Raw genomic sequence first — 56,548 nt, 5'->3', positions numbered from 1 at the left:
ACTGGGGCGGCGCGATGATCGGCGCCACCGCCAACCTGTTCCTGCTCGACCCGAACCTGCTGGCCGTGGATTGGGGCTGGCGGATCGGCTTCTTCATCGGCCCGGTGCTCGGCCTGATCATCATCTACCTGCGCCGGCACATCCCGGAGAGCCCCCGCTGGCTGATGACGCACGGCCGGCTGGAGGAAGCCGAGAAGACCGTCGACGAGATCGAGGCCGGCGTGCAGCGCGAGGGCGTGACCCTCACGCCGGTGCCGCCGGAGAAGGCGATGTCGATCGTGGAGGCGCCGCGGCTGGGCTTCCGCACCGTGTCCGGGATCTTCCTGAAGAAGTACCCGAAGCGCAGCTTCCTCGGCTTCTCGATGATGGTCACGCAGTCGTTCCTGTACAACGCGATCTTCTTCACGTACGCGTTGGTGCTGCACAACTTCTACCACGTCAGCGACAGCGACACGTCCTGGTACTTCTTCCCGTTCGCGGTGGGCAACCTGCTCGGCCCGCTCATCCTCGGGCCGCTGTTCGACACGGTCGGCCGGCGCAAGATGATCCTGGGCACCTACGGCTTCGCCGGCATCGTGCTGGCCGTGTCGGCCGCCCTGTTCAGCGCGGGCACGCTCAACGCCACCACCCAGACCATCTTCTGGTGCGTGTCGTTCTTCTTCGCCTCGGCCGGCGCGTCGTCCGCGTACCTGACGGTCAGCGAGATATTCCCGCTGGAGCTTCGGGGACAGGCGATCTCGTACTTCTTCGCCATCGGCCAGGTGGCCGGGGCCGTCGCTCCCACCGTGTTCGGCGCGCTGGTCGGTGAGGGCACCGAGCGCGGGCCGCTGACCGTCGGCTACTACGTCGGCGCGGGCATCATGATCCTGGGCGGCCTGGTCGCCTGGTTCTTCGGCGTCAACGCCGAGGGACAGTCCCTGGAGGACGTGGCCGATCCGCTGTCCAAGGCGCCCGCCGCCGAGGCCCGCTAGGATCCGCGACGACGAGGAGGTAGCCGTGGCTGATTTCATCGTCGTGGGCGTGAGCGTCCGCAGTGGATCCCCGACCGCGTTGCGCTGGGCCGCCGACGAGGCCCGGCGGCGGCGGTGCGGCCTGGTCGCCGTCCGGGCGTGGCGGGCCCCGCGCCCGCCGGCCGCGCCCGGTGGCCGCCCGCCGGGCGTCAGCCGGGACGTCGACGCCGCCTTCACCGCCGGTGAGGAAAAGCTCGCCGCCGACGTCGCCGCGGCCCTCGGCGAGGACGCCAAGGTCGAGTGCCGGCTGGTGAAGGGCACCGCGGTTTCCGTGCTGCTCAAGGAGAGCGAGGGCGCGCTGATGCTCGTGCTCGACGCTCCGCGCAGCACCGATCTCAAGGCAAACACCCTGCTGGCCCATCGCCTCATGTACCACGTGGGCTGCCCGGTGGTGGTCATGCCGCCCGCCCTCACGCTGCCCGGTCCCGGCCGTGCCGCCCGCCTGGGCAAGCAGGTCGGCACGCGGTTGGCCAAGGCCGCCGCCAACGCGGGGCGGCCCGGCATCAGAATCCCGCGCCAGACGGACTGAGTTCCTGGTGCCCGGCCGCTTTGTGGCCGGGCACCAGGGTTTTCCGGGTCCGACCGGCGACGGGGATCGCCGCCGCGATGAGGACGATCCCCACCCACTGGGCCGGCGACAACGCCTCGTGCAGAAGCAGAGCGGCGATGACCGCCGCTCCCGCCGGCTCCAACAGCGTGATCGTCACCGCCGCCGCGGCGCCGATGTGCCTGATGCCGCGGGCGAACAGCCAGTAGGACATGCCGGTGGTCACCACGCCCAGGTAGGCGATGCCGGAAATCCCTTGCCACGTCAGGAGATTCCCGGTCGCGGTCACCGCGATCACGGGAGCCATCAGCACCGCGCCCGTCCCGCAGATCCCGGTCAGCGCCGTCGCGTCGTCATGACGTGTGGTCAGCTCTTGGATGGATATGGCCTGAAGGCTGAAGAACGCCGCGGCCAGCACCGAAAGTCCCAGTCCGACAAGGGAAAAGATCGCCCCTTTCGACAACGCCAGCAGGCACAGGCCGCCTACCGCCAACGCGGTGCCCAGCAGCCAGCCGGTGCCGGGGGAGCGGCGGCTGCGCACCACAGTCCACAGGCCGGTGAAGACAGGGGACAGCCCGATCCCGACTGCCGTGCTGACGGCCACGCCCGCGCTGCCGATGGCCCCGAAGTAGGCCAGCTGAAACCCGGCGATGCCAACAGCTCCGCCGGCCAACGGCAGGAGATCGGCCCGTCGCCACACCCTCTTCAGCGGTCGCCCCTTGGCCACGGCCAGCAGCACGAGAGCGCCGATGGCCAGCCGGATGCCGCCGGCCGCGATGCGGTCGCCGGTGTCGAAGAGCGCGGCGACCGGGCCGAGGGTGCCCCACAGCAGTGCGCCCGCGGCGGCACTGGCCGCGGCCTTGCCACTCGTTGTCACGGGCTGACGGTAATACGGTATGACAGTCACACGCAACGGTCTGACCGCTAGACTCACGCGGTGTGACGGCGTTGCAGACGACCAGCACTCGGGACGCCCTGGTGGCCGAGGTGCGCAAGCTGATCCTCAGCGGCGAGCTGGCGCCGGGGTCGAGCCTCACCGAGACGATGCTGGCCTCGATGTTCGGCGTCGCCCGGCCCACGATCCGGTCGGCGCTGCAGGAGCTGGTGGCCCGCAACCTGGCCCAGCGGGCCAACGGCCGGTCGCTGGTCGTGCCGGTGCTCACCGAGGCCGACGTCCAGGACCTGTTCCTGGTGCGCACGCCCCTCGAACTGGAGGCCGTCCGCGTCATCGTCGAGTCCGGCGTCTCCCTGGACGGGCCCGAGCGCCTGCTGGCCAGGATGGACGCCCTGCCGCCCGACACCAGCTGGGCCGACCGGGTCGAGCTGCACACCGAGTTCCACATCGCCCTCGTGGAGTTGGCCGGCAGCCCCCGCCTCAACCGCGTCTACCCAGCGCTCCAGGAGGAGATGCAGCTCTGCCTGGCCCAGCTGCACACGTTCTATCCGGGCGGCAAGGCGCTGGCCGCCGAACACCGGCAGCTCCTCGCCGCCATCGCCTCGGGCGACGTCCACACCGCCCAGACCGAGATGCGCTCGCACCTCTCCGGCGCGATCCGCCACCTCGCCGCCCGCCGATAATTCGGTTGCCCCGCCGCACCTGTTCTGCTGCACTTCTCGCGTCCCCGATCCAGGAGTTGAGATGCGAGCTCGCGTCATGGTCACCGCAGATGGAATCACCCTCCTGCTGAAGGACATGACGCCGCATGGCAGTGCTCAACCTCGGGATTCTCGCGCACGTCGACGCCGGTAAGACCAGCCTGACCGAGCGGCTGCTGTTCACCGCCGGAATCATCGACGCGATCGGCAGCGTCGACGACGGGAACACGCAGACCGATTCGATGGCGCTGGAGCGCCGTCGCGGGATCACCATCAAGTCGGCGGTGGTGTCGTTCACCATCGGCGACCACACCGTCAATCTCATCGACACGCCCGGCCACCCCGATTTCATCGCCGAGGTGGAACGGGTGCTCAGTGTGCTCGACGGTGCGGTGCTCGTCGTCTCGGCGGTGGAAGGCGTGCAGGCGCAGACCCGAATTCTGCTGCGGGTCCTGCACCGCCTGCGTATTCCCACGCTCATCTTCGTCAACAAGGTCGATCGCGGCGGGGCCCGATACGACGACCTGATCGCCGACATTTCCGCCAAGCTCGCGACGTCCATCGTGCCGATGGGCGCTGTCACCGGACTTGGCACTCGGGCTGCCCTCGCCGTGCCTTTCGGATCGGACGACGTGGGCTTCGTCGAACGGCTCGTCGAGCTGGACGACGATTTGACCACCGCCTACCTGTCGTCCTCGGACGTCCCCTATCGGCGAGCCTTGGCCGTGCTGGCCGAGCGATCCCGCCGAGGACTGACGCACCCGGTGTTCTTCGGTTCGGCGATCACCGGGACCGGCGTGGATGCCCTGGTCGAGGGCATCATGTCGCTGCTCCCGACCGCCGCCACCGAGGCGGACGCCCCGGTGTCCGGCACGGTGTTCAAGGTCGAACGCGGCGCGGCCGGCGAGAAGATCGCTTACGTCCGAATGCACGCCGGCACGCTCCGCGTCCGGGATCGCCTGCCCGGCTGGGACGACAAGGTGACGGCGATCGCCGTCTTCGCCGAGGGCGCAAGCGTTTCACGCCAGTCCGTGTCCGCCGGCTCCATCGCCAAGCTCTGGGGTCTCAACGGCATTCGCATCGGCGACGCCATCGGGGCCTCCCCGGCCGCTGCGGAACACTACTTCTCGCCGCCGACCCTGGAAACGGTTGTCCTGCCCGCGCGTTCCGGCGAGCGTGGAACACTGCGGGCAGCTCTCGACCAGTTGGCCGAACAGGATCCGCTCATCGACGTCCGCCAGGACGAAATCCGCCGCGAGATCAGCGTCTCCCTCTACGGCGAGGTGCAGAAAGAAGTCATCCAGGCCACTCTGGCCGAGGAGTTCGGCATCGAAGTCACATTCCGGGAGACGACCACCATCAATGTCGAACGTGTCGTCGGCACCGGTGCGGCCTTCGAGATAATCGACGTCCCGCCCAATCCCTTCCTCGCCACTGTCGGCCTGCGAATCGAACCCGGGCCGATCGGCCGTGGGCTGACGTATCGGCTGGCCGTCGAGCTGGGCTCCATGCCGTACGCCTTCATGAAGGCGGTCGAGGACACCGTTCGGGAAACCCTGTCCCAGGGCATCCATGGCTGGCAGGTCATCGACTGTGTGGTCACCATGACCCATTCCGGTTATTACGCTCGGCAGAGTCACGCGCACGGCACGTTCGACAAATCGATGTCCAGCACCGCCGCCGACTTCCGCGGCCTCACGCCGCTGGTGCTGATGTCCGCCCTTGCCCAGGCCGGCACTCGTGTCCACGAGCCGTTCCATCGCTACCAGCTGGAAATCCCCACCGAGGCCTTCGCCGCCCTGCTCCCCGTGCTGGTCCGGCTGCGGGCCGCACCGCTCATGTCGGAGATCCGCGGCCGCACCCACGTGCTCACCGGCGACATTCCCGCCGCCGAGGTCCACGGTCTCGAACGCCGCCTACCCTCGCTCACCAGTGGTGAGGGTGTCCTGGAGTCCGCGTTCGACCACTACCGGCCGGTCGACGGCCCGGCCCCGGACCGTCCGCGCTGGGACCACAATCCGCTCAACCGCAAGGAATATCTGCTGCACGTGGTGCGCCGCATCTGATCCCGGGTTCAGTCCCGGTAACGCCGGTAGCCGACCCGGCCGATGTTCGCCAGCGCCGTCACCGACAGCACCGCCAGCAGCACGCCCGCCCACGCCATGCCCAACTGGAAGCAGAGGACCGTCGACGCCGCGCACAGCGCCAGACCCACCACCGCCAGCCACAGTCGTGTCGTCCGCGTCGGAACCACCCCGCCCATGCTGGCCGTCGGGTCGTGGAAGGCCCAGGGCCGTCCAGTCTCGGGGTGCCCCATGCTGCCCGCTGTCATGCCTCTCCTGTTCGACGTGACTCCCGTGACAATTCAAACAGACGCCCCCGACAGCGCCGTCCGCCCGTGGCCATCATCTCCCGGCCCACCCCGCGATTGTCAGCCCCGTCGGGTGGATTGATTCGGCGACTGCCCCGAATGGCCCAGCGTGGCCCGGCCCCCCTACTCAGGGTGCGACCGCCGCTACGCTGCGGGAGTAGTGGTTTCGGGGCGAACCGGACTCATCACTGTGGGAAGGCAAGGGATGCCCAACTATCGGGAAACCAAGCATCGGATCGTGACGTCCTTCCAGCGCCGGATCGGCAACCCGATCCTGATGCGCCTGCCGGGACAGACGGTGCTGGAGACGACCGGCCGACGCTCCGGCCAGCCGAGGCGGACTCCGATCGGCGGTCGCCTGGTCGGCCGGGACTTCTGGCTCGTCTCCGAGTACGGCGAGAAGTCCCAGTACGTGCGCAACATTCGCGTGGATGCTCGGGTGCGCGTTCGGATCCGGGGACGCTGGCGGGCCGGCATCGCGCACCTGATGCCGGAGGACGACGCCAGGGCGCGCCTTCGCGCGCTGCCCGTGTTCAACAGCGCCGCTGTGCGTCTGCTCGGCGCGGACCTGCTGACCGTGCGGATCGAGCTGACCGAGGACTGAAGCGCCTTACCCTCGGGGATGGAGGTAGGCGAGCAGGTCGTCGACCAGGTCCTCCGGATCGGCGTTGCCCTTGCCGTTGGCCGCGAGGTGGCCGGCCGACGCGAGGTTGGCCGCGCCATGGGCCAGGGACCGGAGCAGCGCGGCGAGCCGGACGGGGTCGCCGGCCGGGAGCAGGTCGGCCTGCTGGGCGGCCAGCACGGTGTCGACGAACCGGGTGTGGGCGGCGTGCGCGGCCTGGTACAGCTCGGACGAGTCGACGGTCCACGGCCCGAAGATCAGTCGGAACCGGGCGGGGGAGTCGAGCGCCCAGCGGATGTAGTCGTGCAGGGACCGGCGAAGGCGATCGGCCGGCGGGGACGACGGATCGTCGCGGTCAGCACGGCGTTCGAGCTCGCGGGTGGCCAGCGCGGCCAGCAGGGCTTCCTTGCTGGGGAAGTGCTTGTACGGGGCGTTGTGCGAAACCCCGGCCTGCCGCCCGACTTCCCGCAGGGTGACGGCCTCGACCCCGCCGGCGTCGAGCAGTCGCGCCGCGGCGTCGAGCAACGCCTCACGGGTCCCGGCAGCCATCTGTGCATCGTAGACGCTGGTTGACGCTGTCAACCTGGAGAGCTAGGTTGACAGCGTCAACCAGAAGGGGGAGTCATGCGAGCAGTGGTGACCGGGGCGACGTCGGGCATCGGCGAGGCGATCGCGGCGAAGCTGGCGGAGCGGGGCACGGTGGTGTTGGTGGGCCGCGACGACGGCCGGCTGCGCGACGCCGCGGCGCGGATCGAGCGGGCGGCGCCGGGCGCGGACCTCGTCCTGGAACGGGCGGATCTGGCGCTGGTCAAGGAAGTTCGGGCATTAGCAGAGCGCCTGCCGGCGGCGGACGTCGTGGTGAGCAACGCGGCGGTCATCACGGATCTGGATGACCGCACGGCGGAGGGCCTCCAGACGCTGCTGGCGGTCAACCACCTGGCGCCGTACCTGCTGCTGCGCCTGCTGGCGGAGCGCATCGGGCAGCGGCGGGCCAGGTTCGTCATCGTGGGCGCGGATCCGGTGGCGTTGGCGCGGGTGCCGGTGGACCTGGACGACCTGGAATCCGGGCGACTTCGGGTGCCGGACCCGGACATGTTGCCGTTCGCGGCCTACGGCCGCACCAAGAACATGAACGCGATGTTCGGCTACGAGCTGGCCCGCCGGCTGACGACGATCACCGTGACCGCTGCGCATCCGGGCATCATCGCCGGCACGAGACTGGGCCGGAACTCCCGTGGGGCGCTGAAGCGGCTGGCCGACGAGCTGAAGCTCACCGCGCCGGGGTCGGAGGTGGGGGCGGACACGCCGGTGTGGCTGGCGACATCGTCCGAAGTGGACGGACAGACCGGCGGCTTCTACGTGGAGCGTCGGCTGACGCCGACGGCGGAGCACACCACGGACCGGGCCCGGTGCGAGCGGCTGTGGCGGGAAAGTGCCCAGCTGGTGGGAATTTCCAACGGGTAACCGTTTTCCGGTAGCGTGCCGGCACGTGCGTGAAGGCCGCTGGAACCGTGACTTCTCCCTGTTCTTCGTGGCCCGGGCGGCGGCCCGGCTCGGCGACATGATGCTGCCGGTGGCGCTGGCCGCCGGCCTCATCCAGTACGGCTACGGCGTCGGCGCGGTCGGTGTCGCGATGGCGGCCAACAGCGCCTGCTTCGCCGGGTTCGTCATCTTCGGTGGCGTGATCGCCGACCGGTTCGACACCCGCACCGTGATGGTGTGCGCGGACCTGACCCGGGTCGTCACGCAGTCGTTGGTGGCGGTCATGTTCTTCACCGGCCACGTGGTGTTCTGGCAGGTCTGCGTGATCGGCGCGGTCAACGGCCTGTGCGCGGCGCTGTTCCAGCCGGGCATCGCCAGCACGATCCCGCGCATCGCCACGGACGTACAGGGCGCCAACGGCCTGATCCGCATCGCCGAGTCGGTGATGGGCGTGGCCGGCCCGGCCTTCGCGGGCGTGCTGATCGGCGTCACGTCGGTGGGCGGAGTGTTCGCGGCGCACGCGGCGACGTACCTGACGAGTGCGTTGTGCCTGCTGGGTTTGCGCCTGCGCCGTGGCCCGAGGCCGGCGCGCCGCGAGCGGTTCCGGGCCGATCTGGTCGAGGGCTGGCGGGAATTCCGGTCCCGGGGCTGGGTGTGGGGCGTGATCCTGGTCTGGATGGTGCTGATGATCACCACCTTCGGCCCGCTCACCCCGCTGGCCGCCACCGAGATCATCACCAGCCACGGCGACGCCGCCTACGGCCTGGTCAACTCGATCGGCGGCGTGGGCATGGCCGTCGGCGGCCTGATCGCCATGCGGCTGCGCCCACGCCACCCGCTGCGGGCCGGCGCGATCGCCATGCTGGCCTACGGCATCCAGCCGATCACGGTCGCGCTGCACGCCCCGATCTGGCTGATCGCCGCCGGCTGCGCCGTCACCGGCGGGGTGCAGACGTTCTGGAGCGTGATGTGGGCGACGAGCATCCAGACCCAGATCCCGGGCTCGATCCTCAACCGCATCCACGCCTACGAGGTCGCCGGCTCGCTGGCCATGATGCCGGTCGGCCAGGCCCTCGCCGGCCCGGCCGCCGGGGTGATCGGCAGCGGCCCGGTGCTGGTGGTCGGCGCGGTCACCGCGGTGGCCGGCATGGCGGCGCTGCTGCTCGCGCGACCGGTCCGCGACCTCGGCCGGGCCGAACCGGAGCCGGCGGGGGTTCGAGTCCTGGTCGCGCCGACCGAGGGCTGATGAGAGTCTGGCCGCATGCGCACCGATCTGCTCTCCGTCCCCGGCGTCCCGGAGCACGCCAACGAGGACTTCGCCGCGGTCTCGCCGCTGGGGGCCGCAGTGGTGCTGGACGGGGTCACGCCGCCGCCGAACGGCCAGACCGGGTGCATCCACACGGTGACGTGGTTCGTGCAGCGGCTGGGACCGACCTTGCTGGACCGGGCGGCGACGAGGCGTGACCAGTCCCTGACCGACTGCCTGGCCGAGGCCATCGCCCAGACGGCCGCGGTGCACGAGGCGACGTGCGATCTGACCCACCGCCGCACGCCGCAGGCGACGGTGGTGGCCCTGCGCTGGGACGACGACCGGATCGAGTACCTCGTGCTGTCGGATTCGGTGCTGCTGCTGGACATCGACGGCACGGTGACGCCGATCCTGGACGGCCGGCTGGACGAGGTGACGGGCCGGCCGGAACTGCGGGCGATCCGCTACACGCCGGAGTACTTCGGCGTCATGGAGGGCCTGCGGAACGCGGAGGGCGGCTTCTACACGGCGGCGGCCGATCCGGACGTCGCCAAGCGGGCGGTGACGGGCCACCTGCCGCGGGCGCAGGTGCGTGCGGCGGCGGCGATGTCGGACGGCGCGACGCGGTGGACCGAGGTGTTCCGCTTCGGCGACTGGACGGCGCTGTTCACCCACGTCCGGGACGCCGGCGCGGAGCAGGTGATCGACGAGGTGCGCGCGGCGGAGAACGCCGACCCGGACCGGAAGGCGTTCCCGCGCGGCAAGTCCCGCGACGACGCCTCGGTCGTGTTCCTGGAGTTCTGAGACGCACCCGACATCCGGCCGTGCGTGGTTGACGCACGCCCTCGTCCGGCCTAGCGTTTTCATTAATAGAAACTCCACTTTCACATAATGAGACCCCATGACTCAGGGTGAAGCCCAGCGGACCGAAGGCGGCGAGACGGCCCGCCGCGCGCTGCGGTTGATCGAGGCCGTCGTCACGGCCGGTGAGCCGATCGGGCTGGACGACCTCGCGGCCCAGGTCGGCCTGTCGAAGAGCACCGGCTACCGGCTGTTGCGCGTGCTTCAGGACGAGTTGTACGTGGAGCGGGCCGACTCCGGTGGCTACCGCGTCGGCAGCCGGCTGGTCGCGGTGTCCGCGGCGGTGCTCGCCGACAACGCGCTCTACACCGCCGCGCGGCCGGCGTTGAAGGCGCTGTCCGAGGCCGCCGGCGAGACCGCGACCCTGCATCTGCGCGCCGGCAACCAGAACGTGTTGGTGCTGGGCGTGGAAAGTGCCGATCAGGTGCTGCGCCGCGCGGCGACGGTCGGCGAGACCACGGACCTCAGCAGTGGCTCCAGTGGCCGCTCGATCCTGGCGTTCCTGAAGCCGGCGGCAGCCGAGCCGATCATTCGCGCCGATGCTGATCAGCCGGCGCTACGCCGGGCACTCGACGAGATTCGCCGCGACGGCTACGCGCTGTCCTTCGGCGCTAACCACCCCGGCCTGCACGGCATCGCCGCGCCGGTGCTGTCCACTTTCGACGGTGCCGGCCCACCTATGTCGGTGGCCCAGCCGATGTCAGTAGCACTGTCCGGCCCGGCCGACCGGTGGACCGGCGACCGCATGGTTTCCTTCGCCGACAAGCTGATCGCCACCTGCGCGCGGCTGTCGGACCTGTTCAGCGAGAGGCGCACATGATCGAAAACATCACCCGGGTGCCGACCACCAAGCGGGACAACGCCTTCCTGATCGAGGAGAACGACGGCTACACGCTGGTCGACGTCGGCTGGGCCAGCGCGCCCAAGGTCATCGAGGAGTTTCTGGGCAGCCTCAAGGACATTCGCCGGGTCGTGATCACGCACGCTCACCCCGATCACGTGAAAGGGCTGGCGGAGCTGAAAGAACGAACCGGGGCCACCGTCCACATCCACGCCGACGACGCGCCGTGGCTTCAGGCCGGCCGAGTGCCGACGGAGGGCCGGGCCGGCGCCCTCGGCCGCGTTGTCGACCGGCTTCCGTTGGCGCACTGGACATCCGTGACGCCGGACGAGCGGGTCGAGGACGGCGACCTGATCGGCAACCTCCGCGTGATCCACACGCCCGGCCACACCCCGGGACACATCGCCCTGCTGCACGAGCCGACCCGGGCGCTCCTGGTCGGGGACCTGGTCTTCAACCGGGGCGATCTCGGCATCGGCCCGGCCGCGATGGCCGCCGACCCGGGCCGCCGGCCGGAAAGCCTGGCCCGGCTGCCTCAGGACGTCAGCGCGGTCGGCCTGGCCCACGGCGATCCGCTCATCGGCTCGGCGACAGCGCGTTTTCGAGCGCTGCTCGCGGATACGGGGTCTGGCGGCTCGTGACGAACAGGTCGCTCCAGAACTCGTTGAACGGCACCGCAAGGTGCTGGTAGCGAAGCACGATCTCGGCAAACGCGGCCGGAAACGGCGTGTCCGCGGTGAAGTCGCGGATGAAGGCGAAGCGGTTGACCGGCTCGCCTGGGACGTTGCCCAGCACCCGTACCAGCATATTCACCAGATGGGCGAGCACGTAGACACGGTCGTGGCCGGCGTTGTGCTCAAGGAATTCCCGTTCCGGCGGCGACAGATCGAACCGGGGTGAGGTGGCCAGCCCCAGATCGGCGATGTAGAGCCGCTCGCCGTCGGTGAGGATGTTGCCGAAATGGGCGTCGAAATGAAACAGTTCCCGCTGTTCCAGAAATGCGAAGACGTCCAACAGGTCACGCTCCACCATCGCCACCGCGGCCGTGTCGCCGGCGACCATCCGGTCGTCCAGCCAGCCGTGCAGGGTGTGCGGGAAGTGCTCCATGAACAGCACCACGCTGGCCTCGGCGGCGAGCAGCGCCTCCACCCGCTCCCGGACGCCCGCGCCGTGGTGCAGGAACTCGACGTACCGGTCGACGTCCTGGAGCTCGTCCCACAGCCGGGGCGCCGAGTCCACCACCCGCCAGTGGTAGAGCAGCGGGAAGTTGGCGCACTCGCCGGTCAGCACCCAGTTGGTGGTCATCACGTGCGCGGCGACCTCCCGCCAGGCGCCGAACCCCGGCGAGCGCACGCCGTACTGGCACCAGGGCGCCAGGCCGAACATGTTCGCGGTCGAGCGCAGATTCTCCGGCCGCAGTTCCAGCTCGGTCAGCGGCACCTTCTTGACGAACACCTTCGTGCCGGCCACGGTCAGCACGCCGGCCGAGCCGCCGGCGCCGGAGGACTCCACCGGAGTCGCCGTCTCCACCAGGTCGGCCAGCTGCCGGTCGCTGAGCAAGGCCAAAGCCGTGGACACGTCCGCGAAACGCCCGGTTCTCGTCACCTGGTCACGCTACCGGTCGGGATGATCGGTTCGCGACCGGGTTTTGACAATCCTCCTTTCGTCGGGCCGTCGGTGTTGATGCCTGTTGACGCCCGCGATCCCACAGAATGGGCATTAGGCTGTTATTTTGTCCGTTTTGTCGGGCAATTCGTCACGGTATGTCGACCGGTGCTGTCACGTACGTGATCGCCGGGTCACGATATGACCAACGGTGATGGGCGATTCCATACGTTGGTAGGGAATCCATTCCCCGGCCCATCTTCGGCTGTTATTGTTCCGGCAACCCCCTCGCCGAGGGAAATAACCCCTGCCCATTTTTCATCTCCCTGTAGGGATGGAGCAATCGTGAAGCTGACCCGTCGCGCCTCGGTGGCGCTGCTGGTGGCCGCGCCGCTGGCGCTGGCGACCGGCGCCGGGTTCGCCGGCGCCGCGCCGTCGACCCCGCACACCACCCAGCTGGCCAACAGCGCCGCCCCCGGACTCGAGTTCGCGACAAGAACCGGCTCGGTGGCCGCCGACAGCCAGATGCAGGTCGCCGTCTCCCTGAACTACCGCGACGCCGCCGGCCTGGACGCCTTCCTGGCCCGGCTGAACAATCCCAGCTCGGCGGACTACCACCACTACCTGACTCCGGCGCAGTTCACCGCCCGGTTCGCGCCCACCCAGGCCCAGGTCGACCAGGTCAAGGCCTACCTGCAGGCCAAGGGCCTGACCGTCACCGACGTGGCGTCCAACCACATGCTGATCGACGCCAAGGGCCCGGCCAGCACGGTGCAGAGCGCCTTCGCCACCTCGGTGTCGAACTACCACGACAACAAGACGAACAAGGACTTCACCGCCAACGACACCGCCCCGTCGGTGGACGCCTCGGTGGCCGGCCTCATCGGCGGCATCTCCGGTCTGAACAACCACTACCAGATGCACAGCTACGCGCAGGCCCCCAAGGCCGGCTCGCCCAAGGTCGGCAGCGGCCCCGGCGGCGGCTACACCGCCCAGGAGCTGCGCTCCGCCTACGGCGTGGACAAGCTGGTCGGCGCGGGCACCGACGGCACCGGCCAGAGCATCGCGATGCTGGAGTTCTCGCACTTCACGCAGTCCAACATCAGCAAGTACGACACGCAGTACTCGACCGGCTCGCCCACCCCGACCGTGGTCAAGGTCGACGGCGGCGACGACGACACCGCCGGCGACGGCGTCACCGAGGTCGAGCTGGACATCGAGGTCGCGCACGCGATCGCGCCCAAGGCAGGAGTCGCGGTCTACGAGGCCCCGAACAGCGACCAGGGCGAGATCGACATGTGGAACAAGTTCGTCACCGACAAGGTGTCGGTGGTGTCCTCCAGCTGGGGCGCCTGCGAGCTCGACGACACGGCGTCCACCGAGACCGCCGTGGACAACGTGGCCAAGCAGGGCGCGGCCCAGGGGCAGACCTTCCTGTCCGCGGCCGGCGACTCCGGCGCCTACGACTGCTACCGCCACTCCGGCACGCAGTCGCCCAACGCCAACAACCTCGCGGTCGACTTCCCCGGCTCCGACCCGTACGTCACCAGCGTCGGCGGCACCAGCCTGACCGAGGGCAGCGGCGGCACGTACTCCGGTGAGACGGTGTGGAACGAGGGTTCCACCAAGTGGGCCGGCGGCGGCGGCGTCTCCAGCAAGTTCGCCCGCCCGTCCTGGCAGACCGGCCCCGGCGTGAGCACCAGCTCGCTGCGCCAGGTGCCCGACGTGTCGGCCAACGCGCAGAACTACTCCATCTACACCGTCGGCCAGTGGACCTACGTCGGCGGCACCAGCGCGGCCACCCCGTTCTGGGCGTCCGTGCTGACGCTGGCCAACCAGCAGGCCGTCGCGGCCGGCCACGCCAAGGTCGGCCAGGTCAACTCCACGCTGTACCAGCTGGGCTCGTCCAGCAACTACGGCACGCTGTTCCACGACATCACCAGCGGCGACAACCTGCACTACAGCGCGGCCGCCAACTTCGACGAGGCCAGCGGCTGGGGCTCGCCCAAGGCCGACGCCCTGGTGCCGAACCTGTCCGGCGGCGGCACCACCCAGCCGGGCGCCCCGGCGGTGACCAACCCGGGCAACCAGTCCAACCTGGTCGGTGACAGCGTCAGCATCACGGCCAAGGCCACCGGCGGCACCACGCCGTACACCTGGAGCGCGACCGGCCTGCCGACCGGCGTGTCCATCGCCTCGGGCACCGGCGTGATCAGCGGCAAGACCAGCACGGCCGGCACGTACAACGTGACCGTCACGGCGACCGACGCCGCCGGCAAGGCCGGCAGCGCCTCCTTCACCTGGACCGTCAGCACCACCGGCGGCTCCTGCTCCGGCCAGCAGCTGGGCAACCCCGGCTTCGAGACCGGCAGCGCCACCCCGTGGAGCACGACCAGCGGCGTGGTCAGCAACGCCTCGGCCGGCGAGGCCGCGCACTCCGGCAGCTACCTGGCCTGGCTCGACGGCTACGGCAGCACCCACACCGACACGCTGTCCCAGTCGGTGACCATCCCGGCCGGCTGCAAGGCCACGCTGAGCTTCTGGCTGCACATCGACACCGCGGAGACCACCACCACGACCCAGTACGACAAGCTGACCGTGAAGGCCGGCTCGACCACCCTGGGCACGTTCTCCAACCTGAACGCGGCCAGCGGCTACGCGCAGAAGTCCTTCGACGTCTCGGCCTTCGCCGGCCAGACGGTGACGATCACGTTCACCGGCGCCGAGGACTCGGGCCTGCAGACCTCGTTCGTCATCGACGACACCGCGGTCACCCTCAGCTGACCTGAGCAGTCAGTGCTTGGAAAGGACCATTCCTCTCGTTGGATGAGAGGAATGGTCCTTTCACAACGTTCAGGCCTGTACACGGGGGAGAGCCGCGTGTTACAGAGGAGGGTTGGCGGTGAGGTGGGTGAGGGCGGAAAGCGCCGTCGCCGCCGCATCGGGGTCCACGCCGTCGACCAGTTGCAGGCCGACGAGGGCGGCGCACAGCGCCTCGGCCAGGCCGGCGGCCTCGGGCCGGTCGGGCAGCAGCCGCTCCAGCGTCGTGCGGACCGGGGCCACCCACAGTCGCAGCGCGGCCGCCGTCGTCTCGGCCAGCTCCGGATTCCCCCGCGCCCCGGCCATCATCTGGGCCAGCACCCGCAGGATGCCCCGCGCCTGCTCGTCGGTGTGCAGCGCGAGCAGGTCGCCCAGGCTCTCCATGCCGGCCAGCCGCTGCTCCAACAGCGGCAGCCGGTCCCGGGTGACGGCCAGGCAGGCGGCCTTGACCAACTCGTGCACGCTGCCGAAGTGGTAGAAGACCAGCGCCTGGGTAACGCCCGCGGCGGCCGCGATGCTGCGCGCGGTGGTGCCGGCGATGCCGTGCTGACGGATCGTCTCGACCGTGCCGTCGATGAGACGCTGTCGCGTGTCGGGCATGGGATCACCGTAGGGGCAGCGTTCAGTCACCGAACCGCCCGGGTGCATCCGGTTATCGGTTGGTCGCCTGATCGTGCTGCCACTGGGCGTCCTGCCGCCCCGGCTCCTCGCGCAGGATCGCGGCGTCGAGGAAGCGCTCGGGAATGGCGAAGGCGTCCACCAGCGTGCGGGCATGCGGCCGGAGCTCAGCGCAGAGGGCGTTCACCGCGCCGTTCACGGCCTTGCCGCGACCGGTGGTCAGCCGGCCATGGACGAGGAACCAGGCCAGGTCGTCGTTGATGACGTGGAGCGCGTACAGCGAGCACACCCGGTCGAGCAGACGCTTGGCGTCGGGCTCGGCGCAGCGCTCGACGGCGTCGACAAACGCTTGCAGAACAACACGTTCGGTGTGCACCCGGCCGGCCCGCAGCACATGGTCCTGGGCGTTGTTGAAGACCTCGAACGGATCGGCGTCGCCCGAGGCGGCTCGCCGCAGCCGGCGGGCCAGGCCGTCGAGCACGTGGGCCTCCCGGTCCTCGAAGGCCCGCAGCTGCCAGGCGCGGTCGTGCAGGGCGTCGGCGTCGTCCCGGCCGATGCTGGGCAGCCGCTCGGTCACCATGCCGACGAACTGCTCGGCGACGAAGCGCGCGGTGGCCAGCGTGCCGAGATCCTCGAAGTGGCTGCGGTAGTTGGTCAGCAGCCCCTTCGCGACCAGTTGCAGCAGCACGGTGTTGTCGCCCTCGAACGTGGTGAACACGTCCGTGTCGGCCTTCAGCGTGGTGAGCAGGTTCTCGGCCAGGTAGCCGGCCCCGCCGCAGGCCTCGCGGCAGGTCTGGATGGCGGCGGTGGCGTGCCAAGTGGACAGTGCCTTGATGCCGGCGGCACGGGATTCCAGCTCACGCTGCCGGCGCTCGTCCGGCTCGGTGGCGCTCTGCAGCTCGTGCAGGGTTGCGGTGAGTTCCTCCTGCGCGAAGTGCAGGGCATAGGTCGTGGCCAGGGCCGGCAGCAGTTTCCGTTGGTGCGACTGGTAATCCAGCAGCACTACCTCGCGCGCGTCGTCGGGGCGGTTGAACTGGCGGCGCGTGTCGGCGTAGCGGACGGCGATGGTGAGCGCTCGCTTGGCCGCGCTGCCGGCGCTGCCGGCGACGCTGACCCGGCCGCGGATGAGCGTGCCCAACATGGTGAAGAAGCGCCGGTTGTCGCTGTCGATCGGGCTGCGGTACGTGCCGTCCGCGTCGACCTGCCCGTAGTGGTCGAGCAGGTTCTCGCGCGGCACCCGCACGTGGTCGAAGGCCAGCCGGCCGTTGTCCACGCCGTTCAGGCCGCCCTTGCGGCCACAGTCCTCAATGGACACACCAGGCAGCGCGGCGCCTTCGGCGTCCCGGATCGGCACCAGGAAGGCGTGCACACCCCGGCCGCGCCCGTCGGTGATCAGCTGGGCGAACACCACCGCCGCCCGGCCGTCGCGGGCCGCGTTGCCGATGTAGTCCTTGCGGGCCGACTGGTGCGGCGTGTGGATGACGAACGCGGCGCCGTCATAGGTGGCCGTGGTCCGCAGGTGCTGCACGTCCGAGCCGTGACCGGTCTCGGTCATGGCGAAACAGCCCGGCAGCGTGAGATCCATGATGTCGGCCAGGTAGCGCTCGTGGTGCCGGCGCGTGCCCAGCAGCTGCACCGCACCGCCGAACAGGCCCCACTGCACGCCGGCCTTCACCATCAGCGACAGGTCGCCGAAGCCGAGTGTTTCGAACGCGACCACCGAGCCGCCGATGTCGCCGCCACCACCGTATTCGCGGTCGAAGCCCAGTCGCGGGCCGTCAGTCTTGGCCAGCGCGTGCAGCTGGTCGAACACCAGCGTGCGGTGCTCGGCTGTGCTCAGGTCGCTGGCCTCGCGGTAGTCGACGCTGGCCAACTGCTCCCGGACCGTGCGCCGCAACTCGGCCCACCGCCCGTCCAGGATCTCGGTGATCGCACTCGGCTCCACGGGCCGAGCCTAGCCACGGACCGCGGCGGTCGCATGATCACTTGGCCCGCGGTCATCGGCGCCGGGCCCAGGACAGTTGGGCCTTGCCCTTCCAGTACAGCTCGCGCAGCGCCATCACCGGCGGGTGCTGCTCGCTGAACTCGCGGAGCAGGCGCTTGATCTGCTCGGTCGGCGTGTCGCGGTCCGGACTGGCCCGCATCTGGGCGACCAGGTCGGCGAGCGCGGTGACCGCGGTGTCGAGAAGTTCGGCGTCGGTGGGGCAGCCGGCGGGTTCGGGCCTCGCCGTCGGCAACAGATCGTCCAGGTCGCCGACGACGTCGTAGCCGGCGCGCTCGATCTCCGTGACGAAACGCTCGGCGCGAGCCCGGACCCAGGGCAGCTCGCCGGCCGGCAGGGCGACCTTTCCGTCGCCGTGACCGGCGAGGATCGTGTGCGCCAGATACTCCTTGACCACCGTGTCGTACTGCGGCCACGGCACGTCCCGTTCGACGGCGATGTTGACGCGGCGCAGCACCTCGGTCTGCGGTGCGCCAAGGGAGTGGTTGTCGTGGTCCACGGGGTGCGCGAACCGGTCCGGGGCGACGTTGAGTGTCGAAGCGTATCGATGCCACAAACCGGGGCCGGCCGCCGGGACAGTGACGACGTGGACCTGCTGCGGCGGCAGGGTTTCGCCCCAGGCGGCGAGGACGCGGGGGAGATCCTGGTAGCTCCAGAACAGATCGTGCAGCGGATTCGAGTCATCGGCGCGGATCGCCGCCAGGAACTCGCCGTAGGGTTCGACGCGACGGTTGCGGGTGTTCTCCTGCCACATCGAGGGAATCTGGCGGGCCAGGTCCCGGGCCGTGCAGATCACGTGCACCTCGGCGAAGTCCAGGCTGCGCAGGGCCCGCGTGATCTGGGTTTTCGTGGCGGTGGCCAGCAGTTCGCTGGAGATGACCGAATCGCCGGGCCAGCCGCGGATGTGCGCGACGAGACGGTCCCAGGCCTGGTCGGTCAGCGGGGAGGCCCAGTCCGGGTAGCGCTCGCGCTGCAGGTCGACGGCGGCGTGGAAGTGTGCGGAGTGGACGTAGCCGGGATAGAGCAGACCCTGTGCGGCGGCGGTGTCCCTGTTGTGCCAGAGCATGTTCTGGAGGTGTGTCGTGCCGGTCTTGGGCAGGCCGACGTGCAGGTGCACGCGAGGGGTCATGGCCGCGGAGCGTAGTTCGCGGGCCGCCGGATTGGCTGTTCGCACGCTGTGAGTTTTCTACGATTCGTTTAAGAAGCGGTGACCGGTCGCCCGGGCCGTGGCTACGGTGGCCGGCATGCAACACCGCAGTGGCGCGACAATCTGGTTCACCGGGCTGTCCGGAGCCGGCAAGTCCACCATCGCCCGCGCCGTCGAGTCCCTTGTGGACTGTCCGGCCGAGGTGCTCGACGGCGACGAGCTGCGCGCCACCATCTCCAGTGAGCTGGGATTTTCCGCCGAGGACCGGGATCGGCACGTGCTGCGGGTCGGCTACATCGCCGAACTGTTGGCCCGCAACGGGATCGTCGCCCTGGTGCCGGTCATCGCCCCGTACGCCCGCGCCCGGGACCGCGTGCGGCGGCGCCACGCCGACCGGGGCTCCACCTATCTGGAGGTTCACGTCGCCACGCCGCTGACCGTGTGCGCCCGCCGTGACCCGAAGGGACTGTACGGCAAGGCTTCCCGTGGTGAGCTGCGGGGCCTGACCGGTGTGGACGACCCCTACGAGCCGCCGACCGCCCCCGACCTGCGGCTGGACACCACCGTCATGGACGTGCCGACCGCCGCCGACCAGGTCGTGCGACTGCTGGCCGAGCACGGCCTGCTGCGGTGACGGATCACAGCCCGCCGATGATTCGACCGACCGCCTCGGCCGGGGTCAACCGGGTGGTGTCGACGATGGTCCCGGCGGCCCGCAGCCACGGAAGCGCCTGCTCGTACCGGGTCACGTGGTCCAGCCGCCACTGCTTGGCGCCGGCTTCCTCGTGATCGGACTCGATCCGGCGAACCAGCTCCTCCCGGTCGACGTGCAGCACGAAGTGGTGAACCTTGACGCCCTCGGCGGCGAGGCCGTCGAAGATCTCGCGGGCGAAGGACTCGGTCAGCACGGTCTGGGGGATGACCAGGGTGCCGCCGACGTGGTTGAGGACCTCCACCGCGGTGCGCACGGACAGGGCCCGCCAGGGCGGGTTGTCCTGGAAGTTGTCGACCGGCTCGGTGAGCACGTGCCGGAGCATGAAGCCCACGTACTCGGTGTCGAAGATCCGGGCCTGCGGCAGCTCCCGCACCAGCAGCCGGGCGGTGGTGGTCTTGCCCGCCCCGAAGGTCCCGTTCAACCAGACGATCATGTGTCACGGTAGCGCGGAACAATCGGCGGGGGCGGCGGCGTTGCACCTGGTACCCGACATGTCGAGGAGTTGACGCAGGTGAGCAAGCAGGTCCTCATCCCGAACGAGAAGCACCCGATCACGGTCAGCGCCGGCGGACAGCACGTGGTGGCGACGGTCGGCGGCCAGGTGATCGCGGACACCCGGGACGCGCTGACGCTGCAGGAGAGCACCTACCCGGCGGTGCAGTACATCCCGCGCAAGGACGTGGACTTCGGCCTGCTGGAGCGGTCGGACCACTCGACCTACTGCCCGTACAAGGGCGACGCCTCCTACTACAGCATCCGCGCGGGCGAGACCTCGGCGGACAACGCGGTCTGGACGTACGAGGCTCCTTACGACGCGGTGGGGGAGATCAAGGACTACGTGGCCTTCTACCCGAACGTGGTGGACGTGCAGGTCCGCGAGGACTGACTGCAGCCCCTCGACCGTGCCGCCGGCGAACAGGCCGGTGGCGCTGCCTGGCGTCATCGGCCGCCGGCGTCGACGAACTCCCGCGCCCACGGCCCGGTTCCTCTGGTAAGACCAAGGCATGGGCGTGCTGAAGGTGCGGTTGGGCGTTGGACTCGGGCCGGGCATGGGCGTGGCCGGCTTCCCGGACATGGTCGACGAGCTGGAGGCGGCCGGCGTCGACTCGCTGTGGCTGTCGGAGATCGTCTACGGCACGCAGGTGGAGCCGATGATCGGCATGGCCCACGCGCTGGCCCGAACCGAGAAGCTCAAGGTCGGCACCGGCGTCGCGGTGCTGCCCGGGCGGAATCCGGTGCTGGTGGCCAAGCAGCTGGCCACGCTGGCCGGCCTCGCGCCCAAGCGGGTGCTGCCGGTGTTCGGGCTACGTCCGGCGCGGCGCGACGAGTGGAACCTGTTCCCGGTGCCGGCGGGCCGCCGCGCCGCCGTCTTCGACGAGTCGCTGCTCCTGCTGCGGCGGCTGCTCACCGAGGACAACGTCAGCTTCGAGGGCGAGTTCTTCCAGCTCGACGGCGTTTCCCTGCCCGACCGCCCGGCCCGGCCGCTGGACATCTGGGTCGGCGGCAGCGCCCCGGCGGCGCTGCGCCGGGTCGGCCGGCTGGCCGACGGCTGGCTGGGCAGCTTCGTCACCCCGGAGCAGGCCAAGCTGCACGTCGAGACGATCAAGGCGGCGGCCGCCGAGGCCGGCCGCGAGGTCGAGGAGGACCACTACGGCCTCTCGCTCGCCGTCGCCCCCAACGGCCTGCCGCCCGAGCTGGCGCGCGCCGCCACCGAACGCGCCCCCGGCGTCGATCTCGACGACCTCGTGCCGACGAGCTGGGACCACGCCCGCCGCCTGATCGACCGCTACCTCGACGCCGGGCTGACGAAGTTCGTGCTCCGCCAGGCCGGACCGCTGCCGTGGTCGGAGTTCCTGGCCGAATTCCTGCCGCTGGCCCAGGCCCTGCACAATTAGACGCTGCACAACTAGAAACCCAGCCAGCGCAGGACTTCCTCGGTGTGCTGACCCAGCGCCGGCACCGCGCCCATCTCGGCTTCCCGGCCGCGGAAGGTGGCTGGCGGCAGCAGGGCCCGCACGTCGCCGCCGGGTGTGGACACGGTGCGCCAGCGGTCGCGTTCCCGGAGCTGGGGGTGGGCGGCGAACTCGGCGACGGTGCGCTGCTGGGCGAAGGCGATGCGCGCGGAGTCGAGGCGCGCCACCAACTCCGGGCCGGTGAGGCCGCCGAGGACGGAGTCGATGACGGCGTCCAGCTCCGCACGGTGAGCGAGGCGGGCGGAGTTGGAGTCGAACCGGGCGTCGGCGGCGACATGGGGCATGCGGAGCACGGTGGCGCAGAACGCCTGCCACTCCCGCTCGTTCTGGATGCCGAGCTGGATGACCGTGCCGTCACCGGCGCGATAGGCGCCGTAGGGGGCGATGGTGGCGTGGTGGACGCCGCTGCGTACCGGGGCGGCGCCGCCGTAGTTGGTGTAGTAGAAGGGAAATCCCATCCACTCGCCGAGGGCCTCCAGCATGGAGACCTCGACGGCGCTGCCCCGGCCGGTGCGCTCCCGGTCGTAGAGGGCGGTGAGAATGCCGCTGTAGGCGTACATTCCGGCGGCGATGTCGGCGGCGGCGATGCCGACCTTGGCCGGCGTCTCGGGCGAGCCGGTGATCGAGATGAGCCCGGCCTCGCTCTGGATGAGCAGGTCGTAGGCCTTGCGGTCACGGTAGGAGCCGTCCGGCCCGTAGCCCGAGATGTCGCAGGTGATCAGCCTCGGATGGGTCTCGGCCAGCGCGCCGAGGCCGAGCCGGGCGACGGCCCCGGGCGCGAGGTTCTGCACGAACACGTCGGCCCGGTCGACCAGCGCCCGCAGCACGTGGGTGTCTTCCTTCACGTCCAGTTCGATGCTTTCCTTGCCCCGGTTCAGCCACACGAAGTGGCTGGACTGCCCGTGCACGGCAGTGTCGTAGCCGCGCGCGAAATCGCCGACGCCGGGCCGCTCGATCTTGATGACGCGGGCCCCGAGATCGGCCAGCTGGCGGGTGGCGAACGGCGCGGCGACGGCCTGCTCCAAGGCCACGACGAGCACTCCGGACAGTGCTCCGGGCATTTGGGGTCCTGGCATCAGTACCTCCCTATTTTGGCAATAATGGACCCGTGACGCGAATTCTGATCATCGGCGGCGGCATCGCGGGCACCTCGGCGGCGCTGGCCGCGCACCGGGCCGGGTTCGACGTCGCGGTTTTCGAGGCCCACCCGGACAGCGGCGCCGACATCGGAGCGTTCCTCACCCTGGCCAGCAACGGCATGTTGGCCCTGGCTCAGCTGGACGCCGCCGAGGCGGTGGCCCGCGTCGGCTTCCCGCTGACCACCATGCGGGTCACCGCCCCCACCGGCGATGTGCTGGCCGTCACGCCGATCGGCGAGCAGGGTGACCCGCTCAAGCACTACCGGTGCATCGGCCGCGCCGAGCTGGGCGCGGCCCTGCGCGCCGAGGCGGCGCGGCGCGGCATCGAGATCGTGCACGGCAAGCGGCTGGCCGCGGTCGATGACGGCACCGTGACCTTCACCGACGGCAGCACGGCCACCGGTGACCTGATCGTCGGCGCGGACGGCCTGAACTCCACGGTCCGCGGGCTGATCGCCCCGACCAGCCCCCGCTACGCCGGGCAGCGCGTCTTCTACGGCTACACCAGCGACGCCAAGCCCGACCACGAGCCGGCCCGGATCGACATGGTCCGCGGCAGCAGCACGGCCATGGGCTACGCCGTGTCGCCGTCGGGGGAGGTGAACTGGTTCTGCCGGGTGCCGGAGCCGGAGCTGTCGGCCGCCGAGATCGCCGCCGGCTCGCCCGCCCGGTGGCGGGAGGCGCTGCTGCCCCTGGTCCGCCCGGACGCCACCCCGGCGGCGGACATCATCGCGGCCACCGCCGACCGACTCCTGGTCACCAACGCCTGCGACCTGCCCGAGGGCATGCCCTGGCGGGCCGGCCGGATGCTGCTGGTCGGCGACGCCGCCCACGCCGCCTCTCCGGCGACCGGCCAGGGTGCCTCGCTGGCCATCGAGGACGCCGTCGTGCTGGGCAAGGTCCTGCGCGACCTGGGCGTGACGGCCGAGGCCCTTGACGCGTACGAGACCCTGCGCCGCCCGCGCGTGGAGCAGAACATCGCCACCAGCGCCACGTTCACCGCCGCCCGGACACCCAGCCAGACGCCCCCGCGCGCCCGGCCCACGCCCTCCGAGGACGCGGCGCTCATGGCCCAGCTGGACTGGTCCCGGCCGATCACCGAGTCGCTCTGAGCCCCGGGTTCGCGCGGATGAGCTCGCTGGACGAGATGCGAACCGCGATGGACGTCCTGGTGCGCCGGCTGGCCCCGGGGCTGCCCGGATCGGACCTGGGGGAGGTGTTCGACCACCTCGTCTGGCTGACCGACGACAACGGCGTCGACCTGACCACGGTGTGCCTGGAGTGGCTGCGCGGCGACGATCTGCGCCGGGTGCAGGCCGCGCTGTCGGTGAGCGAGGTGTTCCTGTTCCACACCCGGTCGGAGCTGGCCGACAACCTGCTGCCGCTGGCCGAGCGCTGGCCCGAGCTGGCGGGCCGGGTGCGGGGGATTCTCGCGGCGTGGGACGACCAGCACGGCTAGGTATCTGGCGGTCGTACGGGTAGCTCCTGTGACCTGTCGGGATCGGCCACTACCCTGTTCCGTCTGCCCTCGGGGTAGGGTCGGGCACGGGGTGCGGGAGAGGAAGCTGGTGCGCTGCGAGACGTGTGGTGCCGAGCTGCCGCCGCGCGGTGACGGGCCGGGGCGGCCCGCCCGCTTCTGCTCGCGTGCCTGCCGTCAGCGTGCCTACCGCCAGCGCAGTGGCGAACAGCAGCCGGAGGCCGTGGCCGGCCAGCAGCCGATGGCGGTGCGCCTGCCGGCCAGCCGGGACGCCTTCATCGGCCGGGCCCAGGAGCTGGCCGACATCGGGGTGCTGCTGCGCCGCGCCCGCCTGGTGAGCCTGGTCGGCACCGGTGGCGCCGGCAAGACCCGGCTGGCCGCCGAGTACGCGGCCCGGGCGGTGGCGACCTATCCGGACGGCGTGTGGATCGTCGAGCTGGCCCCACTGACCAGCGATCACCTGCTGGCGCAGACGATCGCGTCCGCGCTGGGGGTGCGGGAGCAGGGCGACGAGGACACCGTGGACACGGTGATCGGCGCGCTGCAGGACAAGCGAGCGCTGCTCGTGATCGACAACTGCGAGCACCTGGTGGACGCGAGCGCGGCGCTGGCCGACGCCCTGCTCAGTGGCTGCCCGCAGCTGCGGGTGCTGGTCACCAGCCGGGAATCCCTTGACCTGCCTGGGGAAGCGGTGCTGAGGGTCGGTCACCTCACGCTGCCGGACGAGAGCGCTACGCTGCGATCAGACGCCGTGCAGCTGTTTGTCGAGCGGGCGAAGCTGCTGCGGCCGGATTTCGAGCTCACGGAGGCGAACCGCCCCGTCGTCGCGGAGATCTGCGTGCGGCTGGACGGCATGCCACTGGCCATCGAGTTGGCCGCGCGGTGGGTGCGGGTGTTGGCGGTCGAGGACATCCTGGCCCGCCTGGACGACCGGTTCGAGCTGTTGTCGCGCGGTCCGCGCACGGCCGCGACCCGGCACCGCGACCTGCGGGCCACCATCGAGTGGAGCTACGAGCTGCTCGACGACCAGGAACGGGCGGCGCTGCGTCGGCTTTCCGTGCTGTCGGGGGATTTCAGCCTGGACTCGGCCAGCGCGGTCTGCGGCCTGAGCCCCCAGCGCACCCTGCGGCTGCTGGCCGACCTGGACGCCAAGTCGCTGGTGGTGGCGGTGCCCGGGGTGGTGCAGCGGTTCCGGCAGTTGGAGTCGATCCGCCTGTACGCGCGGGAGAAGCTGGCCGAGGCCGGCGAGGTGGACAACACCACCGAGCGGCTGGTCGAGTGGCTGACCTCGCTGGCCGAGACCCACTACGTCGGCCAGATGCTGCACACGGTGGACGACAACCGGCCGAAGGTGCACGACGAGCGGGACAACCTGCTGCGGGCGGTGGAGTGGACCACGGCGCGCCGGGACGAGCGGCTGGCGGTGCTGGCTGCCGCCCTCGGCGGGGCTTGGCGCCGGCACGGGCACACCGTGCAGATCCGCAAGCTGCTGGAGGCGGCGCTGACGATCACGCCGGCCGACAACCGCTACCGGTGCCTGGCGTTGCAGGAGCTGGGCTGGTTCACCTACAACGCCGGGGATTTCCGGCGCACCAAGGAACTGGCCGACGAGGCGATGGCGCTGGAGGAGCCCCGTGGCCGGCCGGTGGTGCTGGCGCGCAACCTGACCCTGCTCACGGTGGTGCACCAGGCGTTGGGCGACCCGGCGGCGAGCGTGCGCAGCGCCGAGCGCTGTGCCGAGCTGTTGCGGCGGCAGGACCTGCCGCTCGACGCCGCCGTCGCGCTGCACAACCTCGGCTACGCCCTGATGTCGGCCGGGGACCTGGAGCGCGCGGCCGAGCTGATCGAGCAGAGCCTGCCGACCTACATCGAGCTCGCGGATCCGGTGAAGCGCATGGAAACCCTGCACTCGGCCGGCGCGCTCGCCCTGGAGCGCGGCGAGATCGAGCAGGCCGCGGACTACTTCCGGCGCAGCCTGGAGGCCTGTCCGGAGGCCGGGCTGCCGGCCGTGGACACGCTGGAGGGGCTGGCGGTGGTCGCCGCGCACACCGGCGAGCCCAAGCGGGCCCTGCTGCTGGGCACCGCGATGGCGACGCACCTGCGGAAATGGCGCCTGGGCCGGGAACCGTACTGGCAGCGGCACGTCGACACCGCGATGGCCACCGCCCGGGCGGCGCTGAGCGCGCAGGCGGCGCGGGAGGCCACCGAAGCCGGTGAGCGGATGACCCTGGTGCAGGCGATCGCCTACTCGCTACGGGAAACGGTGGCGGACCACGACGACTCGCCGCTGTCGCAGCGGGAGCTGGACGTGGCCATGCTGACCGCGGAGGGGCTGACCAACCGGGAGATCGCGGTCCGGCTGTCGATCTCCGAGCGGACCGTGGAGACGCATCTGCTGCACATCCGCACCAAGCTGGACCTGCGCACCCGGGCCCAGGTGGCGGCGTGGGCGGTCGAGCGGGGCCGGGTTTCGTCACGCCGCTGAGCGCTGTGGGTTTCCCCGATGTCCACGGCCGCCAGCTGGTCGAGACTTGAACCATGGCGAGGGGTGAGAAGGTCGTCCGGGCGTTGTACCAGCAGCACGGGGGTGCGTTGCTGGCTTACGCCATGCGGCTGACCGGCGGTCGTCGGGCCTGGGCGGAGGACGTGGTCACGCAGACCCTCGTCCGAGCCGCTCAGGCCCGTGACCTGGGTAAAGGTGTGCAGACCCGGCTGTGGCTGTTCCGCACCGTGCAGGACGTGGTGGGTGAAGGCACCGACAGCGTGGTGCCGGCCGAGCGTCGGCGCCAGCTCGCCGTGGCCGACGCGCTGTTCGCGTTGCCGCCCCGACACCGTGACGTTTTGGTCGCGCCAGGGGCCGGGGCGGCCGCGCCGAAGGCCGCCTTCGCCGCGCTGCACGCCTTCAAGGACGCCCTCGCGGCTCGTGGCGTGACGAAATCAGGTCTCGACGATCTCCTTGCCGAGCGGCAGCAGTGACACCGGGATCAGCTTGAAGTTGGCCACCCCGAGCGGGATGCCGATGATCGTGACGCAGAGCAGGAAGCCGGTGACCAGATGCCCCAGTGCCAGCCACCAGCCGGCCACGACCAGCCACACGAGGTTGCCCAGCACCGCGCCCGCGCCGGCGGTGGGCTTGTCGACCAGGGTCCGGCCGAACGGCCACAGCGCGTAGTTCGCCATCCGGAACGAGGCGATGCCGAACGGGATCGTGATGATCAGCACGCAGCAGATCAGGCCGGCGAAGGCGTAGCCCAGCGCCATCCAGAAGCCGCACAGCACCAGCCAGATCAGGTTCAGCAAGGTCTTCATGCCTCCATCCTGCCCGGCCGTGGCCGCCCGTGGCGCGGAGGTCGCCGAGGTCCAGGGTCATTTCAGGGTTGGCATCAGGGTCTGACCGACTCAGTGGGCGAGCAGCCGGCCGACAGACGTCCGGTAGCCGCGCAGAGCCAGACGCGGATCCTCGGTCTCGGCGTCCGTCCCCTCCCGCCACTGGTCCGCTGGCAGCCGCTTGCGCTGGCTGAAGGCTGAGGCCAGCCCCTGCGCCGGGCGGTGGCTTACCGTCCGTCAGGTGCTCAGAGCATGCACGAGGCGATCAGCTGGCTGATGCCGCGGACGTCGCTGCGGCCGCGGAACTCGAAGCGGACCCGGCCCAGGCCGCTGAACCACAGGTCCAGCTCGGCGTCGAGGTCGAAGTGGCCGGCCGTCTCCACCGAGAACGCCTGGATCTTGTTGTACGGCAGCGTGGTGAAGTCCTTCTTCTTGCCGGTCATGCCCTGCACGTTGACGGCGATCACCCGCTTGTTGGTGAACACCACGAAGTCCCGCACCGTCTTGAACGCGGCCCGCAGCTCCTCGCCGGGTATGATCAGCGGCCCGACGGTGTCGGCGATGTCCCGGGGATCGATCGGCGCGAGCTTGAGCAGTGCCGCCTTCTCGAAGTCAATCATGTACCGACTGTAACCACGACACCGGTTATCATGGACGGAAATCGGGACAAACGGGAAGGGGGCCCGGTGGACGCCGTCCCGGTGGTCGTGCTGGCCGGTTTTCTCGGCGCGGGCAAGACAACCCTGCTCAACCACCTGCTGCGGGCCAGCGGCGGCACCCGGATCGGGGTGGTGGTCAACGACTTCGGCGCGGTGAACATCGACGCGATGGCGGTGGCCGGCCAGGTCGACGCGATGGTGTCGCTGTCCAACGGCTGTGTGTGCTGCGTGACCGACGAGGGCGGCCTGGACGACGTGCTGGGCAAGCTGACCGGCGCGCGGGTGGACGTGATCGTGGTGGAGGCCAGCGGCATCGCCGAGCCGCAGGCGGTGGTCCAGCAGGTGCTGGCCAGCGCCGACCCGCGGGTCGGGTACGGCGGGCTGGTCGAGGTGGTGGACGCGGTCGAGTTCGCCGACACCCGGGCCCGGCATCCGGAGCTGGACAAGCACCTGCAGATCGCCGATCTGGTGGTGCTGAACAAGGTCGACCGGGTGGACGCCGCGGCGCTGGCCGAGGTGTTCGCGGTGGTGACGGAGCTGGCCGAGGGCGGGGCGATCGCCACCACCGAGCACGGGCGGCTGGATCCGGGGCTGCTGTTCGACCTGCGGGAGCGGCCCAAGCCGGCGCAGCTGTCGTTCGACGACCTGGAGGACCACTCGGAACACGTGCACGCGCACTACCAGAGTGTGGTGTTCACCAGCGACGAGCCGATGCATCCGGAGCGGCTGGTGGACTTCCTGAACGGCCGGCCGGACGGGGTGTTCCGGATCAAGGGGTTTGTCCATTTCGGACGGTTGGAGCGCTACGAGCTCCAGGTGGTCGGCGGCTACCTGCGCTTCCGGACCGCCCGATGGGGCAGGGGTGAGGCGCGGCGCACCAGCCTGGTGCTGATCGGCGTGGACATGAGCGGGCTGGACGACCAGTTGGCCGAGTGCGTCGGCGAGGGCGACGACCAGGCCATGTTCGCGGTGCACCGGCACACCGAGTCCTAGACCGTTATTCAACAGCTGTTGAGTTCCGTGTCATCCGGTCTTAACCTCGGTGTGTGCTGACCCTGGACTTCACCCACATCGACGCGGCCATGCTGGCTGTCGTCGGCGGCAAGGCGGCCAACCTGGGGGAGCTGACCGGGGCGGGCCTGCCGGTGCCGCCCGGCTTCTGCGTGACCACCGAGGCCTACCGGCGGGTGGCCGCCGGCGTGCCGCTCGACCGCGTGCGGGAAGTGTTGCTGGGCACGGAGATCCCGGCCGACATCGCCGACGAGATCCGCGCCGGGTACTTTGCGCTCGGCGCGGACGCCCCGGTCGCGGTGCGGTCGTCGGCGACGGCCGAGGACCTGCCGTTCGCCAGTTTCGCCGGCCAGCAGGACACGTACCTCAACGTCGTCGGCGCGGACGCGGTGCTGGACGCCGTGCGCCGGTGTTGGGCTTCGCTGTGGACGGACCGGGCCATCGCCTACCGGGACAGCAACGGCATCGATCACAGCACCGTCGAACTCGCGGTTGTCGTGCAGCTGATGGTGGACGCCGAGGTGGCGGGCGTGCTGTTCACCGCCAACCCGGTCACCGGCCGGCGGCGCGAGGCGGTGATCGACGCCAACGCCGGGCTGGGGGAGACGGTGGTGTCCGGCTCGGTCAACCCCGATCACTTCGTGGTCGACACCGCGACCGGCCGGATCACCCAGCAACGGTTGGGAGACAAGAAGATCGCCATCCGCGCGGTGGCCGGCGGCGGCACTCGGGAGGTAGCCGTCGACTCGGCCGAGGCGTGCCTGTCGGACGCGCAGATCCGCGAGCTGGCGGCGTTGGGGGACCGGGTCGAGCAGCACTACGGCAGCCCGCAGGACACGGAGTGGGCGATCGACGGCGACGGCCGGTTGTGGCTGACGCAGGCCCGGCCGATCACGACCCTGTTCCCGGTGCCCGACAGTCCGTCCAACGACGGCCGGGGCCGACGCGCGTATCTCTGCGGTTCCGTTGCGCAGGGCCTGTATCGGCCCATCACGCCGATGGGGCTGGCGTCGTTCCGGCTCATCGCCAGCGGCGGGCGGCGCATGTTCAGGCTGCCGGTGACCGATGCGCTGGCCGGGCCGGCGTTCTTCGCCGACGCCGGCCAACGGGTGTACGTCGACATGACGCCGGTGCTACGCAACCGCATCGGCCGGCTGGTCATTCCCCGTGTGCTGGACGTGATGGAGGCGCGGTCGGCCCACGCCATGCGGTCCCTGTTCGACGACCCCGACATGTCCCTGCGGTCCGGAACCGTGCGGGCCGCGGTGCGTATCCTCCGGCTGGCGCTGCACATGGGATTCCCGTTCCGCCTGGCCGAAGCCCTGCTCCGACCCGATGCCGCGGAACGGCGTCTGGACGGCATCGGTCGACGGATGGTGGCGGTGGCGACCCCGACCGGGCAGCCGGATTCCCGGGCCCGGCTGGAGCTGGTCATCCAGGCGCTGCCGGTGATTCCGACCATGCTGCCGAAGGCGCTTCCGGTGCCGCTGGCCGGATTCCTCGCGCTGGCCTTCGCCCGCCGGCTGTTGGGCAGCGGCGAGGGGCTGGAGACCGTCCTTCGTGGACTCCCACACAACGTCACCACCGAGATGGATCTGGAGCTGTGGCGGGTCGCGACCCGGCTCCGGGCCGACGGCATCGGCCCGGCCGACCTGTCCGTCGACCGGATTCCGCCTGCGCTGCAAAGGTTCCTGGACCGCTACGGCCATCGCGCCGTCGCCGAGATCGACCTGGGCATGCCCCGCTGGTCCGACGATCCGACCCACATTCTCGGCGTGCTGGCCAACTACCTTCGTCTGGACGATCCCGAGGCCGCGCCGGACGCCCAGTTCGCCCGGGGGCGCGACGAGGCCGAGGCGATGATCCAGTCGTTGTCCCGCAAGGCCGGCGCGCGTGGGCCGGTCGTTCGCTGGGCCCTGCGCCGGGTCCGTCGCCTGGCCGGCCTGCGCGAGAAGCCCAAGTACATCCTGATCGAGACCCTGGCCGAGATCCGCCGCCAACTCCAGCACGTGGGCGCCGAACTGACAGCCGCGCACCGCATCGACACCGCCGACGACGTGTTCTTCCTGACGTTGAAGGAATGTCGGGAAGCCCTGTCCGGCCAGGACTTCCGCGAGGTCGTCGCCGCCCGGCACGAGTCCTACGACCGGGAGCTGCGCCGCCGCAAGGTGCCCCAGATGCTGCTGTCCGACGGCACCGACCCGGAGGCCGTCGCCGCCCCACCGGCCGACGGCGCCATGATCGGAACCGCTGCCTCCACCGGCCGCGTCACCGGAGTTGCCCGGGTGGTGCTCGACCCCGTCGGCGCACACCTCGAACCCGGCGAGATTCTTGTTGCCCCGTCGACGGATCCGGGCTGGACGCCGTTGTTCCTCACCGCCGGCGGGCTGGTGATGGAGATGGGCGGGGCCAACTCGCACGGGGCGGTGGTGGCGCGGGAGTACGGAATTCCGGCGGTGGTGGGGGTTCCCGACGCCACGCACCGGATCGCGACGGGGGATGAGATCACGGTGGACGGGGCAGCGGGGACGGTTTCGGTGGAGTGAGAACGGACCCGGTGTCAGTCCCCGGCTTTCGGAACTCCCGCCGCTTCCCTCAGTTTCCCGAACTCCTCGGCCAGTTGCGGCAACTGGTAGTGCGCGTTGAGTCCGCTGGGATTGGGCAGCACCCACAGCCGGGTCTCGCCGATCGTCTCCGGCTGCGGCCCGACCACGGCCTTCGGTGACCCGAAAGCCGTGCGATAGGCCCCCATTCCCACCACGGCCAGGAATTCGGGCCGCCACTGCGTCACGAACTCCCGCAAACGCCTGCCCCCGGCGACGAACTCCAGCGGCGTGAGTTCGTCGGCCCGGGCGGTGGCGCGGGCGACCACGTTGGTGATGCCCAGACCGAGCCCCAGCAACAGTTTCTGCTCGGACGCGGCGAACAGCCGTGGGGTGAAGCCGGACAGGTGCAGCGCCGGCCAGAAGCGGTTGCCCGGGCGGGCGAAGTGGAAGCCGGTGGCCGCCGACCACAGCCCCGGATTGATGCCGCAGAACAGCACGCGGAGATCCGGCGCGATCAGGTCGTCGATGACGGTGCCGTGGGCGGCGGCCAGTTCCGCCTTGGTGGGGCGCTGCACCCGGTGAGCCTAGTTGAACGGGTCCAGGGTCATCGTGGCGCTGGCCGGGTTGCCGTCGTTGACCAGCGACTCGAAGTTGCCGACGTCGTCGAAGGCGAACGCGTAGGCCTTGCCGTCGGCCATCTGCGCGTGGATCAGGCGCGCGTACTGGTTGGTGACGGCGTCCTTGTAGAAGTCACCGGCGTTGTTGTCGGGCTGGTTGGCCGAGGTCAGCAGCGTCCCCCGGTTGTAGCCGGCGCACAGCGTCCGCGAGATCGGCCCGCGCACCAGGTCGTTGGGCGCGTCCAGCAGCTTGAAGCAGCCGAAGATGCTGGAGGCGTCCGGCTTCTGGAAGGACGTCACGACCTGGCCGGAGCCATTGGTGAAGTTCATCGTGTTGCCGGAGACCTTGCCGAAGTACTTGGTGTTGGGCTGGTCGGCGAACGGCGTCACGGTCAGCGTGGCTGAGCTGTACTTGCTCCACACGCGATTGACGTAGTCGTTCATGGCGCTCTCGGTCAGCGCCCCGGTCTCCACGCCGTGCCCGGGCGACAGGGCCCGCAGCACCGAGCCGTTGGGCGCGGTCTGGACCAGCCCGCCCCAGCCACCGGCCTGCGACTTGAGCCCGTTGAGCACGGCGTTGTAGCCGCCGGCCTTGAGCTTGCCCTCGGTCTTCGCGCCCACCCCCACGGAATAGGGCGCGGAGAACATGTCCACCTGGGTGCTGTTGATCCAGATCCCGGAGTCGTTGAGCGTGTACTCCGACCAGTTGAACAGGATGTTCCGGTTGGGATCGCTGGGGTTCTGCACGGCCGGCTGCACCAGGCCGCCGGTGGCCAGCTTGAACACCAGCTTCTGGCCGTAGGAGAAGTAGATCCGGCCGGAGAACTTGGGGATCTTGATGGTCACCGAGCCGCCGTTGCCGGGGCCGGCGATGGACGCGTCGGGCGCGTCGGTCGGCGGGTTGCCGCCGGCCGGCCAGGCGTGGAACGTGCCGTTGGCGTCGGCCCAACCCTGCTGGCCGGTGGCCAGATTGGTGCCCAGGTCGTAGAGGTAGACCGCGTCGCCGCGGCCCGAGTTGTTGGTGATCTTGAGCGGAATGGTGGCGGGCACCGCGGCCTGGGCCGGCGCGGCGGCGGTCAGCGCGGCCGCGGCGGTCGCCGCCGCGGCGAAGATCGTGCACAACTTCCTTGTCGTGCGCATACGTGAATTCCCCTCGTCGGGTGCAGGGTGGCGAGGCGGCCATGCTCTCTGGCAGGGGTGTGAGAGCGCTCTCATGGTTAACCGGACCGCCATCGGCTGTCAATGTCGGAACCGGTTCCGGGTTTGTTCGGTCAAAGGTCTGGACCTTCGGTACCGGTACCGGGAGGCTGTGGGGATGGTGATATCGAGACTGGCCGCGGCGGTGGCGCTGGCCGCGCTGGCCGCCACCGCCGTGCCCGGCAGCGCGGCGGCTGCCGGGCAAAGCGGTTCCGCGCACGGGCGGAGCATCCCCGAGCATGTGTTCGCCCCGTACTTCCAGACCTACATCCCGGGCGACCCGGCCGAGCAGGCGGCGGCGTCCGGCGCCCGCTACCTGACCATGGCCTTCCTGCAGACCCCGGCTCCCGGCTCCTGCGAGGCGACCTGGGACGGCGACCCCAACCGGCCGATCTCCCAGGCCCAGTACGGCGACTCCATCGCCAGGCTGCGGGCCATGGGCGGGGACGTGATCGCCTCCTACGGCGGCGGCGACGCCTCCGGCCACGGCACCGACATCGCCGACAGCTGCGCCGACGTCGACAAGATCGCCGCGAACTTCGAGAAGGTGATCACCACCTACGACATCACCCGCATCGACCTCGACGTCGAGGGGCCGATGCCGAAGAACCTGCCCGGGGTGGACCGTCGCAACAAGGCCATCGCGCAGGTCGAGAAGTGGGCGGCGGCCAACGGCCGGACCATCCAGTTCGACTACACCGTGCCGACCGACGTCGCCGGCATCACCCAGGACTCGAAGGACATGCTGGCCAACGCCGTGGCCAACGGCGCGGACATCCACATCGTCAACATCATGACCTTCGACTACTACGACAACAAGCCGCACGAGATGGCCGCCGACACCAAGACGGCCGCCAACTCACTGCTGGCCGAACTGCGCACCCTGCACCCCGGTGTGCCGGACTACAAGCTGTGGCAACAGGTCGGCGTCATCGAGATGGTCGGCCTCGACGACTACGGCTCCGGCGGCGAGACCGGTCCGCTGGAGATCTTCACCCCGCGCGACGCCGTCGACGTGACCGTCTGGTCGTGGCTGCACAACATCGGCTCGCTGTCCTTCTGGGCGCTGGGCCGCGACAACGGCACCTGCCCGGGCGAGCACTCCGACAAGTGCTCCGGCGTCCACCAGGCCCCGTGGCAGTTCACCCGCACCATGGCCACCTTCACCCACAACTGACCAGCGCTTGTCAAGGGCGGCGTGATGGGAAAGGACCATTCCTGACGTTGAACGAGAGGAATGGTCCTTTCCAAGCGTCAGGCCGGCGTGTAGATCAGCTCGACGGCGCCGTTGGGGTGCGGGCGCTGGCACTGGAGGTGGAGGGCCTGGGCGGTGTCGGCGAACAGCGGGATTCCCTTGCCCAGCAGCATCGGCAGCACCACCACGCCGAGCCGGTCGATCGCGCCGAGGTCGAGGAAGGCTCGGATGGCGCGGGCGCCGCCGAGCAGGTGCACGTCGCCCATCAGACCGGTGAACTGCAGGCGGCGTAACAGCTCGGCGGGGCTGGGGCACGGTCGCGCGCCGATGCCCTCGGGCAGCGGGCGGGAGGTGAGCACGTGGACGTCCTTGTCCCGCCAGGGCCAGTCGCCGGCCCATTTGGACAGTCCACGGTCGAAGGTGGCCCGGCCCATCACCACGGCCTCGCAGTGTTCGAGCACCTCGGCGATGCCGTGTGAGTGGCGCTCGTAGCCGGGCAGCGACTCCCAGGCGGCCACGCCGTCCGCGTCGGCGAGGAAGCCGTCCAGGCTCACGCCGACGTGGGTGCGGATCACCATGCGCGGACCCCTTCGTGTCGGTGTCCCCAGGACACGCAGGTGTCTACCAGACACTTCGGTGTACGGTAGACAGGCCTGGGGAGGACAGCAAGGGGTCAAAGGTGACGGAACGGCCCGAACTGCTTTGGGGCCTTGGGGATCAGGAGATCCGGCCACCGCTGACCGTGACCCGGGTCGCGGCTGCCGGCATCGCGCTGGCCGACGAGGTCGGTTTGGCCGCGGTGTCGATGCGGCAGGTGGCCGGGCGGCTCGGCGTCACGAAGATGGCGCTGTACCGGCACGTCGTCAGCAAGGCCGAGCTGGTCGCGGTGATGATCGAGATCGCCGTCGGCGCGCCGCCGGACCTGTCCACGACCCAGGGCTGGCGGCCGAAGCTGACCGAGTGGGCTGGCCTGATGCGCGAGACCTGGCAGCTGCACCCGTGGCTGCCGGCGGCCACGGTCGGGGAGCGGGCGATGGGCCCGCGCGAGATCGGCTGGACCGAGGCGGCGGTCGCCGCCCTGGCCGACACGGGCCTGAGCGGCGGCCAGCGGTTGGACGCCGTTTTCCTGCTCAGCGGCCACATCCGCAACACCCGGTCGACGGCCACCGCCGGCACGCAGCCATGGAACCGGGACAAGAGCCTGCGCCGCCAGATCGCCGACCACGGGGATCGGTTCCCGGCTCTGGTCGCCGCCACGGACGAAGCCCACGGGGACGACAGCAGCTGGGAGTTCGGGCTGGCCCGGATCTTCGACGGCCTGGCCCTGCTGATCGCCGCGTCGTGAGCCACAGTTCGGCGCTCCGGGTGGGCATGATCGACGCGAGCCTGCTGTTATGGAAGGCATGAGCATCTATCTGCGCGTCGAGATCACGCCGCACGACGGCAAGCAGGCCGAGTTCGAGACGGCGGCGAAGGCGCTGGTCGCACAGGCCGCCGACGAGCCCGGCACCCTCACCTACCGGGTGTTCGCCGGCGCCTCCGGCGGCTACACCTTCATCGAGGAGTACGTCGACGCCGCCGCGTCGGCCGAGCACGGCAAGACCGGCCGGGAGCTGCTGGCGCAGCTCGGCGCCGTGGCCACGATCGACCGGGTCGACGTCTACGGCGGTCCCGAGGACAACGTGGAGAAGATGGCCAAGGTGTTCCCCAACGGCACCGGGCACACCCAGGCGTTCTAGCGCTCGGGCGTGACGATGCCGTACTCGTGGATCTTGCGGTACAGCGTCGCCCGGGACATGCCGAGCAGCTGAGCGGTCTGCACCTTGTTGCCGCCGCTGTCGGCCAGGCCCTGCACGATGGCGTCCCGCTCCATCGACTCCAGCCGGGACAGCGGCCGCCGCGTCAGGGTGCGGAACTCGGCCGGCAGGTCGCCCGGCTGGATCGTGCCCGTCCGCCGGTGCTGCACCGCGAGCTTGAGCACGTGGTGCAGCTCGGCGACGTTGCCGGGCCAGTCGAACCGCATCAGCAGGTGCATCGCCGCCGGCGAGCAGGTCAGCTGGCCGCCGTGGCCGAGCCGGTTCAGGAACAGCGGCACCAGCTCGGACAGGTCCTCCACGTGCCGGCGCAGCGGCGGAACCCGCACCGTGCGGGGGAAAAGTCCGCGCAGCTCGGCCAGTTCCGGGCGGCCGACGTTGTTCTCGGCCATCGTCGCCGCCACCCAGGTGGTGGGGGAGGCCAGCCGCAGCAGCCGCATGGTGGTGGCCAGGGCCGACCCGGAGAGCCGGTCCACGTGCCGGATCACCAGCGCGTCCACCGGGTCCTCGACCAACTCCCGGCGCAGCTGATCGGGCCAGTCCGCGTCGGCATTGGCGGCGTCGAGCAGGTGCACCCGACCGGTCGGGTGCCGCCGCTGGTGCACGCAGCGGGCCAGCGTCGTCTTGCCCACGCCGGGATCTCCGCCCAGCACCAGCCATTCGGCCGCGTTGTACGCCGAGTCGACGTCGTGGGCGCAGCGCAGCCACAGCGGCGCGGACCCCACCGCGCCGGGCAGGAACATCGGCAGCCGCGGCTCGGGCACACCAGCCCCCTCCGACTCGGAGTCGATCAGCTTGCCGCACAGCACCACGCCGGCCACCTCGTTGCGGGTCTGGCCGAACACCTTGCGGCATTGGGACCGCACCTTGCTGCCGGTCGGCAGGGCCACGTCGGCGGTGCAGGTCCGCCGCTCCACCACCGCCTGGGTGGCGTGCCCGATCAGCACCGACTGGTCGGCCGGGTCGAGCAGCTGCCGGGCGTGGTCGTTCATCATCACCAGGCCGTCGTTGAAGGCCAGCACGATGCCGTTGGTCCGCCGGCAGGCGCGCAGGTAGGCCTGGAACAGCGCCAGTTCCCGCGGATTGCTGTGGGTCAGCAGGGTCTGGCTGATCTGCTCGGCCGCCGACTGGGCCAGCGCCACCAGCAGCCGGCCGGCGTCGCGGCTCCAGCACGTCAGGTCCACCGCGCCGACCAGCTTGCCGGTCACCGGGTGCAGGATCGGCGCGCCCGCGCAGGCCAGCACCTCCAGGTTCTCCGCGTAGTGCTCGTGCCCGAACACGTGCGTCGGCCGGCCCTCCTCCAGCGCGGTGCCGATGCCGTTGGTGCCGACGAACTGCTCGCCGTAGCTGAAGCCGGGGACCAGCTCCACCCGCTCCAGCTTGCGGTGCAGGTCGGCGTCGCCGGTGCGCTGGGTCAGCACCACACCCGTCGGATCTGTCAGGATCAAGCTGATGGGCTGGCCGTCGAGCTGGTCGCCCAGCCGCTCCAGCACCGGCGTGGCCGCGCGGATCAGCGGCGAGTCGAGGTCGGGTTCGCGGACGTAGGGCAGCACGATCTTGTCGGCCGGCACGCGCAGCCGCCGGGACCGCCACCACGAGTCCAGGATGCTCTTGCGCACCTGGTCAGCGGCGAACGCCTCGGTGGTGGAGGTCAGAAACCTCTCCCGAGTGCTGGCGAGTCGCCTCTCGTCGGCCGCCACTGCGTCCTGCACATGGACCTCCTATACCCACGGACAGCCCTGGCCGCGGGCACCCGGCGGTGCCTTCCGCACGGCCCAGCCTAGGCCCCGGGTCCACACGGCGGGTGTCTCAAATTGAGACAGTCCGCGGCTTCACACGAGCGTGTGATGAGAGGTCGGAGGTGTGTGGGCAATGACTGACAACGAGTCCTACAACCCGTGGACGATCGTGAACCTGGTTTTCCACCACCTGGTCGAACAGGGCTACCACCCGGTCCTCGGGGAATCGGGTCACCCGGGCGAGCCCGCCGCGCAGCTGCTGCGCGCGCTGGGCATCACGCCCGTTGTCGGCGGTACCGACGAACGGGTGATCCGGGAAAACCGCGCCAAACTCGCGGAGATGCTCGACCGGCAGTTCGGGCCGCGCTGACTGTCTCATTTTGAGACCGGGAGTGACGCCGATCACGGGATGTAATTCCTCTCGCAGCTAAGGCGCAACGACGACGCGCTCACCGCCGGCGACGGCGGGTTAGGAGTGACCATGAGCCGCCAGAGCGTGGCGAAAGCACACCAGAAGATCCAGGAGCTCAGCTGGGACCCGGTGTACCACGAGCCGGTCTCCCACTACGGCACCGACTACACCTTCCGCAAGGCCAAGAAGAAGGACCCGCTCAAGCAGGTGCTGCGGTCCTACTTCCCCATGCAGGAGGAGAAGGACCACCGCGTGTACGGCGCCGAGGACGGCGCGATCCGCGGCAACATGTTCCGCCAGGTCCAGGAGCGTTGGCTGGAGTGGCAGAAGCTGTTCCTGTCCATCATCCCGCTGCCGGAGATCTCCGCGGCCCGGGCGATGCCGCTGCTGTTCCGCACCGTGCCCAACCCGGAGCTGCACAACGGCCAGGCGATCCAGATGATCGACGAGGTCCGGCACTCGACGATCCAGCAGAACCTCAAGCGCCTGTACATGAACAACTACATCGACCCGGCCGGCTTCAACTCCAGCCTGCGCAACTTCCAGAACGACTACTGCGGCACCATCGGCCGGCAGTTCGCCGAGGGCTTCATCACCGGCGACGCCATCACCGCGGCCAGCATCTACCTGACCATCGTGGCCGAGACGGCGTTCACCAACACGCTGTTCGTGGCCATGCCGGCCGAGGCCGCGGCCAACGGCGACTACCTGCTGCCGACCGTGTTCCACTCGGTGCAGTCCGACGAGTCCCGGCACATCAGCAACGGCTACGCCACCCTGCTGATGGCGCTGTCCGACGAGTCCAACCACCAGTTGCTCGAACGCGATCTGCGCTACGCGTGGTGGAACAACCACCGCGTGGTGGACGCCGCGATCGGCACCTTCATCGAGTACGGCACCAAGGACCGCCGCAAGGACCGCGAGAGCTACGCGGAGATGTGGCGGCGCTGGATCTACGACGACTACTACCGGTCGTATCTGGTGCCGCTGGAGAAGTACGGCCTGACCATTCCGCACGACCTCATCGAGGAGTCCTGGAACCAGATCTGGAACAAGGGCTACGTGCACGAGGTCGCGCAGTTCTTCGCCACCGGCTGGCTGGCCAACTACTGGCGTATCGACGCGATGACCGACGCCGACTTCGAGTGGTTCGAGTACAAGTACCCGGGCTGGTACGACAAGTACGGCAAGTGGTGGGAGAACTACAACCGGCTGGCCACGCCCAACGGCCACCACCCGATCGTCGCCGAGAACGTCGACTACGTGTACCCGCACCGGTGCTGGACCTGCATGGTGCCGTGCCTGGTCCGCGAGGACATGGTGATGGACAAGGTCGACGGGCAGTGGCGGACCTACTGCCACGAGGCCTGCCGCTGGACCGACGCCGAGGCGTTCCGGCCGACCTACCAGGGCCGCAACACGCCCAACATGGGCCAGCTGATCGGCGCCCGCGAGTGGGAGACCCTGTACCACGGCTGGAACTGGGCCGACGTGGTGAAGGACATGGGTTTCGTGCGCGACGACGGCAAGACCATGGTCGCCCAGCCGCACCTGGACCTGAACCCGAAGAAGATGTGGACGCTGGACCACCTTCGCCGGATGCCCGCGGTGCAGAGCCCGAACGTGCTGCTCAATCAGATGACCGACGCCGAGCGGGCCGCGTTCAAGGCCGACTACAACCGGCAGGGCCCCGCCGGCAGGCCGGCTCCCGCCACGGCCTGACACGCGGTCGGAGGGAGGCGACCTCCGGCCGCCTCCCTCACCCCAGCGACAGTGCTCCATTGAGAGGCGAGCAGCCATGGGTGACAAGCACCGCGTGCGATTCGAGCCGGTCGGCATCGAGATCGAGGCCGACGAGGACCAGAACATCCTGCGTGCCGCCGCCGAGCAGGGCGTGATGCTCATGCACGGCTGCAAGGAGGGCCAGTGCGGCTCGTGCAAGTCGTTCATTCTGGACGGTGACGACGTCGAGCACGACCGCTACTCCACGTTCGCGCTGCCCGACTACGAGAAGGAGGAGGGCTACACCCTGCTCTGCCGGGCGCACGCCTACGAGGACCTGACCATCGAGCTGATCAACTACGACGAGGACATGATCCGCTCCGGGCTGCCCATCCAGCAGGCGGTCGTCGAGGTGGTGTCCAAGGAGCACGTCACGCACGACATGGTGCAGCTGGTGGTGCGGCTGGTCGAGCCGGCCGACCTGAAGTTCTTTCCCGGCCAGTACCTGGACTTCGAGGTGCCGGGCGCGGACGCCACCCGCTCGTTCTCGATGGCCACCACCTCGGCCGCGGGCGGGCTGCTGGAGTTCGTCATCAGGATCTACCCCGACGGCCTGTTCTCCGGCTATCTGGACGGCGAAGTCGCGGTCGGCGACCGGATGAGGGTGACCGGGCCGTTCGGGGTGTTCACGTTGCGGGATTCCACCGCCCCGCTGGTGTTCCTGGGCGGCGGGGCCGGCATCGCGCCGATCCTGGCGCTGCTGCGATCGATGGCTGAGCGCGGCATCGAGCGCAAGGCGGTGTTCTACTACGGCGCCCGCCGGCGGCGCGATCTCTGTTTCGAGAAGGAGATTGCGGAGCTGGCGACCCGGCTGCCCGGCTTCGAGTTCGTGCCGGCACTGTCCGAACCGGACGGTGAGCCGTGGGACGGCGAGGTCGGCCTGATCACGGATGTGGTCCGGCGCCGGGAGTCCGACCTGACCGGGGCCGACGCCTACGTGTGCGGCCCGCCGCCGATGGTGGAGGCGGCGATCGAGCTGTTGCCCGCACTGGGTGTTGCCGACAAACGGGTCTTCTACGACAAGTTCACCACGACCGGCGGCTGAAGGAGTTTAGCCGATGACAACGACCGCAGACCCCAGCACGACCGAACGCAGCGTGCCCAAGCCGGTGTTCACCGACGCCGAGGCGGGCGCCAAGGTGTTCCCCGACTCCGACGCGCGCCGCTTCAACTACTTCAACCCGGCCAAGCGCAAGCAGAGCCACTACGAGGACGTCACCGTCGAGGTGCAGCCCGATCCCCGGCACTACCTGGCCCAGGGCTGGCTGTACGGCTTCGCCGACGGCAAGGGCGGCTATCCCTTGGAGTGGACCGCTTTGCGGGCCTGGGGCAGCGACCGGCCGGTGCCGGAGCGCTACGCCGGCTCCGGCGGCCAGGGCTACGAGTGGCCGGCCCACGGCTGGCACGAGTTCCGGGACCCCAACGAGGAGTGGGAGCTCACGCTCTACCGCTACAACTCCAACGTGGTCCGCCAGCTCAACCAGAACATCGAGGCGGCCCGCCAGGCCAAGGCGTTCGACCAGTGGAACCGCAACTGGGTGCAGTTCGTGGCCCAGCACGTGGGCTCGTGGATGCACGTGGACCACGGCCTCGGGCTCTACCTGTTCGCCAACGCCAACCGCCGGGCGCCCACGAACATGCACAACAACGCGATCTCCGTGAACAGCATGCACCGGATCCGGGCCGCGCAGGACCTGGCCCTGTACAACCTGACGCTGAGCGAGGAGATCGAGGGCTTCGACGGCAGCGCGCACCTGGCGACCTGGAACTCCGACCCGTCGTGGCAGGGCGTGCGCGAGACCGCCGAGCAGCTGACCGGCGTGTGGGACTGGTGCGAGGCGGTCTTCGCGGCCAACATCGTTTTCGAGCCGCTGGTCGGGGAACTGTTCCGCAGCAACCTGGTTCAGCAGGCCGCACCGTCCAATGGGGACTTCATCACGCCGACGCTGATCGGCGCGGAGGAGTACGACTTCGCCGAGCGGGATCTCCGCTACACCAAGCCGTTGTTCCACCTGCTGGTCACCGACAAGCAGTTCGGCGCGGAGAACAAGAAGCTGATGCAGCAGTGGCTGGAGACCTGGGTGCCGCGCTGCATCCGCGCCGCCCGCACGCTGCAGCCGCTGTGGTCGCAGCCGGACGCCAAGCCGCCGCGCTTCGAGGACGGCCTGGACCGGGCCAAGAGCCGGTTCAGCGCGATCCTGTCCGACCTGGAACTGACACCGCCGAAGGAGCTGGGCCAGTGACCACGTTCAAGACGGCCGAGAGTCCGTTCAAGCAGAACAACACCGCGTCCAACATGTGCGGCTTCACCCTGATGAACAACCAGGTCGGCGCGATCATCGCCGAGGTGATGGCGACCAAGGACAACGTCACCGTGCTGCCGCTGCCCTCGATGATCCGGGTCGACGCGGTCGGCCGGGTGGACGTGGTCTACAGCGAGATCGACGAGGCCGCCGGCGAGGAGGAGGGCTGGTTCAACGCGGCCGAGTTCGAGGAGAGCATGTCCACCCACTACGGGCGCATGATCCACGAGGACGACCGCACGATCATGTTCGCCAATCCCGAGGACGCCGCCGAGTACCTCGACTTCGATCTCGTGGCCCGCTCCTGAACCGCCGGTAGGAGGAAGCGTGTACGTCAAGGACGGTGTGAAGTACTTCGTGGTCGACGGCCACACCCACTTCTGGGACGCCAGCCCCGACAACTGGGTGCCCGGCCAGGAGGAGTACGCCAAGGGCTGGATCGAGTGCTTCCACGCGTACCAGAGTCTCGGCCCGGCCGAGACGCACTGGCCGATCGAGAAGTTCCAGAAGTACTCCGAAGAGCAGATGATGACCGATCTGTTCGACGAGGGCCACGTGGACGTCGCGATCTTCCAGCCGACCAATCTCCGTCAGTGGTACACGACGGGGTTCAACACCACGGAGACCAACGGGGAGCTCGCCGAACGCCACCCCGGCAAGTTCGTGGTGAACACCAACTGGGATCCCCGCGACGGCGAGGACGGCCTGAAGGCGCTCGAGGAGCGAGCCAAGCGCTGGGGTTGTGTCGGGGCGAAGCTGTACACCGCGGAGTGGAAGGGCGACTCCCGGGGCTGGAGCCTGAAGAGCCCCGAAGCCGCGCGGTACCTGGAGAAGTGCCAGGAACTGGGCATCAGGAACATCCACATCCACAAGGGGCCGACCATCTGGCCGCTGGACAAGGACGCGTTCGACGTGTCCGATGTGGACTTCGCGGCGACCAACTTCCCCGAGCTCAACTTCATCGTCGAGCACGTGGGCCTGCCGCGGATCGAGGACTTCTGCTTCATGGCCACGCAGGAGCCCAACGTCTACGCGGGACTGTCCGTCGTGGTCGGCGGCCTGATGCACGCCCGGCCGCGGTTCTTCGCCAAGGTCATGGGCGAGCTGCTGTTCTGGCTGGGCGAGGACAAGCTGCTGTTCGGCGCGGACTACGCCATCTGGGAGCCCAAGTGGCAGGTCGAGGGCTTCGTCGACTGGCAGATGCCCGACGGCGAGGAGTTCTCCGACTACGCCAAGCTCTCCACCGCCACGAAGAAGAAGATCCTGGGTCTGAACGCGGCCAGGTTGTACGACCTGAAGGTGCCGCCGGAGTGCGAGGTCGACGCGCCCGAGGTCCAGCCGGTCGGTGTGCCGGCGTCATGACCTCCGTGACTCGCACCCCCGACCAGGCCGCCGCGGTCCTCGCGGCGGTCTGGTCGGCCCTGGGCGGCGTGCTCGACCCCGAGCTGGACGAGCCGTTGACCCAGCTGGGTTTCGTCTCCCACTGCCTGGTCACCGAGGAGGGGGAGGTTCGCGTGCGGCTGCGGCTGCCGACGTATTTCTGCGCGCCGAACTTCGCCTATCTGATGGTGGCGGACTCCTATGACGCCGTTCGCGCCGTGCCCGGCGTGACCTCGGTGTCCGTGAAGCTGGAGGACCACTTCGCCGCCGAGGCGATCAACGACGGGGTGGCCCGCCGGTCCGGCTTCATGGACTCCTTTCCCGGCGAGGCCGTGAACGAGTTGGACGACCTGCGCGCGGACTTCCTGCGCCGGGCCGTGCTCGCCGGCACCGACCGGGTCTGCCGGGCCATGATCGCCGCCGGCGTCGACCGCTTCGGCCTGACCGAGCTGACTCTCGGCGACGCACCGGAGGGCGCCGACCGAGAGCGGTTGCGTTCCCGCAGAAGGGAACTCGGCCTGCCCGACGGCGACTCGTCGCCGCTGGTGCTGGATCCGGCGACGGGCGAGGCGGTCACCGACATCAGGACACACCTCGGCCTGGCCCGACTGACCCGGGTCAGCCAGGAGGCGAACTCCGGGGTGTGCCGCGGAATGCTGCTCGGCCGTTACGGATTGAAGGAGGAGCGATGAGAGCCGTCCGGCTGCACTCCTACCACCAGCAGCCCGTCGTCGAGGAGGTGCCGCAGCCCCGCGCCCGCGATCCGTTCGACGTGGTCGTGCGCATCGGCGGGGCCGGTGTCTGCCGCACCGACCTGCACATCATCGAGGAGCAGTGGCGCGACAAGTCCGGCGTCACGCTGCCGTACACCATCGGGCATGAGAACGCCGGCTGGGTCGAGGAAATCGGCTCCGGGGTGTCCAATGTGGCCGTCGGGGACACGGTGATCCTGCACCCGACGCCGACCTGCGGGCTGTGCCACGCCTGCCGGGCCGGCGACGACATGCACTGTCTCAACAGCACTTTCCCCGGCATCAACACCGACGGCGGCATGGCCGACTACCTGCTGACGTCGGCGCGGGCCTGCATCAAGCTGGATCCGGCCACGCAACCGTCCGATGTGGCCGCCCTGGCCGACGCCGGCATCACGGCTTATCACGCCGTGCGCAAGGCCGTGCCGCTGCTGTATCCGGGCACGGTGTGCGTGGTCAACGGGGCCGGCGGCCTGGGGCACATCGGCATCCAGTCGCTGGCCGCGCTGACCGCCACGACCATCGTGGTGGTCGACCGCAACGCGGAAGCCCTTGACCTGGCGGCGAAACTCGGCGCCGACCACACCGTGCTGGCCGACGGCAAGCACGTGGAGGCGGTGCTGGACCTCACCGGCGGGCACGGGGCCGAGGTGGTGCTGGACTTCGTCGCCGAGCAGGGCGCCCAGCAGGACGCGTTCGCGATGACCCGGCGGGCCGGCTCGCACTTCGTCATCGGCTACGGCAGCAACATCGACATCCCGACCATCGACATCATCTCCACCGAGCGCAACGTGATCGGCAACCTGGTCGGCACCTACAACGACCTGGTCGAGCTGATGGTGTTGGCGCAGAAGGGGAAGGTGACGCTGCACACCAGGAAGTACCCGCTGGACGCCGCCCTGGACGCGCTGGCGGACCTCGACGCCGGCCGGGTGCGCGGCCGGGCCGTGCTCACCCCGTAGAGAGGCAGCCAACCATGGCCAAGGAACTGCGCTTCGGCGCGCAAGCCCGGGACCTGCTGCTCGCGGGCGTGGACAAGCTGGCCGAGGCGGTCAAGTCGACGCTGGGGCCCAAGGGCCGCAACGTGATCATCGAGAAGATCACCGGCTCGCCGGTGGTCACCAACGACGGTGTCACTATCGCCCGGGAGATCCACCTCAAGGACCAGTTCGAGAACATGGGCGCGCAACTGGTCAAGGAAGCGGCCATCAAGACCAACGACGTGGTCGGCGACGGCACCACCACCGCGACCGTGTTGGCCCAGGCCATCATCCGCGAGGGCATGCGGGTGATCGCCACCGGCGGCAACCCGGTGCTGATCAAGCGCGGCATCGACCACGCCGTCGGACTGTTGGTGGAGCACCTGGAGAAGGTCGCCCACCCGGTCAGCTCGCGGCAGGACTTCGCCCGGGTGGCCGCCATTTCCGCCAACGACGACGACCACGTCGGCGCGGTGATCGCCGACGCGTTGCACACCGTCGGCGAGGGCGGCGTGGTCAGCATCGAGGAGTCGCCGCGGATCGGCATGCGGGTGGACTTCGTCGAGGGCTTCGAGTTCGACAACGGCTATCTGTCGCCGTACCTGGTCACCGATCCCGGCCGGCTGGAGGCCGTGCTCGACGACCCGTACATCCTGATGTGCAGCGAGAAGATCACCAAGGTCCAGGAGCTGATGCCGATCCTGGACAAGGTGATGCGGGATCCCCGGCCGCTGGTGCTGATCGCCGAGAACGTCGAGGGCACCGCGCTGAGCATGTTGGTGCACAACCACGTCAACGGGGTGTTCCGGGCCTGTGCCGTGCGGGCCCCCGGCTTCGGCGACCGTCGCCTGCACAAGCTGGAGGACCTCGCCGCCGTGGTCGGTGGGGCCGTGCTGTCGCGGCAGTCCGGTTTCTCGCTGGAGACCATGACTCTGGCCCATCTCGGGCGGGCCCGGCAGGTGCGCGTCACCGAGAACTCAACGACCATTGTGGACGGTGCCGGTAGCGAGGCCGACATCGAGTTCCGGGTGACGCAGCTGCGATCCGAGCTGGAACGTGCTCAGAACGGCACCGACGAGGACGTGCTCACCGAGCGGATCGGCGCCCTGACCGGCAAAGTCGCCCTGATCCGGGTCGGCGCGGCGACTCCGGCCGAGCTCAAGGAGTTGCAGCACCGGGTCGAGGACGCCCTGTCCGCCACCCGGGCGGCGATGGCCGAGGGCATCGTCCCCGGCGGCGGCGCGGCTCTGCTGCACGCCGAGAAGGTTCTCGACGATCTCGACCTCACCGGCGACTATGCCACCGGCGCCAACATCGTGCGGCGGGCCCTGTCCGAACCCGCGTTCCTGATCGCCGCCAACGCCGGCCTCCCGGCCGCGCAGATCCTCCAGCGTTCCCGGGAACTCGCCGACGACGAGGGCTTCGACGCCCTGCACGAGCGCTACGGCAACATGGTCGAGATGGGCATCGTGGATCCCCTGCGGGTCTGCCGGTCGGCACTGCAGAACGGCGCCTCCGTCGCCGGTCTCCTGCTGACCACCAACTCCTTGATCGCCGAAGAGCAGACCCCGTGGGGCGGCAGCCCAGCCCTGATGACCGAGTTCGGGCCGCTGGACGAGGGGCTGCACCAGCCCTCACCCGACTCCAGCACCCCCCAGTCCCTCGGCATGGGCCCCTCCGTCGCCTGACCACATCCCTGCTCACCGTTGTGAAAGGACCATTCCTGACATCCAACGTGAGGAATGGTCCTTTCCAAACATTCAATCCTTGACGTGGAGGAGGTGGCGGTGCTAGAGCGCGATCCCGCGACCGTGACCACGCTGCGGCCCGCCATCTCGGCGAAGCTGGTGGGCCCGGCCTTCGTCGCCGCGGTGGCGTACATCGATCCCGGCAACTTCGCCACCAACATCACCGCCGGCGGGCTGTTCGGGTACCGGCTGCTGTGGGTGATCGTGGTCGCCAACGTGATGGCGATGCTGGTCCAGTACCTGTCGGCCAAGCTGGGCATCGCGACCGGCCGTGATCTGCCGGAGCTGTGCCGGCAGCACTTCCCGAGGCCGGTGTCGCGGGGCCTGTGGGTGCAGGCCGAGCTGGTGGCGATGGCCACCGACCTGGCCGAGCTGGTGGGCGCGGCGGTGGGCCTGAACCTGCTGTTCGGGGTGCCGCTGCCGATCGCCGGGGTGCTGACGGCGCTGGTGGCGTTCGGCGTGCTGGCCCTGGAGCAGCGTGGCCGTCGGCCGTTCGAGCTGGCCATCGCGGCGATGTTCGGGGTGGTGTTCCTGGGCTTCGCCTACGACCTCGCGACCGTCGGGGCGCATGGCCCCGAGGTGGCGGCCGGGCTCGTGCCGGGATTCGCCGGCTCGTCCAGCGTGCTGCTGGCGGTGAGCATCATCGGCGCAACCGTGATGCCGCACGTGATCTACCTGCACTCGGCCCTGACCAAGAAGCGAGCGCACCACCGCAGCGACCTGTCCCGGCACACGCTACTCCGCTCACAGGCCGTGGACGTGCTGCTGGCGCTCGGCACTGCCGGCCTGATCAACATGGCGATGCTGGTGCTGGCCGCCTCGCTGCCGATCACCGGCGACCCGATCCTCTCCGCGCACGACTCGTTGGGGCGCTTGGTCGGGGGCGGCGCGGCGCTGGCGTTCGCGGTGGCGCTGCTGGCGTCCGGGGTGTCGTCGTCGAGCGTCGGCACCTACGCCGGGCAGGTGGTGATGCGGGGCTTCATCCGTCGCGGCATTCCGCTCTACGTGCGGCGGTCCATCACCATGCTGCCCGGGCTGACCGTGCTCGCCCTGGGGCTGCCGACCACCGACAGCCTGGTGATCTCCCAGGTGGCCCTGTCGTTCGGCATTCCGTTCGCGCTGATCCCGCTGGTGCTGCTGACCCGGCGGCGCGACGTGATGGGCTCCTTCGTCAACCGCCGCGTCACCACCATCGCCGCCGCCGGCTGCGCGGCGCTGATCACCGTGCTCAATGGATACCTGATCGTCGCGGAGGTGCTGGGCGCATGATCGAGTTGATCGTCTTCGGCGGCACGCTCACGTTGGCCCTGCTGGCCTTCCGGTTCGCCGAGCTGCACTCCGTGCCCGAGTGCGTCCGGGCCCGGGTCACCTGGTTCAGCGCCCACACCTCGGTCCTGCTCACGATCGGCGCGACCGCAATGATCATCGGTATCGTGGGCCTGGCCCACTCGACAGGAGGCTCGCCTTGATCTTCATCGTGGTCAAGTTCACCGTCCGCCCCGAGGTCGCCGACAGCTGGCTCGACCTCACCGCCGACTTCACCGCAGCGACGCGGGCCGAGCCCGGCAACGTCTTCTTCGACTGGGCCCGCAGCGTCGACGACCCCAACGTCTTCGTGCTCACCGAGGGCTTCCAGGACGACGCCGCCGAGGCCCACGTCACCTCCGACCACTTCAAGCAGGCCATGGCGGCGTTCCCCAAGGCCATCGCCACCACGCCGCAGATCATCAACGTCACCATCCCCCAGGACGGCTGGTCCGAGATGGCCGAACTCAAGCCCGCCTGACCTCGCGAGTCCCGCTCTCCAGCAACCGAATGTCGACTTCCGCCACATCGGCCGCGCCGGTCCGATCAGCGGAATCCCCTGACGCAGTCCGCCGCCGTCCGCTACGGTCGGTGGCGTGACGGACTTCAAGCTGCCGCTCTACGGCGCTGACACGGAACGCGGCGACCTCGCTCCCTGAGTCGCCCCGTTCTCTCCGTCCGCACATCCGTTTTTCCCTCAGGGAGCCCACAACTATGCCCGGCGACAGCCTGCGTTCGTTCATCCATGCCCTGCCCAAGGTCGAGCTGCACGTCCACCTCGTCGGCTCCGCCGGCGTCGACACCGTGCTCGCCCTGGCCCGTCGGCATCCGCAGGCCGGCGTGCCGACCGACCGCGCGGAGCTTCGAGACTTCTTCACGTTCCGCGACTTCCCGCACTTCCTCAAGGTGTACTGGGCCGTTCAGTCCCTGCTGACCGACCGGCACGACATCGAGACCCTGGTGGTCGGCCTGGCCGATGAACTGGCCCGGCAGAACGCCCGCTACGCCGAGGTCACCGTCACCCCGCACAACCACGTCGTGGACGGCCTGCCCGCCGACGAACTGTTCGCCGGCCTCGCCACCGGCCGGGCCGAGGCCGCCCGCCGGGGCGTCGACCTGGCCTGGTGCTTCGACATCCCCGGCGAGAAGGGCCTCGTCGCCGCCCAGGAAACCCTCGCTTTCGCTCTGGCCCGTCCCGACGGCCTCGTCAGCTTCGGTCTCGGCGGCCCCGAACTCGGCGTGCCCAGAGCCCAGTTCGCGCCGTTTTTCGCCGCGGCACGGGAAGCTGGGCTGCACAGCGTTCCCCACGCCGGCGAGACCTCCGGGCCTGAGACCGTCTGGTCCGCGGTCCGTGACCTCGCCGCCGAACGTATCGGCCACGGCACCAGCAGCGCCGCCGATCCCCTGCTCCTGGCCCATCTCGCCGAACACCGCATCCCGCTGGAGGTCTGTCCCACCTCCAACCTCCGCACCCAGCAGGTCCCGACGATGGCCGCACATCCCGTCCGCCGCCTGCTCGACGCCGGGGTCATCGTCACCCTCAACACCGACGACCCGCCCATGTTCAACGCCAGCCTGGAGGGCGAGTACCTGGCCGTCGCCGAGACGTTCACCCTGGGCGCCGAGGACCTGCGTCACATCGCCGCCAACGCCGTGGAGGCCTCTTTCCTCCCGCCCGCACGCAAGTCCGCCTTGCATGCCGAGATAGCCGCCGTCTAACCCTTCGGCGGGCGCACCGCTCGTCGGCGGTGCGCCCGCGCCACCCGTCACCAGGCGACGGGGAGGGTCTGCACGCCGTAGACGGGGGTGGTGGTGCGGAACTGGATGTCGGCGGGGTATACGGCGGGGCGCAGGGTGGGGAAGCGGCGCAGCAGAGCCGGGAAGGCGATGGTCATCTCCAGGCGGGCGAGCGGTGCGCCGACGCAGTGGTGGATGCCGTGGCCGAAGGCGACGTGGGGCGACGGCTTGCGGGTGATGTCGAGGCGGTCGGCGTCGGGGAGCAGGGCGGGGTCGCGGTTGGCGAGCATGATGAGGCACAGGACCAGTTCGCCGACATCGAGACGGTCGCCGGCGACGGTGACGCGGGTGACGACCTCGCGGGGGAGTCCGAAGTGGACGACGGAGAGATAGCGCAGCAGCTCCTCGACGGCGTCGTCGACGAGGGTGGGGTCGTCGCGCAGAAGGGCCAGCTGGGCGGGATTTTCCAGCAGCAGCAGGGAACCGAGGCCGAGCATGTTGGACGTGGTCTCGTGCCCGGCGATGAGCAGCATGCTGGCCAGGCCGAGGAGCTCCTCGAACGAGAGATCGTTGCCGTGCAGGGTGATGAGGGTGCCGATGAGGTCCTCGCCGGGGGCGCGGAGGTGCCGTTGGACGAGGCCGGCCAGGTACTGGCCCATCTCCTCGCCGGCGCGGGTCCGCTCCTCCAGGGGCACGGCGAAGTCGAGTTGGCGGTGGGTGAGGCTCTGGAACGTGGCCCGGTCCTCGTACGGCACGCCCAGCAGCTCGCAGATCACCAGTGAGGGCACGGGAAGCGCGAACCCGGCGACGAGGTCGACGCCGGGACCGGCCTCGGCCATGGCATTCAGGGCGGCGTCGACGATCTCCTCGATGCGGGGGCGCATGGCCCGCATGCGGCGCAGGGTGAACTCGGGGGTGAGCATCCGCCGCAGCCGGGTGTGCGCGGGCGGGTCGTAGCCGAGCAGGAAGCCGACGTTCTCGGTGCCCTCCAGACGGGACTGGGCGCCGTTGCTGAACTCGACGGAGTTGCCGTACACGGCCCGCACGTCCTCGTGCCGCACGGCGATCCGGGCCGGACCGAACAGGGAGGTGATGCGCGGCAGCCCGGGCTGGGCGGCCAGCGCGCGTAACTCGGGGGAGGGGTCGAAGCGGTCGCGGGTCATCTCCAGGGGAGTGGTCATGGGCGCCCCCTAACAACTGGTAGTGGACTCTCGGATAAGCCTAGCAAAAGTGAGAGCGAACTATCAGTGCTAATATCGGGCGTGCCGTCGTCACGCGAATCCGCAGGTCAGCGGGCTCCCCGCACCGATGCCCGGCGCAACGCCCAGCGCATCCTGGCGGTGGCCGAAGACCTGTTCGCGGCCGGCCGGCACGACGTGTCGCTGGAGGAGATCGCCCGCCGCGCGGGCGTCGGCCCGGCCACCCTGTACCGGCACTACCCGAGCAAGGACGACCTGGTCGCGGCGGTGGTCCGCGAGCGGTACACCGAGCACGTGCTCCCCGTCCTGGACGAGGCGGACGCCGATCCGGACGCGCTGCGCGGCCTGCTCCGGGCCCTGGAGGCGGCCCTGGAGATCCGGGCCCAGCACATCCGGGTCGTCGCCACCACCCGCCGCCTCCCGGCCGCGACCGACGGCCTGGCCCGGGGGTTTTTCCACCGCTTGGCCCCACTGCTGGCCCGTGGACAGGAGCAAGGAGCGGTACGCCAGGATCTGACCGCCGCCGACCTGCCGAAGCTGCTGTCCATGGTCGTCGGCACCATCCAGTACGACGAGAGCGGCGGCTGGCGGCGCTACCTGGCGCTGCTGGCCGACCTGCTGCGCAGCGAGCCGACCGGGCCGCTGCCACCGCTGGTGGGTGACGATCCGGACGGCCTGTCGGCCGGCGGGCCGTTCGGCATGGACTGACCGTTCCCTCCGCCCGGGACCGCAAATATGCTCGGCCGATGACCAGCGTGCAGCGGCTGTGGTCGACCCCGGCCGCCCTGCGAGCGGTGCGGGCGACCCTGGTGGTGCCGGGCCTGTTCGCGTTCAGCTACACCGTGCTCGGCAACCTCCAGGTGGCGACGTTCGCGGCGTTCGGCGGGTTCGCGACGCTGGTGCTGGCGTCGTTCGGCGGCCGGGCGCGGGACAAGGCGGTGGCCCACCTGGGCCTGGCGGTGGCCGGCAGCGTGCTGCTGGTGATCGGCACGGCGGTGAACACGTCGGTGGTGCTGGCGACGCTGGTGACGCTGCCGGTGGTGTTCGTCGTGCTGTTCGCGGGCGTGGGCGGGCCGAACGCGGCGTCGGGAACGACCGCGGCGCTGCTGGCCTACGTGCTGCCGGCGGCGTCGCCGGGAACCATGGACATGGTGCCGGACCGGCTTGCAGGCTGGTGGCTGGCGTCGGTGGTGGGGACGATCGCGGTCCTGCTGCTGTCGCCGAAGCCGCCGGGCACGGAGCTGCGCCGGGCGGTGGCGAAGAACGCCCGCGCGCTGGCGGATCTGCTGGCGGCGGCGTTGCAGGGCGACCGCGACCCGAAGTACCGCCAGCACGCCCTGGACTGCAAGCACAACCTGCTGACCACGTTCACGGCGACGCCGTACCGGCCGACCGGGCTCGCGGCGGCCGACCAGGCGCTGGACAGCCTCGTGGGTCTGCTGGAGTGGTGCACGTCGGTGATCTGCGACAGCCTGCACGAGTACGACGACCTCACGCGCATCGACGAGGTGGAGCGCCGTCTGCTGACCGACACGGCGACGGTGCTACGGGACGTCGCGGCGGTGCTGGAGGGCGAGCCGACCAAGCCGGAGCTGGACTGCCTGGAGCGCAGCCTCGCCGACAGCGTGGAGCATCTGCGGCAGTTGCGTAGCGACAGCGCGGACTTCGGCGCGGCGGTGCACCTGTCGTTCCACGCGCGCACGGCGGCCGTCGCCGCGCACACGGCCCTCGCGGACGCCCTCATCGCCTCGCACATGGCGGACCCGGCGATCGTGTCCAACGGCCGAAGGCGTTGGTACGGCACAGATCCCACGCAGAGCGAGAGCCGCCTGGCCGGCCTGACCACCGTCGCCAACGCGGTGTCACGACACGCCAGCCTGCGGTCGGTGTGGTTCCTCAACAGCGCACGGGGTGCCATCGCCCTGGCGGTCGCGGTGGCGGTGGCGGATCTGACCGGCGTGGAGCACGGCTTCTGGGTCGTGCTCGGCACGCTGTCGGTCTTGCGTACCAACGCCGCGTCGACCGGTTCGACAGCCCTCCGCGCGTTGGTCGGCACGGTGGTCGGCTTTGTCATCGGCGCGGCGCTGTTGCTGGCGATCGGCTCCAGCACCGCCGCGCTGTGGACGGCGCTGCCGCTGGCGGTGCTGGTCGCCGCGTACGCGCCGGGGGTGCTGCCGTTCGAGGCCGGGCAGGCCGCGTTCACGGTGGTCGTGTCGGTGCTGTTCAACCTGCTGGTGCCGGCGGGCTGGCAGATCGGCGTGGTGCGGATCGAGGACGTGGCGATCGGCTGTGCGGTGAGCTTCCTGGTCGGGGTGCTGTTCTGGCCGCGTGGCGCCGGCTCGCTGGTCGCCGACGACCTCGCCGACGCCTTCCGTACCGGCGGCCGCTACCTGTCCGACTCCGCGCACTGGGCGCTCGGCCTGCGGCCCGACGCCCCGGTCGCGTCCTCGGCCATCGCCGCCGGCATCCGGCTGGACGAGGCGCTGCGCGGCTTCCTGGCCGAGCAGGGCACCAAGCGGGTGCCGAAGGAGTACCTGTGGCGGCTGGTGGCCGGGGCGCTGCGGGCCCGGCTCACGGCGCACTCCCTGGCCGGGCTGCCGGCCGCCCCGGGCGAGCCCGATCCGCTGCGGCTGCTGCTGGGCGAGCACGCCGGCCAGGTCGCGGCCTGGTTCGACCACCTGGCGTCCCGCCTGGACCGCACCGACCACGGCGACGTGCCGATGCTGGCCCCGCCGCAGTTGCGGGACCCGGTCCTGCCGAACGGGACGGCGGTGCCGGACCTGCCGACGGCGCTGTGGGTGAGCGAGCACCTCAGGCACGTGACGCCGCGGCTGACCGAGCTGGTGGAGCCGGCCGGGGCGGTGGCGGCGCAGCGACACCGCCCCTGGTGGCGGTAGCTAGAACTGGCTGGCCGGCTTGCCCTGGAGGTAGGCGTTCATGTACCGCTGCCAGATCCCGGTCGGCACGTCCACGCCCTCCTGCATGGGGGCGAGGTCCTTGCGGTGGCCGACCCAGACCGCGGTGACGACCTGGGGCGTGTAGCCCACGGTCCAGGCGTCGGAGTTGTTCGGGGTGTCGAGGAACTCGGTGGCGCCGGCCTTGGCCGCGACCGGGCGGCCGCCGTCCAGCCCGGGGCCGGTGAGCATGGACTGGGTGACCAGCTGGGCCTGGGCCGGGTCGAACACCTGGTTGGGTATCAGCTTCGGGTTGGCGTCCGCGTCGTACATCGGGTTGCCGGTGGCGGACGCGATGCCGGTGATGAAGTGCGCGGGCTTGTACTTGCCGTTGGCCGCGAGGGTGGCGTACGCCTGCGCCATGTCCCTGGGGCGCACCGGGTAGGACCCCATGGCGATGCTGTCGGTGGTCTGGTTGTCGCTGGACCGCAGCGACGGCCCGGCCTTGCCGCCGATGACCTGGGTCTGGGACACGCCGGCCTCGAAGGCCGCCTTGGCCACGTTCATGGGCCCGATGTCGTCGGTCATCTTGTAGAAGACGGTGTTGGTGTTGTTCTTCATGGCGTCGCCGACGGTGCACTGGGGGCCGCAGTCGGCGCCGCTGAAGTTCTTCACCTGCGTGCCGCCGATGGTCTGCGGGCTGGTGCCGTTGTACTGCGAGGCCAGCGTGATCTGCGGATTGGCCCGCACGGCGCCCAGCAGCACCAGCGGCTGGAAGACCGGACCGGGCTGGGCGGCGTTGTCGGCGGTGTCGATGGGCTGGGCGGCGTCGCCGCCGCCGAACCAGGACAGGATGGCCCCGGTGGTCGGGTCGATCGACACGAGCGCGTCGCCGACGTCCGGGTCGGCCGACTTGAGCGATTGGGCGGCGGCCTCGGCCATGCCCTGGGCCTTGGCGTCGATGGTGGTGTGGATCTGGGCGCCGGCGTGCCGCAGCGCGTCCTGGCTCAGCCCGAACAGCCCGGCCTCGGCCAGCACCTGCTTCGCGATGAACGACCGCGCCGGCGGCAGCGAGCCGGTGACCGGGGCGATCGTCTTGGGCGGCGCGGGGTAGCGGTCGCGGTCGCTCTGCGTGAGCCAGTTGTTGGCGACCATCCGGTTCAGCACGTGTGACCACTGCTGCTTGGTCCAGGTGTCGTCCTCGTTCTTGGCCGGCTGGTCGATGCAGCCGGCCAGGAACGCGGCCTCGGAGGCGTTGAGGTCGGCGACGTTCTTGCCGAAGTAGGCCTGCGCCCCGGCCTGGATGCCGTACGCGCCGCGGCCCAGGTAGACCAGGTTGAGGTAGCCGGCCAGGATGTCGTCCTTGGGCTGCTGGTGGCCGAGCTTGACCGCCCGCACCAGCCGCAGCCACTGGTCGGGCAGCGACTGGGCGTCGACGCCGGTGGCCAGCCGCACGAACTGGGTGGTGATGCCGCCCAGGCCGATGTTGGTCTCGAAGCTCTCGTCCTCGGCCGCCTCGACGGCGTGCTGCACGACCTGGGGGATCTGGTCGATCCTGACCACGGTGCGGTAGCCGCCGCTGGCCGGGCCGATGGTGGTCATCACCGAGCCGTCGGCGTAGTACAGCGTGACGGTCTGCTGCTGGTCGGTGACCGCCTTCGGGTCGGGCGTGGTGACCATCGCGTAGGTAATGCCGAACGCGATCAGCGGCAGCCCGACGACCACGGCCGCCACCACGTACCCGAACCGGCGCACGCGCCGCCAGTTGATGTCGGGATGCGTGGCTTCCTCGTTCACGCTGTCGTTCCCCCTTGTGATCGGCCCATCAGCCATCGGAGCGTCATGTCTATCAGTTGGCGGTAAGGACCACGTCAGG

General features: G+C 70.2%; 56 protein-coding genes (2 of these 56 cut by a window edge). 38 read left to right on the top strand and 18 right to left on the bottom strand.

All coding sequences use genetic code 11. The features are described 5' to 3' along the window. A protein-coding gene (locus JJ691_RS21300; RefSeq protein WP_211770479.1) for an MFS transporter crosses the window boundary here: on the top strand, positions 1-971 show its 3' portion. It extends 487 nt beyond the left edge of the window; the window shows 971 of its 1,458 coding nt (coding positions 488-1,458); the start codon falls outside the window, past its left edge; its stop codon occupies positions 969-971. A gap of 25 nt (positions 972-996) precedes the next feature. Further along, positions 997-1,539 (top strand): universal stress protein, encoded by a 543-nt coding sequence (locus tag JJ691_RS21295; protein WP_211770478.1) that lies wholly within the window; start codon positions 997-999, stop codon positions 1,537-1,539. Here the strand turns inward: JJ691_RS21295 and JJ691_RS21290 are convergent. Beyond that, complete coding sequence (locus JJ691_RS21290) at positions 1,514-2,434, bottom strand: EamA family transporter (RefSeq protein WP_211770477.1); 921 nt, start codon at positions 2,432-2,434, stop codon at positions 1,514-1,516. The genes JJ691_RS21295 and JJ691_RS21290 overlap by 26 nt on opposite strands. A gap of 62 nt (positions 2,435-2,496) precedes the next feature. Between JJ691_RS21290 and JJ691_RS21285 the strand changes: the two genes are divergently transcribed. Both JJ691_RS21285 and JJ691_RS21280 read left to right on the top strand, forming a co-directional pair. After that, positions 2,497-3,135 carry a GntR family transcriptional regulator gene (locus tag JJ691_RS21285; RefSeq protein WP_211770476.1) on the top strand — a complete coding sequence of 213 codons (639 nt, stop codon included), beginning with the start codon at positions 2,497-2,499 and terminating at the stop codon, positions 3,133-3,135. Positions 3,136-3,260: 125 nt separating this feature from the next. Next, on the top strand, positions 3,261-5,219 hold the full coding sequence (locus tag JJ691_RS21280; RefSeq protein ID WP_211770475.1) for an elongation factor G: 1,959 nt from the start codon (positions 3,261-3,263) through the stop codon (positions 5,217-5,219). Positions 5,220-5,227: 8 nt separating this feature from the next. Here JJ691_RS21280 and JJ691_RS21275 read toward each other — a convergent pair whose 3' ends face one another. Further along, a complete protein-coding gene (locus JJ691_RS21275) occupies positions 5,228-5,485 on the bottom strand; it encodes a hypothetical protein (RefSeq protein WP_211770474.1) in 258 nt (85 codons plus the stop codon). A gap of 277 nt (positions 5,486-5,762) precedes the next feature. Here JJ691_RS21275 and JJ691_RS21270 point away from each other — a divergent pair, with 277 nt between their 5' ends. Continuing rightward, a complete protein-coding gene (locus JJ691_RS21270; RefSeq protein WP_249228089.1) occupies positions 5,763-6,128 on the top strand; it encodes a nitroreductase/quinone reductase family protein in 366 nt (121 codons plus the stop codon). A 6-nt stretch (positions 6,129-6,134) separates the two neighbouring features. Here JJ691_RS21270 and JJ691_RS21265 read toward each other — a convergent pair whose 3' ends face one another. Beyond that, entirely contained in the window at positions 6,135-6,695 is a 561-nt protein-coding gene (locus tag JJ691_RS21265) for a TetR/AcrR family transcriptional regulator (protein WP_211770472.1), read from the bottom strand. 75 nt (positions 6,696-6,770) lie between these two features. Here JJ691_RS21265 and JJ691_RS21260 point away from each other — a divergent pair, with 75 nt between their 5' ends. From JJ691_RS21260 to JJ691_RS21240, 5 genes are all read left to right on the top strand, one after another. Further along, positions 6,771-7,610: an SDR family NAD(P)-dependent oxidoreductase gene (locus tag JJ691_RS21260; RefSeq protein ID WP_211770471.1), complete on the top strand. Its 840-nt coding sequence runs from the start codon at positions 6,771-6,773 to the stop codon at positions 7,608-7,610. A gap of 25 nt (positions 7,611-7,635) precedes the next feature. After that, the gene (locus JJ691_RS21255) at positions 7,636-8,874 is read left to right on the top strand and encodes an MFS transporter (protein WP_211770470.1); all 1,239 of its coding nucleotides are present in this window, start codon (positions 7,636-7,638) and stop codon (positions 8,872-8,874) included. Between the two features lie 15 nt (positions 8,875-8,889). Then, the gene (locus JJ691_RS21250; RefSeq protein ID WP_211770469.1) at positions 8,890-9,681 is read left to right on the top strand and encodes a protein phosphatase 2C domain-containing protein; all 792 of its coding nucleotides are present in this window, start codon (positions 8,890-8,892) and stop codon (positions 9,679-9,681) included. Between the two features lie 97 nt (positions 9,682-9,778). Further along, entirely contained in the window at positions 9,779-10,558 is a 780-nt protein-coding gene (locus JJ691_RS21245) for an IclR family transcriptional regulator (RefSeq protein WP_211770468.1), read from the top strand. Continuing rightward, positions 10,555-11,220 carry an MBL fold metallo-hydrolase gene (locus JJ691_RS21240; RefSeq protein ID WP_211770467.1) on the top strand — a complete coding sequence of 222 codons (666 nt, stop codon included), beginning with the start codon at positions 10,555-10,557 and terminating at the stop codon, positions 11,218-11,220. The genes JJ691_RS21245 and JJ691_RS21240 overlap by 4 nt, the downstream gene beginning before the upstream one ends. On the opposite strand, the gene JJ691_RS21235 is transcribed toward JJ691_RS21240, so the two are convergent. Then, a complete protein-coding gene (locus JJ691_RS21235; protein WP_249228088.1) occupies positions 11,156-12,184 on the bottom strand; it encodes a hypothetical protein in 1,029 nt (342 codons plus the stop codon). The two genes, JJ691_RS21240 and JJ691_RS21235, sit on opposite strands and share 65 nt — an antisense overlap. Positions 12,185-12,529: 345 nt before the next feature. On the opposite strand from JJ691_RS21235, the gene JJ691_RS21230 reads away from it, so the two are divergent. Continuing rightward, positions 12,530-14,968, top strand: a complete 2,439-nt coding sequence (locus tag JJ691_RS21230) for a protease pro-enzyme activation domain-containing protein (protein ID WP_211770466.1) — start codon at positions 12,530-12,532, stop codon at positions 14,966-14,968. 99 nt (positions 14,969-15,067) lie between these two features. Here JJ691_RS21230 and JJ691_RS21225 read toward each other — a convergent pair whose 3' ends face one another. Genes JJ691_RS21225 through JJ691_RS21215 form a run of 3 tightly spaced genes read right to left on the bottom strand, consistent with a single transcriptional unit; the run spans position 15,068 to position 18,753 of the window. Continuing rightward, positions 15,068-15,604, bottom strand: a complete 537-nt coding sequence (locus tag JJ691_RS21225) for a TetR/AcrR family transcriptional regulator (protein WP_211770465.1) — start codon at positions 15,602-15,604, stop codon at positions 15,068-15,070. A 52-nt stretch (positions 15,605-15,656) separates the two neighbouring features. Further along, positions 15,657-17,567: an acyl-CoA dehydrogenase family protein gene (locus JJ691_RS21220; protein ID WP_211770464.1), complete on the bottom strand. Its 1,911-nt coding sequence runs from the start codon at positions 17,565-17,567 to the stop codon at positions 15,657-15,659. Between the two features lie 52 nt (positions 17,568-17,619). Beyond that, on the bottom strand, positions 17,620-18,753 hold the full coding sequence (locus JJ691_RS21215; RefSeq protein WP_211770463.1) for a hypothetical protein: 1,134 nt from the start codon (positions 18,751-18,753) through the stop codon (positions 17,620-17,622). Positions 18,754-18,868: 115 nt separating this feature from the next. Here JJ691_RS21215 and cysC point away from each other — a divergent pair, with 115 nt between their 5' ends. Next, entirely contained in the window at positions 18,869-19,405 is a 537-nt protein-coding gene (gene cysC / locus JJ691_RS21210; RefSeq protein WP_211770462.1) for an adenylyl-sulfate kinase, read from the top strand. Between the two features lie 4 nt (positions 19,406-19,409). Here cysC and JJ691_RS21205 read toward each other — a convergent pair whose 3' ends face one another. Beyond that, positions 19,410-19,919 (bottom strand): AAA family ATPase, encoded by a 510-nt coding sequence (locus JJ691_RS21205; RefSeq protein ID WP_211770461.1) that lies wholly within the window; start codon positions 19,917-19,919, stop codon positions 19,410-19,412. A 78-nt stretch (positions 19,920-19,997) separates the two neighbouring features. On the opposite strand from JJ691_RS21205, the gene JJ691_RS21200 reads away from it, so the two are divergent. Together JJ691_RS21200 and JJ691_RS21195 are read left to right on the top strand one after the other, a co-directional pair. Further along, entirely contained in the window at positions 19,998-20,372 is a 375-nt protein-coding gene (locus JJ691_RS21200; RefSeq protein ID WP_211770460.1) for a DUF427 domain-containing protein, read from the top strand. 118 nt (positions 20,373-20,490) lie between these two features. Next, positions 20,491-21,381, top strand: a complete 891-nt coding sequence (locus JJ691_RS21195) for a TIGR03854 family LLM class F420-dependent oxidoreductase (RefSeq protein WP_442912748.1) — start codon at positions 20,491-20,493, stop codon at positions 21,379-21,381. 11 nt (positions 21,382-21,392) lie between these two features. Here the strand turns inward: JJ691_RS21195 and JJ691_RS21190 are convergent, their stop codons facing one another. After that, positions 21,393-22,535 (bottom strand): CaiB/BaiF CoA transferase family protein, encoded by a 1,143-nt coding sequence (locus JJ691_RS21190; protein ID WP_249228087.1) that lies wholly within the window; start codon positions 22,533-22,535, stop codon positions 21,393-21,395. A 32-nt stretch (positions 22,536-22,567) separates the two neighbouring features. Here JJ691_RS21190 and JJ691_RS21185 point away from each other — a divergent pair, with 32 nt between their 5' ends. From JJ691_RS21185 to JJ691_RS21170, 4 genes are all read left to right on the top strand, one after another. Then, on the top strand, positions 22,568-23,710 hold the full coding sequence (locus JJ691_RS21185; RefSeq protein WP_211770459.1) for an FAD-dependent oxidoreductase: 1,143 nt from the start codon (positions 22,568-22,570) through the stop codon (positions 23,708-23,710). 17 nt (positions 23,711-23,727) lie between these two features. Next, positions 23,728-24,057, top strand: coding sequence for a hypothetical protein (locus JJ691_RS21180; RefSeq protein WP_211770458.1), 330 nt, complete (start codon positions 23,728-23,730; stop codon positions 24,055-24,057). 91 nt (positions 24,058-24,148) lie between these two features. Then, positions 24,149-26,560, top strand: coding sequence for an ATP-binding protein (locus JJ691_RS21175; protein ID WP_211770457.1), 2,412 nt, complete (start codon positions 24,149-24,151; stop codon positions 26,558-26,560). Between the two features lie 53 nt (positions 26,561-26,613). Continuing rightward, complete coding sequence (locus JJ691_RS21170) at positions 26,614-27,051, top strand: sigma factor (RefSeq protein ID WP_211770456.1); 438 nt, start codon at positions 26,614-26,616, stop codon at positions 27,049-27,051. Here JJ691_RS21170 and JJ691_RS21165 read toward each other — a convergent pair. Beyond that, positions 27,013-27,384, bottom strand: coding sequence for a YccF domain-containing protein (locus JJ691_RS21165; RefSeq protein WP_211770455.1), 372 nt, complete (start codon positions 27,382-27,384; stop codon positions 27,013-27,015). The genes JJ691_RS21170 and JJ691_RS21165 overlap by 39 nt on opposite strands. Before the next feature lie 263 nt (positions 27,385-27,647). Next, positions 27,648-28,022: a PH domain-containing protein gene (locus tag JJ691_RS21160; RefSeq protein WP_211770454.1), complete on the bottom strand. Its 375-nt coding sequence runs from the start codon at positions 28,020-28,022 to the stop codon at positions 27,648-27,650. Between the two features lie 66 nt (positions 28,023-28,088). On the opposite strand from JJ691_RS21160, the gene JJ691_RS21155 reads away from it, so the two are divergent. Both JJ691_RS21155 and JJ691_RS21150 read left to right on the top strand, forming a co-directional pair. Continuing rightward, on the top strand, positions 28,089-29,054 hold the full coding sequence (locus JJ691_RS21155) for a CobW family GTP-binding protein (RefSeq protein WP_249228086.1): 966 nt from the start codon (positions 28,089-28,091) through the stop codon (positions 29,052-29,054). 53 nt (positions 29,055-29,107) lie between these two features. After that, the gene (locus JJ691_RS21150) at positions 29,108-31,618 is read left to right on the top strand and encodes a PEP/pyruvate-binding domain-containing protein (RefSeq protein ID WP_249228085.1); all 2,511 of its coding nucleotides are present in this window, start codon (positions 29,108-29,110) and stop codon (positions 31,616-31,618) included. Between the two features lie 14 nt (positions 31,619-31,632). Here JJ691_RS21150 and mug read toward each other — a convergent pair whose 3' ends face one another. Continuing rightward, on the bottom strand, positions 31,633-32,193 hold the full coding sequence (gene mug, locus JJ691_RS21145; RefSeq protein WP_211770452.1) for a G/U mismatch-specific DNA glycosylase: 561 nt from the start codon (positions 32,191-32,193) through the stop codon (positions 31,633-31,635). A 9-nt stretch (positions 32,194-32,202) separates the two neighbouring features. Then, positions 32,203-33,375 carry a glycoside hydrolase family 64 protein gene (locus JJ691_RS21140; RefSeq protein WP_211770451.1) on the bottom strand — a complete coding sequence of 391 codons (1,173 nt, stop codon included), beginning with the start codon at positions 33,373-33,375 and terminating at the stop codon, positions 32,203-32,205. 175 nt (positions 33,376-33,550) lie between these two features. Here JJ691_RS21140 and JJ691_RS21135 point away from each other — a divergent pair, with 175 nt between their 5' ends. After that, a complete protein-coding gene (locus JJ691_RS21135; RefSeq protein WP_211770450.1) occupies positions 33,551-34,609 on the top strand; it encodes a glycosyl hydrolase family 18 protein in 1,059 nt (352 codons plus the stop codon). Between the two features lie 77 nt (positions 34,610-34,686). Here JJ691_RS21135 and JJ691_RS21130 read toward each other — a convergent pair whose 3' ends face one another. Continuing rightward, positions 34,687-35,205 carry a dihydrofolate reductase family protein gene (locus JJ691_RS21130; RefSeq protein ID WP_211770449.1) on the bottom strand — a complete coding sequence of 173 codons (519 nt, stop codon included), beginning with the start codon at positions 35,203-35,205 and terminating at the stop codon, positions 34,687-34,689. Between the two features lie 101 nt (positions 35,206-35,306). Between JJ691_RS21130 and JJ691_RS21125 the strand changes: the two genes are divergently transcribed. Together JJ691_RS21125 and JJ691_RS21120 are read left to right on the top strand one after the other, a co-directional pair. Further along, positions 35,307-35,972 (top strand): TetR/AcrR family transcriptional regulator, encoded by a 666-nt coding sequence (locus JJ691_RS21125; protein WP_211770448.1) that lies wholly within the window; start codon positions 35,307-35,309, stop codon positions 35,970-35,972. 58 nt (positions 35,973-36,030) lie between these two features. Beyond that, positions 36,031-36,366, top strand: a complete 336-nt coding sequence (locus JJ691_RS21120) for a putative quinol monooxygenase (protein WP_211770447.1) — start codon at positions 36,031-36,033, stop codon at positions 36,364-36,366. Here JJ691_RS21120 and JJ691_RS21115 read toward each other — a convergent pair. Then, positions 36,363-38,153 carry a sigma-54-dependent Fis family transcriptional regulator gene (locus tag JJ691_RS21115; RefSeq protein WP_211770446.1) on the bottom strand — a complete coding sequence of 597 codons (1,791 nt, stop codon included), beginning with the start codon at positions 38,151-38,153 and terminating at the stop codon, positions 36,363-36,365. The genes JJ691_RS21120 and JJ691_RS21115 overlap by 4 nt on opposite strands. Positions 38,154-38,313: 160 nt before the next feature. On the opposite strand from JJ691_RS21115, the gene JJ691_RS21110 reads away from it, so the two are divergent. The 13 genes from JJ691_RS21110 (at position 38,314) to add (ending at position 50,561) form a co-directional block, all read left to right on the top strand. Then, positions 38,314-38,550: a hypothetical protein gene (locus JJ691_RS21110; RefSeq protein ID WP_211770445.1), complete on the top strand. Its 237-nt coding sequence runs from the start codon at positions 38,314-38,316 to the stop codon at positions 38,548-38,550. Between the two features lie 111 nt (positions 38,551-38,661). Further along, a complete protein-coding gene (locus tag JJ691_RS21105) occupies positions 38,662-40,314 on the top strand; it encodes a methane monooxygenase (protein ID WP_211770444.1) in 1,653 nt (550 codons plus the stop codon). 76 nt (positions 40,315-40,390) lie between these two features. Further along, positions 40,391-41,419, top strand: coding sequence for an NADH:ubiquinone reductase (Na(+)-transporting) subunit F (locus JJ691_RS21100; protein WP_211770443.1), 1,029 nt, complete (start codon positions 40,391-40,393; stop codon positions 41,417-41,419). Positions 41,420-41,432: 13 nt separating this feature from the next. Continuing rightward, a complete protein-coding gene (locus JJ691_RS21095; protein ID WP_211770442.1) occupies positions 41,433-42,617 on the top strand; it encodes a toluene hydroxylase in 1,185 nt (394 codons plus the stop codon). Continuing rightward, positions 42,614-42,985: a propane 2-monooxygenase effector subunit MimD gene (gene mimD, locus JJ691_RS21090; protein WP_211770441.1), complete on the top strand. Its 372-nt coding sequence runs from the start codon at positions 42,614-42,616 to the stop codon at positions 42,983-42,985. Before JJ691_RS21095 ends, mimD begins: the two co-directional genes overlap by 4 nt. Before the next feature lie 19 nt (positions 42,986-43,004). After that, positions 43,005-44,039: an amidohydrolase family protein gene (locus JJ691_RS21085; protein ID WP_211770440.1), complete on the top strand. Its 1,035-nt coding sequence runs from the start codon at positions 43,005-43,007 to the stop codon at positions 44,037-44,039. After that, positions 44,036-44,749, top strand: coding sequence for an iron-sulfur cluster assembly protein (locus tag JJ691_RS21080; protein WP_211770439.1), 714 nt, complete (start codon positions 44,036-44,038; stop codon positions 44,747-44,749). Before JJ691_RS21085 ends, JJ691_RS21080 begins: the two co-directional genes overlap by 4 nt. After that, positions 44,746-45,771: an NAD(P)-dependent alcohol dehydrogenase gene (locus tag JJ691_RS21075; protein WP_211770438.1), complete on the top strand. Its 1,026-nt coding sequence runs from the start codon at positions 44,746-44,748 to the stop codon at positions 45,769-45,771. Before JJ691_RS21080 ends, JJ691_RS21075 begins: the two co-directional genes overlap by 4 nt. Before the next feature lie 14 nt (positions 45,772-45,785). Continuing rightward, positions 45,786-47,477: a chaperonin GroEL gene (groL, locus tag JJ691_RS21070; protein ID WP_211770437.1), complete on the top strand. Its 1,692-nt coding sequence runs from the start codon at positions 45,786-45,788 to the stop codon at positions 47,475-47,477. Positions 47,478-47,576: 99 nt separating this feature from the next. Continuing rightward, positions 47,577-48,806 (top strand): Nramp family divalent metal transporter, encoded by a 1,230-nt coding sequence (locus JJ691_RS21065; protein ID WP_249228084.1) that lies wholly within the window; start codon positions 47,577-47,579, stop codon positions 48,804-48,806. Then, on the top strand, positions 48,803-49,006 hold the full coding sequence (locus JJ691_RS21060) for a hypothetical protein (protein WP_211770435.1): 204 nt from the start codon (positions 48,803-48,805) through the stop codon (positions 49,004-49,006). The genes JJ691_RS21065 and JJ691_RS21060 overlap by 4 nt, the downstream gene beginning before the upstream one ends. Further along, positions 49,003-49,323, top strand: coding sequence for a putative quinol monooxygenase (locus JJ691_RS21055; RefSeq protein ID WP_211770434.1), 321 nt, complete (start codon positions 49,003-49,005; stop codon positions 49,321-49,323). The genes JJ691_RS21060 and JJ691_RS21055 overlap by 4 nt, the downstream gene beginning before the upstream one ends. A gap of 233 nt (positions 49,324-49,556) precedes the next feature. Then, positions 49,557-50,561, top strand: a complete 1,005-nt coding sequence (add, locus tag JJ691_RS21050; protein WP_211770433.1) for an adenosine deaminase — start codon at positions 49,557-49,559, stop codon at positions 50,559-50,561. 47 nt (positions 50,562-50,608) lie between these two features. On the opposite strand, the gene JJ691_RS21045 is transcribed toward add, so the two are convergent. Further along, positions 50,609-51,760, bottom strand: coding sequence for a cytochrome P450 (locus JJ691_RS21045; protein ID WP_211770432.1), 1,152 nt, complete (start codon positions 51,758-51,760; stop codon positions 50,609-50,611). 81 nt (positions 51,761-51,841) lie between these two features. Here JJ691_RS21045 and JJ691_RS21040 point away from each other — a divergent pair, with 81 nt between their 5' ends. Further along, positions 51,842-52,486 (top strand): TetR/AcrR family transcriptional regulator, encoded by a 645-nt coding sequence (locus tag JJ691_RS21040; RefSeq protein ID WP_211770431.1) that lies wholly within the window; start codon positions 51,842-51,844, stop codon positions 52,484-52,486. Positions 52,487-52,524: 38 nt separating this feature from the next. Then, positions 52,525-54,675, top strand: a complete 2,151-nt coding sequence (locus JJ691_RS21035; RefSeq protein WP_211770430.1) for an FUSC family protein — start codon at positions 52,525-52,527, stop codon at positions 54,673-54,675. Here the strand turns inward: JJ691_RS21035 and JJ691_RS21030 are convergent, their stop codons facing one another. Both JJ691_RS21030 and JJ691_RS21025 read right to left on the bottom strand, forming a co-directional pair. Next, a complete protein-coding gene (locus JJ691_RS21030; protein ID WP_211770429.1) occupies positions 54,676-56,469 on the bottom strand; it encodes a transglycosylase domain-containing protein in 1,794 nt (597 codons plus the stop codon). A gap of 74 nt (positions 56,470-56,543) precedes the next feature. After that, positions 56,544-56,548 carry the final stretch of a sigma-70 family RNA polymerase sigma factor gene (locus JJ691_RS21025; protein ID WP_211770428.1) on the bottom strand. The gene runs 943 nt beyond the window's last position, so only the last 5 of its 948 coding nucleotides appear in the window; its start codon lies beyond the right edge, outside the window — the gene reads right to left on this strand; it ends in the stop codon at positions 56,544-56,546.

It is taken from the genome of Kutzneria sp. CA-103260 (genome assembly GCF_018263855.1).
Taxonomy (GTDB): Bacteria; Actinomycetota; Actinomycetes; order Mycobacteriales; family Pseudonocardiaceae; genus Kutzneria.
The sequence above is the reverse complement of the archived record's forward strand: the minus strand, read 5'-3'. Positions and strand labels throughout refer to the sequence as shown.

What these genes read in the sequence shown, in the direction of transcription:
- JJ691_RS21280 (WP_211770475.1), top strand. Translation starts at nt 3,261, where the DNA reads ATGGCAGTGCTCAACCTCGGGATTCTCGCGCACGTCGACGCCGGTAAG.
- JJ691_RS21275 (WP_211770474.1), bottom strand. Translation starts at nt 5,485, where the DNA reads ATGACAGCGGGCAGCATGGGGCACCCCGAGACTGGACGGCCCTGGGCC.
- JJ691_RS21265 (WP_211770472.1), bottom strand. Translation starts at nt 6,695, where the DNA reads ATGGCTGCCGGGACCCGTGAGGCGTTGCTCGACGCCGCGGCGCGACTG.
- JJ691_RS21260 (WP_211770471.1), top strand. Translation starts at nt 6,771, where the DNA reads ATGCGAGCAGTGGTGACCGGGGCGACGTCGGGCATCGGCGAGGCGATC.
- JJ691_RS21250 (WP_211770469.1), top strand. Translation starts at nt 8,890, where the DNA reads ATGCGCACCGATCTGCTCTCCGTCCCCGGCGTCCCGGAGCACGCCAAC.
- JJ691_RS21245 (WP_211770468.1), top strand. Translation starts at nt 9,779, where the DNA reads ATGACTCAGGGTGAAGCCCAGCGGACCGAAGGCGGCGAGACGGCCCGC.
- JJ691_RS21240 (WP_211770467.1), top strand. Translation starts at nt 10,555, where the DNA reads ATGATCGAAAACATCACCCGGGTGCCGACCACCAAGCGGGACAACGCC.
- JJ691_RS21225 (WP_211770465.1), bottom strand. Translation starts at nt 15,604, where the DNA reads ATGCCCGACACGCGACAGCGTCTCATCGACGGCACGGTCGAGACGATC.
- JJ691_RS21215 (WP_211770463.1), bottom strand. Translation starts at nt 18,753, where the DNA reads ATGACCCCTCGCGTGCACCTGCACGTCGGCCTGCCCAAGACCGGCACG.
- cysC (WP_211770462.1), top strand. Translation starts at nt 18,869, where the DNA reads ATGCAACACCGCAGTGGCGCGACAATCTGGTTCACCGGGCTGTCCGGA.
- JJ691_RS21205 (WP_211770461.1), bottom strand. Translation starts at nt 19,919, where the DNA reads ATGATCGTCTGGTTGAACGGGACCTTCGGGGCGGGCAAGACCACCACC.
- JJ691_RS21195 (WP_442912748.1), top strand. Translation starts at nt 20,491, where the DNA reads ATGGGCGTGCTGAAGGTGCGGTTGGGCGTTGGACTCGGGCCGGGCATG.
- JJ691_RS21190 (WP_249228087.1), bottom strand. Translation starts at nt 22,535, where the DNA reads ATGCCAGGACCCCAAATGCCCGGAGCACTGTCCGGAGTGCTCGTCGTG.
- JJ691_RS21180 (WP_211770458.1), top strand. Translation starts at nt 23,728, where the DNA reads ATGAGCTCGCTGGACGAGATGCGAACCGCGATGGACGTCCTGGTGCGC.
- JJ691_RS21170 (WP_211770456.1), top strand. Translation starts at nt 26,614, where the DNA reads ATGGCGAGGGGTGAGAAGGTCGTCCGGGCGTTGTACCAGCAGCACGGG.
- JJ691_RS21165 (WP_211770455.1), bottom strand. Translation starts at nt 27,384, where the DNA reads ATGAAGACCTTGCTGAACCTGATCTGGCTGGTGCTGTGCGGCTTCTGG.
- JJ691_RS21160 (WP_211770454.1), bottom strand. Translation starts at nt 28,022, where the DNA reads ATGATTGACTTCGAGAAGGCGGCACTGCTCAAGCTCGCGCCGATCGAT.
- JJ691_RS21140 (WP_211770451.1), bottom strand. Translation starts at nt 33,375, where the DNA reads ATGCGCACGACAAGGAAGTTGTGCACGATCTTCGCCGCGGCGGCGACC.
- JJ691_RS21135 (WP_211770450.1), top strand. Translation starts at nt 33,551, where the DNA reads ATGGTGATATCGAGACTGGCCGCGGCGGTGGCGCTGGCCGCGCTGGCC.
- JJ691_RS21130 (WP_211770449.1), bottom strand. Translation starts at nt 35,205, where the DNA reads ATGGTGATCCGCACCCACGTCGGCGTGAGCCTGGACGGCTTCCTCGCC.
- JJ691_RS21120 (WP_211770447.1), top strand. Translation starts at nt 36,031, where the DNA reads ATGAGCATCTATCTGCGCGTCGAGATCACGCCGCACGACGGCAAGCAG.
- JJ691_RS21110 (WP_211770445.1), top strand. Translation starts at nt 38,314, where the DNA reads ATGACTGACAACGAGTCCTACAACCCGTGGACGATCGTGAACCTGGTT.
- JJ691_RS21105 (WP_211770444.1), top strand. Translation starts at nt 38,662, where the DNA reads ATGAGCCGCCAGAGCGTGGCGAAAGCACACCAGAAGATCCAGGAGCTC.
- JJ691_RS21100 (WP_211770443.1), top strand. Translation starts at nt 40,391, where the DNA reads ATGGGTGACAAGCACCGCGTGCGATTCGAGCCGGTCGGCATCGAGATC.
- JJ691_RS21095 (WP_211770442.1), top strand. Translation starts at nt 41,433, where the DNA reads ATGACAACGACCGCAGACCCCAGCACGACCGAACGCAGCGTGCCCAAG.
- JJ691_RS21080 (WP_211770439.1), top strand. Translation starts at nt 44,036, where the DNA reads ATGACCTCCGTGACTCGCACCCCCGACCAGGCCGCCGCGGTCCTCGCG.
- JJ691_RS21075 (WP_211770438.1), top strand. Translation starts at nt 44,746, where the DNA reads ATGAGAGCCGTCCGGCTGCACTCCTACCACCAGCAGCCCGTCGTCGAG.
- groL (WP_211770437.1), top strand. Translation starts at nt 45,786, where the DNA reads ATGGCCAAGGAACTGCGCTTCGGCGCGCAAGCCCGGGACCTGCTGCTC.
- JJ691_RS21060 (WP_211770435.1), top strand. Translation starts at nt 48,803, where the DNA reads ATGATCGAGTTGATCGTCTTCGGCGGCACGCTCACGTTGGCCCTGCTG.
- add (WP_211770433.1), top strand. Translation starts at nt 49,557, where the DNA reads ATGCCCGGCGACAGCCTGCGTTCGTTCATCCATGCCCTGCCCAAGGTC.
- JJ691_RS21045 (WP_211770432.1), bottom strand. Translation starts at nt 51,760, where the DNA reads ATGACCACTCCCCTGGAGATGACCCGCGACCGCTTCGACCCCTCCCCC.
- JJ691_RS21035 (WP_211770430.1), top strand. Translation starts at nt 52,525, where the DNA reads ATGACCAGCGTGCAGCGGCTGTGGTCGACCCCGGCCGCCCTGCGAGCG.